The organism is Streptomyces griseus subsp. griseus, from assembly GCF_000720255.1.
GTDB classification, from domain to species: domain Bacteria; phylum Actinomycetota; class Actinomycetes; order Streptomycetales; family Streptomycetaceae; genus Streptomyces; species Streptomyces griseus_I.
The window spans coordinates 57,672-115,342 of record NZ_JOJE01000022.1 but is presented as its reverse complement, the minus strand read 5'-3'; the positions used below and the strand labels follow the sequence as shown (position 1 = coordinate 115,342).

Below are 57,671 nucleotides of genomic sequence, written 5' to 3'. Positions count from 1 at the left end.
CCTCCAGGTCTCCTACGACGACGGCCGCACCTGGAGGACCGTCCCCGTCACCCGGCACGGGGCCACGGCCGACGCCCTGCTCCACCACCCGGGCCGCGCCGGCTACGCCTCCCTGCGGATCAGCGCCGCGGACAAGACAGGCAATACCGTCACCCAGACCGTCGTACGGGCCTACCGCATCGCCACCGCCCACTGACCGTCACGGCCATGCAACCGATCCGTCCACGCGGATGTGCTTCCCGCCGAGGTTCGGCGGGAAGCACATCCGCGTCCGGGGCCGGCCGGGCTGTGAGCCGCGGCGACCGGATCGATGGAGACGGGCGGACATTCGAGCTCTCAGCCGTTCTGGCCCGATGCGTGAGAACGCCGCTCGTCGTCTCCAAGGATCTGATCCGGCGGGACCGTGTCGAGCCGGTCGAGTTCCTCCCGGCGCCCGACGACCGCGGGGCCGCAGCCTGGAGCTGCCGGAGAAGCGGCTCAGCGCTGCGCGCTACACCGGCTGCGGAGAGAAGGCCCGTAGATCGTCCGCTCCGTGCTGGACGACGCCGTAGCTGCTCTCGGGGACCTCGTTCCAGGCGCCGGGGAGGTCGCCGAGGGGCTCGGAGACGATGAGGCGGGTCTCGTTGGACACCCCGCGCAGGAAGGCCAGGTCGGGGTGGAGTGCGCGAAGGGTGTCCACCTCGGTGCTGTAGTACAGCGAGCGCGAGGCTCCCTGGGAGGAGTAGCGGAAGGCCCACATCCGCTCCCCGTCGGTCACCGCGACCGTCATCTGCAGCGGATACTCCACACCGTGCCTGTGCCCGACCTCCTCCACAAAACCGGCCATCCGCTCCACGGCACCCGGCGGATCCTGTTCGAGACCGAAGGTGAGCGCCAGGTAGAACATCGTCTCGGAGTCCGTGGACCCCTCGACGCCGGGGAAGAGTCCCGGGTCGATCGCCATGGTGAGGTCGCGCCGGATCCGGGTGAACTCGGCGATCGCCCCGTTGTGCATCCACATCCAGCGGCCGTGACGGAACGGGTGGCAGTTGGTCTGCTGCACCGCGGTACCGGTAGTGGCCCGGATGTGCGCGAAGAAGTGCGGGGAGCGGACGTGGTCGGCGATCTCCCGCAGGTTGCGGTTGCTCCACGCCGGGCCGGTGTCCCGGTAGACCGCGGGGGTGTCGACGTCGGTCGCGTACCAGCCGACGCCGAACCCGTCACCGTTGGTCGTCTCGACGCCGAGCCGGGAGTGCAGGCTCTGGTCGATGAGCGAGTGCTCCGGTTTGTACAGGATGGTGTCGAGCAGGACGGGCGTTCCCGAGTAGGCCAGCCATCGGCACATGGCTACCGCCTTTCCGGTTCGTGACGGGTACGGCGGGCGGTGTTCACGGCCCGCCCGCCGGCGGCCGGTCGAACGGGTCGGAGGACTCGTCCTGCCGAGCCACGCACAGCGCCCAGATGATGAACCCCGACAGGGCGATCATGACGACCGACCAGACCGGGTAGTACGGCAGGGACAGGAAGTTGGCGATGATGACGAGCGCGGCGATCGCCACGCCGGCCACGCGCGCCCACAGCGTCGCCTGGAACAGTCCGAACGCGACGACCACGGCGAGGGCGCCGAGCACCAGGTGGACCCAGCCCCAGCCGGTGAGGTCGAACTCGAAGGCGTAGTTGCGCGTAGCGACGAAGACGTCGTCCTCGGCGATGGCCATGATGCCCCGGCAGACGGCCAGTAGGCCGGCGACCATGAGCATGACGGCCGCGAATACCGTCAGGCCCTGTGCCCAGTCCTGTTGGGCGGAGTGCGGGGGCGCGGTGGGTGTGGCGGTCATCCTGCTGCCTCGTTTCAGTGTCGGGCGAGGACCTGTTCCTTCGCTCGGCGGAACTCGTCGTCCGAGATGTCGCCCCGGGCGCGGATCTCCGAGAGCCTGGCGAGCTCGTCGACGCTGCTGGACGGTGCCTGGGCCGTCTCCCGGATGTAGGAGTCGAGGGCGTCCTGCTGGGCGCGCGCCTGCGCGGCCTCCCGGCGCCCCATGTTCTTGCCCCGGGCGATGATGTAGACGAAGACACCCAGGAAGGGCAGCACGATGGCGAACACCAGCCACCCGGTCTTGGCCCAGCCGCTCAGTTGGTCGTCGCGGATGATGTCGACGACGACCCGGAAGAGCAGGATGAACCACATGATCCACAGGAAGAACCACAGCATGGACCAGAAGACGCTCAGCAGCGGATAGTCGTAGGCGAGGTACATCCCACTCAACTCATCTCTCCTCCGTGCCGGGCCTGGGCCCGGCAGCCGTTCCGTGCCACTCTCAGCGTGCGCACGGCAAGAGCGGGCCGTCCTCACCCGATGCGGGTGAGTCAGGGCACCGCGCGCCCCGGTGCGTGGGCGCCCTCGCCCTCGGTGGGGTTCGCGGCCGCGAGCACCGCCATCACCGCCAGCGCGACCAGGACCAGGCCCACGACGAGCGCCACCCCACCGACCGTCGGGTGGTTCCAGAGCACGAGTACCAGGGCGCCCGCGCCGATGGCGATGCCGGTGGTCCAGGACCGGTGGGCGGCGAGCCAGCGGCCGGCCGCTCCGGTGCGCAGTCCGGCGCCGCTCATGGCCTCCCCCGCCGCCGTGGCCCCCCGCTGGGACAGCGACCGTACGGCACGGGCCGCCCTCCCGGGACCGTACAGGTAGGCGGCCAGAGCCGTGATCAGGGAGACGACGAGCAGGGTGCGCGTGCTGTCGCGCAGGAAGCGGACGAAGGTGTCGTAGATCGTCGCGGCCGCGTTCTCCGGCAGCGTCGACGCCGGGACCGCGTCCAGGTAGATCCGTCTCACGACGGCCAGCCCGACCAGCAGCACCACCATCATCACGCCGATGCCCAGCGCCGTGATCAGCAGCATCACCCGGTGTCCCGGAGCGGTCCAGACGGCGAGGGCGGCGAGGGCGACGGTCAGCACGGGCAGCCAGGTGCCCATGATGTCCAGCAGCCGCATGGCGTCCTGCGCCTCGCTGAGCTTGTCCGTGCGGAACAGGGTGATCTTCTTGTCGGGATCGGGGATGGCCGAGGCCTTGTCGAAGCCCGCGTCGACGAGGCGCTGCTTGACGTCGTCGATCACGGTGCCGAGGTCGAGCTGGATGGTGTCGCCCTTGGCCTGGACGGCACCCTCCGTCGACCCGGTGAGCATGTTCACCACGGCCGCGTGCGCCTGTCGGTTGGCGATCACCCAGGTCTCCTGGAAGGCGTCGCTGGTGACCACGCGGGTGATGGTGCGTTGCGCGACGGCCTGGACCGCGGAGCGCAGCGGACCGGTCAGGGCGTCGACGCCGTCCACGACGCGAGGCGGCGCCCCGGCGTCCGAGAGCACCTTCTTGAGCGAGTCCGTCACGGCCTGGACGTCCACGTTCGCCACCACCTGGGCCGTGAGCTTGTCGATCACGACGTCCTGCACGTCGGGGTCGGACGCCAGCGGCTCGACCGTCTGCACGTACCGGTCGGTGTCGGCGACCTCCTCGTCGACCCAGGCCGCGACGACGGCCAAGGGCGCGAGCAACAGGGTCACCAGCAGCAGCACCGCCGCCCCCGCCTTGCGCAGCCGCCGGTGACGTACACCCGCGGCGCGGCGCAGCCGCTCGTACTCGGCGCGTTCCTGCGGGGTCAGGACATGACCGCTCTCCGGGGTTCCGCCGGGCTGGGACGGGCCTGAGGTGTTGCCCGGTTCCATGGCTTCTCCTTGGTCGTGCGTGCCGTCCCCGGAAACGGCACGGACACCGCCGTCGGGGGTCGGTGGAACCGGGGCACGGCGTCACGGAGGCTTCGGACGGTCTCGGCAGGGCGTCCGGCGTCGGGAGGCGCGTGACCTGCCCGGTGCGGCTCGTCCACGCCAGCGTCCCGCGGGCCGTCCGCCACCGGGTCACCCGGGACGGGTGATCCCCGGCGGTCGCGGCGGGCGCTGAACTGGTGCTCGGAGCCGCGCGGCGGCGCGCGGCGAACGGACGAAGAGACACCGGATGAACGAGCCAGCCGCCGGCCCGGCCGAACCCGACCGGCCGGGCCGGGCGAAGCCTCCTCGGCGACCGGCGGTGCGGGCGTCGGCCTGGTCGGTCGTCAGGGCCGTGGGGATCGTGGCCGCCCTCATCACCGCGTACTACCTGCTGCCGCTGGACAAGGCCGAGCAGGCCAGTGACGCGGCGCTGCTCGCCTGCGGCCTGCTGGGCGTGCTCCTGGTCTTCCTGTGGGAACTGCGGGCCATCGCGCGCTCGCCCCACCCCCGGCTGAAGGCCGTCGAGGCCCTCGCCGCCACGCTCGTGCTGTTTCTGGTGCTCTTCGCCGGTGTGTACTACCTCCTGGAGGACGCCTCTCCCGGCTCCTTCAGCGAACCGCTGACCAGGACGGATGCCCTGTACTTCACGCTCACGACCTTCACCACCGTCGGATTCGGCGACATCACAGCGCGGTCCCAGACGGGACGCGTGCTGACGATGCTGCAGATGACCGGCGGGCTGCTGATCGTGGGTGTCGCCGCCCGCATCCTCTCGGGCGCGATCCGCGTGGGCCTGCAACGACAGGGCCGCCGGCCACCACCCGACTCCTGAGTGCGTTTGCGGTGTGCTCACCCGGGTCTGCTACTCCGGCTGCTGACGCATCTCCAGCACGCGCAGGCCCAACGACTGACAACGGGCCAGCAGTCCGTACAGGTGCGCCTCGTCGACGACGGAGCCGAACAGGACCGTCTGACCGGACATCACCACGTGGTCCAGCTCGGGAAAGGCCTTGGTCAGCGTCTCCGACAGATGTCCTTCGACGCGGATCTCGTAGCGCATGAGCTGCTTTCCGCCGCGCGGCCCGGACCGGCCGGACCGCTCCCTTTCCCTGCGATGCTCCGCCCCGCCACCCCACCCGGCCTCACCCGAGGGAGGTGATACCACCTCGGGCCCTCACGCGCCTCAGTGCTTCAGGAAGAGCTTGGCCTCAGTGCTTCAGGAAGAGCTTGAAGGAGATGATCAGCAGCCCGAGCAGCAGATTCACCGCGGCGGTGGCGGCCACCAGGTGCCAGGACGCGTCGGCACGTCGTGCCGCGGCCGCCGACCAGCCCACCTGTCCGGCCACGGCCACCCCGAGCGCGAGCCACAACGCTCCTTGCACATCGAGGCCCAGCAGGGGACTGACCGCCACGGCGGCGGCCGGCGGAACGGCCGCCTTGACGATCGGCCACTCGTCACGGCACACGTGCAGCACGATCCGGCGGTCCAGGCTGCGCTGCGCGAGGCGCGCGCCGAACAGCTGGGCGTGGACGTGCGCGACCCAGAACGCCACGCCCGTGAGCAACAGCAACAGGACCAGTTCGAGGCGCGGAAACGAGCCCAGGGTACCGGCGCCGATGATCACCGAGGTGGCGAGCATGGATCCGTAGACACCGCCGGTGTAGTCGGCACGGGCCCGGCGCTCCGCGACGCGTTCCGCGCGGGCCCCGGGCTGCCGGGTCGTGGGCATCGCCGCCTCCCTCGGTCAGGGCCTCGGGCCGAGCGCGTCGGCCGCCTCGCCGGTGTCGGACGGGTCCGTACGGCTCGTCCGCGCGGTCGGCAGGTGGGGTGTGACGAGGAAGGCCGCCAGGGTGATCCCCCCGGTGGCGAGGATCGCCGCTTTCAGGCCGTTCAGTTGGGCCGTGGCGTAGGAGTCCGTGAGGGCGTCGACCTCGGTGGGTGGCAGCCCGGCGTCCTCCGCAGCCGAGCGCACCTGGTCGGTGGGGACGAAGCTGATCCCGGCCTCGAGGGCGACACTCGTCTTCTGGCGTGCCTCGTCCGACAGCCGGGGGTTGTCCTCCACCTGCGCGGTGAAGGCGTGGGCCAGTGCGCCGATGAGCAGCGATCCGATGAGCGCGGTGCCCAGTGCGGAGCCCAGGTTCTGGGCCGTGAACTGCAGCCCGCCGACCTCGCTGCGTTCCTCCTCGCCGACGCTGGACTGGACGACGTTGCCCAGTTGCGAGGCGAGCAGTCCCATGCCGACGCCGAGCAGGGCCATGGCCCCGGCGAACTGCGCGTCGTCGATGTCGGGCTCGACGGTGGCCAGCAGCCACACGATGGACACGGCCAGGGTCAGCAGGGCCAGCCGCACCATCCGGCGCGCGCCCACCGCCCGTCCCACCCGGGCGGCGACCATGGAGGCGACCAGCATGGCGATGGACACGGGGAGCAGCCGCAGCCCCGTCTGGAAGGCGTCGAACCCTTGGACCACCTGCAGGTACAGCGGAATGGTGAAGAACAGCCCCAGCAGGACGAGGTTCTGGAACAGCAAGGACATCAGGCCCGAGCGCAGGGCGGGCTTGTGCAGCAGGTTCAGGTGCACCAGGGGGTCGGCGCCGTGGGCGTCCCGGCGTCGCTCCCAACGGGCGAAGACGGCGAGTACGACCGCTCCGGCGCCGACGACGAACAGCGTGGGCGCGAAGCCCATGATCGTGAAGGGCGGGTTGCGTGGCTGTACCCAGCCCCAGGTGCCGCTCTGCAGCACCCCGAGCACACCGAGCCCCAGTCCGGCCGCCGACAGGACCGCTCCTACGCCGTCCAGGTGGGGGCGCGGACCGGTGTGGGGCGACTCCTTGACCGCTCGGCGGAAGAACAGCACGGTCAGTACGACCACCACCTCACCGGCGAAGACCAGCCGCCAGGTGAGGTACGTCGTCACCCACCCGCCCAACAGGGGGCCGACCGCGATGCCCGCACCGGCCAGCCCGCCGATCACGCCGTAGGCGACGGCCCGGTCCCGGCCGCGGTAGGCCTCGGCGACGAGGGCCGCCATCGACGGCAGCACCATGGCGGCGCCGAGCCCCTCGATCACCGACCAGCCCAGCGCCAGGACCCACAGCGTCGGGGCCACGGCCGTCAGGCCCGATCCGACGCCGTACACCACGAGACCGAGGAGGAAGAGGCGGCGGCGCCCCAGGATGTCCCCCAGCCGGCCGCCGATGATCATGAAGGCCGCCATGACCAGCGCGTAGAGGGTGATGACGGCCTGGATGGCGGTGACCTCGGTGTCGAAGTCCTCGACCAGCTGGCTGATGGAGACGTTCATGACGGACGTGTCCAGGACCATCAGGAACTGGGCCGTGCCCAGGACGATCAGAGCTCGCCAGTGCCTCACCGTCTCCACCTCGCCGAGTCGGCCCGGGACGCCCGTGGACATCGGCCGGGCGGCGACCGCCGCCCGACCGGCCACCACCTCCATCCCAGCCCAGGAGCCCGTCGGGCGCCTCACCCGCCACGGGCGAGCCTGCCACCGTGCGGCCGGTGACCACGGGCCGGCGGGGCCGCGAACAGGTCACGGCAGCCTTCGGTCGACACCCGGCGCACCGCGTCGGAAGTCGACCACGATCAGCCCTGGGGAGAATCTGGGGAGGTTCGGCCGGAAGGCCCCTCTGCCCGCCTGCCGAGCAGTCCGTCGATGACGGCGCGCCCCTTGCCGCGAACTTCGGCCGCTTCTTCCGTAACTACACCGGTCTCACCCCGGCCGCCTGCACGGCCCGCGAAGCCAGGACCGGCAGGTGAGGCGGGCGCGGCACAAGTCCGCATGGCCGCGTCCGCCACGGCCCTCGGGCCACAGCAGGCTGTCACGGCCGGCCTGAGAGTGCGTTGCGAATCTGTTCTGGTGACATCGGGTGGCGCCGGGAGAAGCTCTCGCTTGGCCCGCCTGGATGTGCGCCACGCCGAGCCAGCCTTCCGTCTCGGCTTCGGCGATTAGAGCGTTCAGGTTTTCGCGGATCTCGGCAAGCCGTGCCCGTTGGGCGGGTTCAGGTCGGAGGAGCGCGCATCGAAAGTGCATCAGGCCGTGGGTGTCGGCGGCATCCCGGCTCCCGCCCTTGTCGCGTCGGTGCCCCAGCTGGCCAGCAGTCGTAGTGCCTCTGCGGACGGGGAGCCCGGTTCGGCGTGGGACGTCAGCAGCATCTGTTCATGGTCGTCGGCCAGATGGAACGACTCGACGCGGAGATCGAGTTCGCCGACGAGGGGGTGGTGCAGGCGCTGGACGCCGTTGCACTTCACCGTGACGTCGCGGGTGGCCCACAGCCGCCTGAAATCCTCGCTCTTCACGGAGAGCTCGCCCACCAGCGCGGACAGCCGAGGGTCGTGCGGACGGGAGCCGGCGTCCAAGCGCAGCTGACAGACGACGTCGTTCGCTTTGTGCTCCCAGTCCGCGAACAGGTCGCGGTACTCGGGCCGCAGGAACACCAGCCGCGCCCAGTTCTGCTCCTGTGCGGGCAGCTCGGCCCAGTCGCCGAAGACCGCCGCGGCCATCCGGTTCCAGGCGAGGATGTCCGAGCGCCGCCCCACGATGCTCGCCGGGACGCCGTCCATGGTGTCCAGCAGCGTCCGCAGGTGGCCCCGCACCTGCTGGGTGCGGCCGACCGGCTTCTTCTTCTGCTGCGTCGGCTTCGCCAGGTGCGTGAGGTGGGCGTGCTCGGCGTCGCTCAGCCTGAGCGCGCCGGCGATGGCGTCGAGGACCTCTGCCGACACGTGCCGCCCGTTGCCCTGTTACAGCCGCGTGTAGTACGCCACCGACACCCCGGCCAGCTGCGCCAGCTCCTCGCGGCGCAGCCCCGGCACCCGCCGGTACCGTCCGAAGCTCCGCGGGCCCACGTCCTCCGGCTTCAGCCGGGCCCGCCGTGTGCGCAGGAACTCGCTGAGCTCGGCACGCGGGTCCAGAGCGCCAACGGCGGGCTCGAGCACCGGTTCGGGGTGTTCGTCCATGCCTTGAGTATCCCTGGGTCGGACGCACACCAGCCTGACCCAGCCAGTGGTAGGCATCGCGGGCATACGCAAAGCCGTGCCCTGGGTGGATGCCGGCCCGTTCGGGACGCTGGCCACGGTGCCCGGCCGGAAGGCAGCCGGGCGCGGACCTCAGCTTGCAAAACCGTCGGCATGACCACTTGACCGGTCGAAATGAGGACTGCTGAGGTCCCGGTTCCCCCACCAGGCCCATGCTGCCGCCTGTCTCTTCCCGCCCCGTTCCTTGGAGCAAGCTGCTATGACTACTGCGTTCGACCCGATCGACCTGAGCGGCAAGGCACTGGCGAACCGCATCGCGATGGCGCCCATGACCCGCAGCCGCGCCGACGCGCCCGCGGCCACGGCGACGGAGCTGATGGCCACCTACTACGCCCAGCGCGCGAGCGCCGGCCTGATCATCACCGAGGGCATCCAGCCGTCGGTCGTCGGCCAGGGCTACACCAACACCCCCGGCCTGCGCTCCGCGGCGCAGGTCGGCGCCTGGCGGAAGGTGACCGACGCCGTCCACGCCCAGGGCGGCACGATCTTCGCGCAGCTGATGCACACCGGCCGGTCGGCCACCCCAGCCTGCTGCCCGACGGGCTCATCCCGGTCGCCCCCTCCGCCGTCGCGGCGGCGGGCCAGGTGTTCACCTACCAGGGCCCCCAGGACTACGTCACGCCCAAGGAACTGGACCGGGACGGCACCGCCCAGAGGATCGCCGACTACGCCAACGCCGCGCGCAACGCGATCGCCGCCGGTTTCGACGGCGTGGAGATCCACGGGGCGAACGGCTACCTGATCCACCAGTTCCTCGCCCCCAACACCAATCTGCGCACCGACAGGTGGGGAGGCGGCGCCGCGGACCGGGTCCGCTTCGGCATCGAGGTCGCCACGGCCGTCGCGGAGGCAATCGGCGGCCGCCGAACCGGCTTCCGCATCTCCCCCGGCAACCCCTACAACGACATAGCCGAGACCAACCCGGCGAACGTGCTGGAGACCTACACCACGCTGATCACAGGTCTCGCCCGGCTGGACCTCGCCTACCTGCACCTGCTCGAGAGTCCCGACCGCGACCTGACTGCCCGGCTGCGCAAGGACTGGCCGACGGCGTTCATCCTCAACCCCTTCACCCACCCCGAAACCACCGGCCCCGGCGCTCTCGCCCTCATCGAGGACGGCACCGCGGACATCATCGCCTTCGGCGCGCTGTTCCTGGCCAACCCGGACCTGCCCGCCCGCCTCGCAGCCGGCGGCCCCTACAACACTCCCGACGCGGCCACCTTCTACGGCGGCGACCACCGCGGCTACACCGACTACCCGGCACTGCACGCCGACAACGCATGACCTGAGCAACGGACGTATCATGAACCCGAGCCTGGCCGAGTATCACGTTCCCGTGCACGCGGATGTCCCGCCGATCGACGTGTCCTTCCTTGACGACCCGGATCCGAACGCGCCCCTCGGCATCCTCGGGGCGGGCGAGGTGGGGATCGTGGGTGTCGGTGCGGCCGTGGCGAACGCCGTGTACCACGCGACCGGCAAACGGGTGCGGGACCTTCCGATCACGCTGGACAAACTGCTCTGCGTCCTCACCCACGACGCCAAGTTCGACGTACCCCTCCTGGAAGCGGCCCTGCGCCTGCCGGCCTCCTACATCGGCGCGATGGGCTCCCGCCGCACCCACGAGGACCGCGACCGCAGACTCCGCGACATCGGCCTCACCGACGCCGAACTGACCCGCCTGCACTCACCCATCGGCCTCGATCTCGGCGCCCGCACGCCCGAGGAGACCGCCCTGTCCGTCGCCGCCGAGATCGTCGCCGCCCGCCACGGCGGAACAGGTCTTCCGCTGAGCGACTCGCACACACCGATCCACCATGGCCGAACCGACCGCCAAGTCAACGGGAACACCTCACCCGCCCTGACGGCAGGGGTCGCAGTATCCTCCACCTGCGACCACGCCACGGACAGGCCGACCTCGCCGACGTCGACACCGGGGTCGGACAGCGACCAGGTCTGCACCGGCTTCTTCTTCGCCGCCATCTGCCCTTGAAGGACGGGTATCGGGCCTCACCGGACCGGTCGGTCACCGACAGCACGATCGGCAGCGTCGCGCCGATGACCTCGGTGGAGCCCTCGTTGCCACGCGTGATCCGGACCTGGTCGCCCTGAGACTCCACCGCCGAAGCCAGCGTCACCTGCGGCACGCCGAGGCGCTCGGCCAGCATCGCCGGCACCACCGAGCCCGATGCGGCGGTCGAGGCCATCCCGCACAGGACGAGGTCCACACCGGACTCGGCCTTGATCTGCCCGATCGCCTTGGCCAGGACCAGCGATGTCGCGATGCAGTCGGACCCGGCGATGGCGTCGTCGAGAACGTGAACACCGGAGTCGGCACCCATCTGCAGAGACTTGCGGACTGCGTCGACGGCCTCCCGACGTACAACGGCCGACCTGGAGGCGATCCGCGAGACCGTCCCCCGGGCGATGGGGCCTGGGATACACGGAGTCACTGGACGCCGAACCGCTCCCCTTCTGAACCCTCACGATGTGGGCCTGTTGAAACGTCGCCGGCAAATGAGGCTGCGGCGCGGTCCGCTCCACGAGTTGCCGCTGGACGCACTTGGCCGGCACGTCGCCGACGGCCATCAGGGCGCGGGCGGTGTCGGTCGCCGCGCGGGTCCGGCGCTCTGGTGCGGGCAGCACGGCCGGCACCAGGCCGACGGCGTACGCCAGGGCGCGGTCGACGTCGCCGAACTCCCGGCGGATCGCCCCGGATGCCTGGAGTGCATCTCTTTTCAGCCATGCCTTGCCTCTATAACGTCCCTGCGCGCAAAGGTACTTCCGTACTAGAGCATGCACCTGACATCTTGCATCCACCACTCGTTTCGTACGGCCCGGCCGCTGCCCTCAGCACGGCCGGGTCGTCTCCGGAGGACGCATTGATACCCCACATATCCAGCCGACCCAGACGCACGCTGGTGCTGGCGACCACGCTCGGTGCCGCCCTCGCGTTCGGCGCCCCGGGCGCCCTCGCGGGCACGCTCCCCGTCGTCCCCTCCACCGCGCCGGCCGCAAAGGCCCACGCTCCGGCCGCCGTGCCGGCTTCCCAGAGTGCGACCTGGGTGGCGGGCACGCGTGCCTACCTCGTGATCACCGCCCCCGGTGACAGTTCGGCGGTCCGCTCCGCGATCGCGGCCAACGGCGGCACCGTCTTCTCCAACTTCGACGCCATCGGCGTGATCGTCGCCCACTCGGCGTCCAGCGGATTCGCCGCCACCATGCGCGGCGTCGCCGGCGTGCAGCAGGTCGGGGCCACGCGCACCTCGGACGTCCCGGCCGACGCCTACAACCCGGCGCTCCCGGCAAATCCGTCCCAGGCCTCGACCCCGGCCGGAGAACCGGTCCGGGCCGACATGAGCCAGATCAAGGCCGACCAGGCCTGGGCCGTGAACCCAGGCTCCGCGTCCGTCACGGTCGGCATCCTGGACACCGGTGTGGACGACCAGCACCAGGACCTGGCGCCCAACTTCAACGCGGCCGACTCGGTCTCCTGCGCCTACGGCAAGCCCGACACCCGTGCCGGCGCCTGGCGGGACGTCGACACGCACGGCACCCACGTAGCGGGCACCATCGCCGCGTCCAAGAACGGCAAGGGCGTCGTCGGCGTGGCCCCCGGGGTGAAGATCTCCGCGGTCCGGGTCGCCGAGCCGGGCAACTCCTTCTTCTTCGCCGAGAACACCATCTGCGGCTTCGTCTGGGCCGGTGATCACGGCTTCAAGGTCACCAACAACAGCTATTACACGGACCCGTGGCAGTTCAACTGCCCGGACAACATCGACCAGGCCGCCATCATCGAGGGCGTCAAGCGCGCCCAGGAGTACGCCGAGGGCAAGGGCTCCCTCCAGATCGCCGCCGCGGGCAACGAGAACTACGACCTCGCCCACAAGACGACCGACTCCGCGAGCCCGAACGACTCGACGCCGGTCACCCGCGCCATCACCAACGCCTGCCTCGACATCCCGACCGAGCTGCCGGGCGTGGTCACGGTCGCGGCCAACGGCACGGGCGTCACCAAGGCCTCGTTCTCCAACTACGGGCAGGGCGTCATTGACGTCGCGGCACCGGGCAGCAACGTGTACTCCACCGTCCCCGGCGGCGGCTACGGCAGCAAGAGCGGCACCTCGATGGCCACCCCCCACGTGGCCGGCGTGGCGGCACTCATCGCCAGCGCCAACCCGGGCATCACCCCGGCGCAGCTCCGCGCCAAGCTGGCCGCCCAGGCCAACGACATCGCCTGCCCCTCGGACAGCCGCTGCACGGGCACGACGGCCAACAACTCGTTCTTCGGCGAAGGACAGGTCGACGCCCTCAAGGCCGTCGGGACCACCCCGCCGCCCGGCAAGTACTTCGAGAACCTCGCGGACTTCGCCATCAACGACAACGCGACCGCGGAGAGCCCGATCGCCGTAACCGGTGTGACCGGCAACGCCCCGGCCACCCTCAAGGTGGGTGTGGACATCAAGCACACCTACATCGGTGACCTGAAGGTCGACCTGGTGGCGCCGGACGGCACCGTCTACACGCTGCACAACCACGCCGGCGCCGGCGCCGACAACATCGCCCAGACCTACACCGTGAACGCCTCCTCGGAGGTCGCGAACGGCACCTGGAAGCTGCGCGTCAACGACAACGCCGCCTCCGACACAGGCAAGATCGACGCCTGGAACCTGACCTTCTAGCGCAGGGCCCGGCAACGCCCGCGTACAGCACGCACAGCGCCGGCGACAGCTCGCCGCCCGCGGCCGCGGACAAGGCGGGCTGCGGTCTGTTCGGCCAGGGCTGCGAACTGCTGGTCTGCAGAGGGCAGATGGGCCTCGTCGGCGGTGTACACCGCGGTCGGGGCCACCATGCCGGAGGCGTCCAGGAAGGCCGCGGACAGCCTGGAGCCGGTGTCCAATCCTGACGCATCATCGGAAGAGCCTCCGCCGAGAGACCTGCGGCATGGCCTCACCGCAACCGCGATCAACATCGTCCGTGCTGACGCCGGCCGATCGGCATCCGTCACTCGGGCACTCGGGCACTCGGGCACTCGTACCTCCCGCATCACCCCACTCCTGACCGCCGCAATCTGAGCCGAAGCCGCCAACAGGGTCATGGGCGAACAACCCGCACGAACGGTTGAACAAGGAGATCCGCCGCCGCACCGGTGGTCGGCATCTTTCCCGACCGCACCAGCCTGATCCCGGCTTCGGGCTCCGGTGCGGCCGTGGGGCGGACGCGGCGGCGGTCGGGTACGCGGCCGATCTCGCGGGCGACGGCATCGATCTCACGGCCGGTGCAGGCGGTGCGTACGCCGGAGATCGACATGCCGCTGGCCTCGGCTAGGGTGTCGAGCCCGTACGGGCGGCGGCCGTGGAACTCGCGGCCGTCGGCGAGGAGGTGGCCGATTTCGCGGTCGGCGCCCGCATGGCTCTACGGGATCGAAGCGCACCGTCCGTGGCACCCTCCGCGGCGACAGGTGCCACCCGGCCGAACTGCATCCGCACGTTCCCCCAGCGCATCCAAGGAGTCATTCCATGACGACGCGACGGCATACCTTCCTGATCCTCAGCGCGGTCGGAGCAGCGGGCCTGGGCATGTCCCTGCTCGGTACCGGCCAGGTCGGTGCCACCTCCAGGACGCAGGGCGCACCGACCACGCGGTTCGCCGTCGGCGTACGCCAGTACGCCTGGAGCCGCGGCAGCCGCCGGTGGACCACCTACGTCTCAACGGGATGGTCTACAAGATCCGGACCGGGATTTCCTGGCGCGACCTGCCGGAACGCTACGGACCGTGGAAGACGGTCTGCACCTGCTTCCTCCGCTACGCCCTGGACGGCGTTCACCCGAGCTTTCCAGCAGATCCACGCCCGCGCGGACGCGGCCGGCGATGTCGACCGGCTCGTCCAGATCGACTCCACCATCGTCCGCGCCCACCAGCACGCCGCCGCGACGGGACGAAGAGGGGGATCAACCGGCCGAACTAACCGGACGATCACGCCCTCGGCCGATCCCGAGACGGACCGACCACCCAAGTCCACCTCGCCTGCGACGGCCGCGGCCGTCCCCTCGCCATCCTGTTGACCCCAGGCCAACGCCACGACAGCATCTGTGCACGCCCCCTACTGGAACGCATCCGCGTCCCGCGAACCGGCAAGGGCCGGCCCCGCCGCAGACCCGACCAGATCGTCGCCGACAATGCCTACAGCTCCCGCGGCTCCCGCGGCCGCCACGGAGGCAGGCCACCGGCATTCGACCGGCAGATCTACCGCCGGCGCAACGTCGTCGAGCGCAGCTTCGACCAGCTCAAGGGCTGCCCTGGCATCGCCACCAGATACGACAAGACGGCCACCTCCCACAAGGCAGCGTCAGTCTCGCGTCAGTCCCGAGGCGTTCGAAGTCCGCTACGGGGTGGAGTCGCGTATCAGATGGACGAGAATCGACGCGTGGTCGTCCGCGTCGAGCTCCAAGGGCAGGCCGTGTGTGAGCAGGACGGCGCCATGATGCAGTACTCCGGTGGCGGCATCCCGATACCGTGCCGAGGGCTCGAGGGCGCGCAGTGGCAGGGCCGGGTCGTCGCGGCCGAAGCGCCGCGCCGTTCTGAGAGCTATCACGGCGGTTTCCCTGCCGTCGGGTGCCAGGTACTGCACCGCGCTCAGCTCTCCCCCGTCGCGGGGCCGCAGCCGGTGCTGCTCGCCGAGCTGTACGAGGTGTCGTACGCGCTTGTAGGCGGCCACGTGTTCTGCTGCCCGGTCCATTTCGGCTGGGCTCCACCGGCTCAGGTCGCCCCCGATCCCCAGTACGCCGTTCATGGCGACGTGGAAGCGGAAGTCGAGGGGCACGCTGCGCCCGGTGTAGGGGTTGGGGCTGTCGGTGACCCAGGCGCCCATGATCCGGGCGGGGTAGAGCTGAGAGAAGCCGTGCTGTATCTCGACGCGGTCCACAGCGTCGGTGTTGTCGGAGGTCCACACCTGGTCGGTGTGGGCAAGAATGCCGAGGTCCAGTCGGCCTCCGCCGCTGCTGCACGACTCGATGCGCAGGTGTGGATGGTCGGCTCGCAACCGGTCGAGCAGGGTGTAGAGGTTGCGCACGTGCTTGATCCACAGCCGGTCGGGATCCCCGTCCGCGTCGGGCCAGCCGGCCTCGGAGAAGGGGCGGTTCATGTCCCACTTGAGGAAGTCGATGGCGTTCTTGGACAGCAGTTCGTCGAGTCGGCCGTGCAGCCATGCGGCGACGTCGGGGCGGGCGAGGTTGAGCACCAGTTGGTTGCGGTGCTCGGTGCGGCGGCGGTGCGGGTGGTGGAGCACCCAGTCGGGGTGGGCGCGGTACAGGTCGCTGTCGGGGTTGACCATCTCGGGCTCGACCCACAGGCCGAAGCGCATACCGAGGTCGTGGACCCGGTCGATCAGGGGGGTGAGGCCGTCGGGGAAGCGGTCGGGGCTGGGGGTCCAGTCGCCGAGTCCGGCGGCGTCGTGGGTGCGGGCGCCGAACCAGCCGTCGTCCATGACGAAGAGCTCGGCACCGAGCGCAGCCGCCTTCTCGGCCAACGCGATCTGACCGGTGAGCTCGATGTCGAACTCGGTCGCCTCCCAGGAGTTGTAGAGCACCGGCCGTATCTCTTCCGGGTGCGGCAGCACGTGGTTCAGGACGTGCCGGTGCCACAGACGGGATGCCGCGCCGAAGCCGCCCTCCGTGTACGCGCCCGCGCAGACCGGGGTGGCCAGTTCCTCGCCCGGCAGGAGCTTCCAGGTGACCGGGTCGTGGCCGAAGCCCGCGGACAGGGTGACCCGTTCGGTGGGCATGCGCTCGGCGGTCAGCCGCCAGCTGCCGCTCCAGGCGAGGGCGCACGACCAGACGGCACCGTGGACCTCGTCGGCTCCGCCGTCGTCGATCATGGCCCACGGGTTGGACTGGTGGCCGGTGGTGCCGCGGCGGCTGGTGAGGACGGTCTCGCCGTAGGGCAGCGGGGTCCGGTTCAGCTGGGTCTCGGCGCACCACTGCCCCCGTACCTGGCTCAGGCGGTACTCGCCCAGCCGGGGCAGGACCCAGGTGGCGGAGTCGGCGCGGACGATCGTGATCGCGCCGTCGGCCTCGGTGCCGGTGTGGCGCAGGACGAGGTGGCGCTCGATGACATCGGTGTCGGCGCGCAGGCGGTAGTGGGCCTCCAGGGTGAGCGGGTAGTGCCGGTCGGCGAAGCGCAGCACCAGTTCCGTGCCGTCCTCGTGGTGCAGCGACTCTTCGCCGGTCGGCTGTGGTTCGAGGTCGCGCACGCCGTCCGGGAAGCGGACCTGGACGCCCGCGTGGGCGTAGCGCATGGCTCCGGCGGTGTCGAGGTCGAGGGTGCCGTCGGCGCCGTCCTCGAAGGAGCGGCGGCCGGGCTCCGGGTAGCGGAGCAGGGAGACGGCCTGTTCGAGGGTGAGGCGGGGTCCCCAGTGCAGGCCGCGCAGTCGGTCGGCGTCGTCGAGGTGCAGCACGTAGCTGGAGCCGGGTCCGGACAGGACCCACAGCCGGTGCTCGGGGTCGTGGGCGATGCTCGGCATGGCGGCCTTTCGGGCTGGTGGCGGTCGGGCGGCGGGAACGTGCCGCGGCACGCGGCGAAGGACAGGGGCCGCCGCCGGGCGGCGGCCCCTGGGGTGAACGGTCAGCCGTTCACGGGGGCGACCTCGACGTAGTCGATGTCGGGTGCGTAGGCAGTGGAGTTGGAGATCTTCAGGGTGTTGGTCCCGGAGCTGAGGTTGACGGTGGTGCCGAGCGCCCAGAAGTCGCTCCAGCTGTAGGTGTTGCGGAAGGTCAACGTGGTCGGGGTGCCTCCGTTCACGGTCAGCTGCGCTTTGCGGGACTCGATGTTGGTGTTGTAGTTGCCGGTGCCGGCCCGGTCGTTGTTCGCGTAGTGGATCACGACGGCGTACCGGCCGGCGGCGGGGGCGCTGACGTTGCCGAAGGTGAGGGTGTTGGCGCTGCCGTTGCCGACGTAGCCGACGTCCTTTCCGCCGGAGGTCCACACGTTCGACTGGATCCTGGCCGCGCCGGCGAGGGTGCCGGCCTCGGCCTCGTACTTGCTGACGCCGGTGGTGTCACCGGAGCCGCCCACCTTCAGGTCCCGCAGGGTGACCGAGGCGCCCGTGTTCGGGCTGACCGCGATCCGGTTGATGCCGGCGATCAGGTACAGGCGGTTGCTCGCGGTGGACGAGGCGCCGCTGGTGTTGGCCAAGGTGGCCACGGTGGTGCCGTTCAGGGACAGGGCGGCGCTGCCGCCGGACGAGGCGTAGTCGGTCTTGACCGTGTAGTAGCCGTCGGTGGGCGCGTAGGCGTCGAAGGTGGTGCTGCCCCCGGCGCCCAGGACGACGGCGCCGGTGCCCGTCTCGCCGATGTCGCTGTACGAGTACGACGGGCTGCCGCCGTTGTCGGCGAACGTGGCCTCGTAGACGTTCTCCGGACTGCTCGGGGCGGCCGTCAGGTCGATCTTGTCCAGGGTGACGTCACCGGTGCCGGTGCCCAGGGTGGCGTCGGACTTGGCCAGTGAGATCGTGTGGCTGCCCGCGCTCAGCGTCACCGGCATGGTGACAGTCGAGCGGTACTCGTTGTTGAGGGTGGACGCGTAGGTCACCCACTTGGGGTTGGCGCCGTCGATCCGCAGCGCCTGCTGCGCCGGGGTGCCGGACTGGTTGCCGTAGAAGACGCGCAGGTTGTACGTGGCGGACGACGGGGCGTTCACCGTGAAGACCACCTGGCTGGTCGACTGGTTCAGGCCGGTGACGTCCTTGGTGCCGGAAGCCGCGTAATTCTGGGCCGCGCTGCTGCTGCCCTCGTTGCTGATCGTTCCGCTGGTGATGGCGGCGTTCTCGGCCTCGTACGAGGCGCTCCACGGCACGGTGGGCGTGGCGGCGGTGCCGCCGCCGTTCGGGGTGACCGTGATGCGGTAGGCGGACATGGCGTTCAGGCCGGTCAGCGGGACGGTGATGGAACCGCTGGAGGGGGTGAAGGCGGTGCGGGAGATGGTCTGCGGCGGCGCGGACGCGCCGTCGTAGCCGCTCCAGTCCAGGGCCTGGACGGTGACCTCGACCTTGCTGCCGAAGGTGGCGGACGGGATGTTGTTGATCATCACGTTGGTGTCGGTGGCCGACCCGCCGAGGACCACCTGGGCCTGCTTGCGGGAGGTGTCGAGCGAGGCCATGCCCTGGAGCGTGTCCCGCACGTCGACCTGTGGCGGCGTCGCCTTGACCGTCTGCCCGGTCATCCCGGCGTACCAGTGCCAGAACCACCACCCGCCGTTGGGGCTGTTGGTGCGGACCGTGTTGCCGTCCATGTTGCCGGCCACGTCCCAGTAGGGCTGCTGACCGTAGACCTTGGTGTCCTCGAACATCGCGGCCCACTGCACCATCTGCCCGGGCACCGACAGGTCGCGCCGGTTGGCGTACTCGTCGATGTTGATGGCGATGGGGCTGATACCGCGGGCGCTCTCCAGGGAGCGGTAGGTGGAGTAGTTGGTGCGGTAGGAGGAGAGGGAGCTGGGGCTCAGTTCGTGCCAGGTGACCACGTCCGGCAGCTGGTTGTGCGCCTTCGCGTAGGTCAGGAAGTCGCCGAAGAACTTGCTGCTGAAGCTGATCGTGTTCGGCCCGCCTATCTTCGCGCCGGGCAGGTCGGTCTGGATCCGGTTGTAGACGGTGCTCCAGTCGGACTCGAACTTGGTGAGGGCGTTCTGGTAGGTCGTGGCGTCGGAGCTCTTGATGCCGGTGTACCAGTTGCCGTCGGGCTCGTTGAAGGGGACGAAGACCACCTTGTCCGCGTACGACGTCGCCTTGATCGCGTTGACCGCGGCGTCGACCTTGGTGAGGTAGTCGGTCATGCCGAGGTTCTGGTAAGGCCAGCCGGAGTACTCGTCCTGGATGTTGGTGTACATCGTGCCGCCGCCGTTGCGGAAGAACGACGGGGCCACTGCCAGGATGTCGCCGTTGGGGTGCTGGGCGCCGCCCGGGGGCTTCTGTGATCCGGTGGTCAGCTTCAGGGGCGCCAGCAGGTTGTCGCTGGGGACGCCGTCGTCGCTCTGTCCGTAGAGGGCGCCGTTCGAGCCGCGCAGGACGGTGCCGGTGGTCGTGCCGAGGTCGACGGTGAAGGTCTGCGTGGCGGCCTGTGCCGTCTGGGGTACGGCGAGGGCGGTGCCGACGACGACGGCGCAGGCCAGCATTGCTCTGGCGAGGTGGGCTCTGCGGCCGGGTGGCGCGGCGCCCGGGGTGCGGGTGGGGAGGGACATCGAAACCTGGCTTTCTCCCCCGCGGCGCTGCGGGAGGGCGGATCGGTGGACGGGATGTTATCGCTCACATCCCCCGCGGACGGAAGCGGTACGGAATATTTTTTTGGCCGCCGGAGCCACGAAGGCTCCGGCGGGGCGGTCAGGCGGTCCGGTGTGGCGCCGGACCGGTGCTCTCGCGGACGATCAGTTCCGGTTCGGCCCACAGCGGGAGCACAGGGGCGTTCTCCGGGTCGAGCAGCCGGTGCAGCATCCCGAAGGCGCCGCGGCCCAGCCCTTCGAAGTCCAGTCGTACGGTGGTCAGAGTGGGGTGGGTGTACGCCGCGTACGGTGCGTCGTCGAAGCCCATGATGCTGAGGTCGCCCGGCACGTCCCGGCCCGCCTCCCGGGCCGCCCGCAGCACACCGAGTGCGAGATCGTCGTTGCCGCACAGCACGGCGGTGACCTGCGGATCGGCGACCACCCTGCGGGCGGCCAGATACCCGGATCGCGGGCTCCAGCCGCCGTCCAGCGGCTCGGGGGCGGGGTGACCGGCGGCGGTGAGCGCGTCCCGCCAGCCCTCGGCGCGCTGCCCGACCCGGGTCGTCGAGGACGGGATGGTCATGTAGTGGACGGTGTGGTGGCCGAGGCCGAGCAGGTACCGGGTGGCCTGGGCGGCCGCAGCCCGGTCGTCGAGCCAGGCTTCCGGCCGGCCGCCGGCGTGCTCCTCCTGCGGCCGCTCCACCACCGCGGCTGCGGGGAAGTCGGCGGGCAGCGCACGCCAGGCCCGTTCGCCGGCCGCGTTGAAGGCGATCACCAGGACGGGTTCCCCGGGCCGGGCCAGCCGGCCGGCGACGTCGTCGGGCGTCAGCGGGGAGCTGTCGTCCAGGACGCTGACCGACACCGCGAAGTCCGCCGCCCGGGCCGCCTCCTCTATGCCCCGCAGGGCGAGGGAGGCCCCGTACAGGGTGGTGTCCGAGGTGAGCACCGTCACCGAGCGCACCACTCCCCCGGCCAGCGCCCGGGCCAGACGGTTGGGCTTGTAGCCCAGCTCGTCGATGACCTCCAGCACTCGGTCCCGGGTTGCCTTCTTCACTCTCGGGCTGCCGTTGACCACACGGGAGACGGTCTGGTGGGAGACCCCCGCCACCTTGGCGACGTCCCAGATGCTGACCGAGCGGTGCCGGTCGCCACCCTGCTCGGAGGGTGCCTCGCCGGGACGGTCCGGGGTGGGCTTCTGCATGGTCATGGACTCCTGGCGGACGGTGGGGGCGGGAGGTTTGTCGGCGGTTCCGGGCCGGCTACTTGATCGCCCGGTTGGACGCCTCATTGACGGAGTCGGCGGCCGTGTTCGGGGTCTGCTGACGCAGCCACACCTGGTTGACCGCGTCCTGCACCTTGACGTTGTACGTCGCCGAGGACGTGGTCAGCGGGTAGCCGATCGTCGTGCCCTCGGCCTCCTTGGAGAAGGCGCTGACGTCGACGCCCCGCTGCCTCCACACGGCCACGTAGTCCTTGTTGAGCGTGGGAATGCCCGGCCACACCGACCCCTCGGAGACGATGATCTTCTGGGACTCCTGCGACCCGAGCCACTTCACCAGTTCCCACGCCTCCTTGGGGTGCTTGCTGCCGGTGTACAGGGCGTTGCTGAGCCCGTTGTACACCGTGCCCTTCCCCACCGGGCCACTGGGCAGCTCGGCGACGCCGAAGCTGGCCTTCATCGAGCTCTGGTAAGCGTTGAGGTCCCAGCTGCCGTCCCACACCACGGCCACCTGCTTGCGGGCCGGCACCTGCGGCAGCGACGCCCCGTTGGGCACCCGGCAGGGAAGGCACCGTGACCATAGGGAATGTTATCGATCACATCTACGCTCCGTCGGGCGGCTCGTCAGGGGCGGCGAGGCATTGAAGTGGGAATCTCTAGGCAGTCAGCATCTCGGCGAGCGTGGGCCTCGCCGACGGCTGTGGCGGAGCGTCATCACGTACAACGGCGGATGCTCCAGCGACGCGAGAGAGAGTGTTATCGTTAACATAGTGTTCAGTCAATGGACCGTGACCGGATTTTTCCAGTCGGCACCCCGAGAACTCGCTCACGGGGCGCCGCGTACTGGTCCACCTCCTCCACGTCCTCCTCGAACCCGGCGGTGGCCATCGGCCGGACGTTCACCGACACCTCCGCCGGTGTCGCCCCTGACCTCGTCGCCTCGTTCATGGCCGCCCAGACTCACTCACCTCGCGGGCGACCGCGTCGAGGTCCACTCCGCTGCGGCACACACGGGGAGGGGGCACCGGCGGGTGCCTGTCCCTCCCCCGTTCCGGGGTCGCGGTCTTCGCCCCAGGCGCCCCGTCCTGGTCTCGGGAACGCAACGGACGGCGGCACCGCTTTCCCTTCTTCCTGTGAACGTGCACGGAATTCGCAGCACTCGAGAAGAACGAACGGTCACGGCGAACGCCGACATCTACTGCACGGGATTCCAGCCGTCGTTTCCGGCCAGGTACTTCTGCGAGGTGTAGTTCGCGGCAGTCCCGGCACTGATCAAGGGGCGGTCGGTGGTTCCCGCGCTGACTCCGGGGCCCCTGTTGTTGTATTCACTGAACCGGCAAGTCTTCCAGGAGAAGCCGCCCATGTCCTGCCAGGCTCCGGCTTGAAGCATCTGCGCCCCCAGCGTCGAGTCGCGAACCAGCACCTGACCGATCGCGTCGGCCGCCCCGCCGGCGTGCCAGCAGCGTCCCAGGGCGACGGTCCGCGCCGCGCCCGAACTCACCAGTGTCGACCGGGTGATCAGGATGCCGTACCGGTTACCGGCATTGGTGGCCGCTGCGGTGATGTAGCCGATCTTGCCGCTGCCGCGGTCCAGTGAGCGGATGGTCGTGGAGTCGACGACCAGGGCCCCGTTGCCGTAGATGAAGTCGACGGCGCCCTCGATGTAGCTCTTGTAGACGTACTGGCGGACCTGGGAAGCGCCGGTACCGCCCCACGACAGGAACGTGTCCTGGTAACCCAGCAGGCGCACGTTGCGGTAGACCTGCCGGTCACCGCCGGCGTACAGGGCCAGTGCCTGACTGTCGTGCCGGTCGTACGTGTTGGCGATCGTCACACCGTTGACCGTGGTGTTCTTGGCCATGTTGAGTACGGTCGCGCTGCCCGCGGTTCCGGCGGTGGACGCGGGAGCGTTGCCGGTGATCACGACGTCCGTCGCAGTCCCGGTCGTGCCCTGCAGGGTGATGCCCGATTTACTCGACGGAATGGACACCTGGCCGCGGTACGTGCCCGGTTTGATCTTGATGATCGCGCCGGACGGAGCTGCCGCGATCGCGGCCTGGACGGTGGTGTAGTTCCCGGAGCCGTCACTGGCCACCGTGATGGTGGTGGCGGCGTCCGCCGGGGCGGTCAGCCCGAGCGCAGTCAGCGGTAAGGCGGCGAGGGCGCCGGCGACTACAGAGGTGCGGCGCTTACCCAGCGGGTGCATGAGTGGCCCTTTCGTCGTTCTTCGGGGAGGTCGCGCGTCAGCGAGAGGCCGGTAGTCCTCGGGCCGGTGCGGCCGACGGCCACACGATCGCGCTGGTGGGAACGGGGTCGGTGAGCCGCCGGAAATCGGCGGCCGGCAGGACGCCCTGGTTGCGCATGGCGGTAGCGACGAGTCGGGCGACCTCGATCGCGCCGAGGGCCTGGAAATGCGTGTTGTCCTGGCTGCCGTTGGGGTAGTTCGGGTACTGCCCTGCTTTGAGGATCATGAAGTGCTTCTTCGTTCCCTCCACGCCTGCCCGGTTCCACAGAGCGGTGCTGGAGGCGGTCAGGTCGAGCAGTGGTACGCCTTTGGCCGCGGCCAGTTCGCGCATGGCCGCCGGGTAGGCGCCATGTGACGGGGAAATGACCCCCGCGCTGTTGAAGTGACGCCGCTCCACGGGCGTGACCAGCACCGGGACCGCTCCCTTGGCCCGGCTCTTGTCGATGTACTGGGAGAGGTACCACTTGTACGTGGTCGACGGGTCGGTGTACCGGGAGGGGTCGTCGGACTTTTCGTCGTTGTGTCCGAACGAGACGAGTAGAAGGTCACCACGCTTGATCACGGCCAGGATGCGGTCGAGGCGGCCCGTATCGGCAAAGCTCTTTGAACTGGCCCCGGACTGGGCCGCGTTCACTGTCTCCACACCGGAGGTGAGGAACACCGGCAGCGCCTGGCCCCAGCCGGCCCGGGGGGCTTTCGAAGAGTCGTAGGTGGAGGCGGTGGAGTCTCCCGCGACATAGATATGAACGGCAGTCGCCGCTGAAGCGGGCGCGGCCCCACCGGACGCTACGGTGATCGACGAGGCTGCCGCGATGCTGGTGAGCGCGACACGCATGACCGCCCGTCGACTGGTGAACCGGTGCAACATCGGCCGTCGTAAGAGCATGCTTCCTCCGTTCCTGAGGCGGACTGCCGGAGACGTTCTTTCATACCGAACAGGACGAACAGGGCGTAGGCCGCGGCGGGCCAGGACACGGAACTCCGGAGCTGGACCCGCTCGGTCGGCAGACCGGCTCCCCCTGCGGGCCACTACGCGCCCCCTCTCCGAATTGGAGGTTCATGGAGCGGCCGGAGCGGGGGCCTGTCGAACAACGCTGGTACCGCTTGAGGCTCCGCCGGTCGGGACAGGCCCCAGCGCGAGGCACTGCAGCCGCCCGGGTGGGCCGCTCCGGGACTCCATCGGGACGAGTCGCCCATGCGCTCCCGTCGGCTGGGAACGGAGGCTGTCCAACCCGCTGCGGTGTTCAGCGGGCGTCTCTCACATCCGACCGGCAGCGGGGTCCGGCGCCGGCGGGTGACGCGTGCACCGTCGGCACGCCACAGGGCAGGGGAACTCAGATGCGTCGGTCACCATGACCTCCATGTGGGGGAAGGGAAGGCGGTGCCGGGGGGAGGGCGTGAGCAGAGCGATTCGCGCTGGGTGTGGGAACGCTCCCACATCAGCGAGCGTAGGTAGTTGTCGATGAACCGTCAAGGACAACGTTTCAGCAGTTGTTCGTCGGCCAGTCACGCTTGGGGATCATCACGCTTCCTCGCACCCAAGCAACCGAGTCATCCAGTTCGAGTCACGGCCCATCCACATTCGTTCAGGACCTCTCGCGAACCGCCCACGGCCATCTTCGCCGAGCAGGACGAACTGGCCGCATCCGTCATTTCGACCCTGCGCAAGGCCCGGATCGAGGTGCCCCAGCGGATCTCCGTCCTCGGTTTCGACGACCAACTGATGGCCAGGACGTCCGCTCCGGCGGCCCGGAAAGGACGGGTGAGAAGACCTGACCCGGCCAAAATGTCAAGCCGGGGTGCGCATATGGGCGACGGCGCGTCCGGGGCGGCGGCCATCAGCGCCGGCCTCCAGGAGTGACTTCACTGCGCCGCGGGCCGCGTCGATGTCATCCGGGCTCTGCCCGCGCTGCACCCCGCGGGGCGGCCCGTGTCGACGCATCACTCGCTGCCAGCCCTCGGCCTGGTCGTAACCGGCCTCGAAAGGCGCCGCGCTCCCAGGTCCGCCATGCCCGACCGAGGCAAGGGGCGGCACAAGACAAAGGCAAGGAGAGCTCTCTCCTTGCCACTCTCAACGTATAGCGCGATGGAGGGCTTGCCGCAAGACCCGGGTCACGGCACAGAATCGTCGGCCGAGGCCACAACCTACGCGCATGGGGGCACGACTGCGTGTGTGGTTGTCGACGTACGGGGGACGTTGGGACGTCGAACCAGGGGTGGGACCAGCCGTGCGGTGTCATGGGGAAAGGCAAACCAAGGATGAGGACATGCTCGACAAGAGGTTCGACAGAGTGGGAGGCGTCGGTGATTCGGTCGTCCACCGCAGTGCAACGGAGCACGACTGCCTCGGGGGCATCGCGATGAGCGAGCCGTACGTGCTGGATCTCCAAGAGGTTGACGAGACGCAGGTCGCGGTCGTTGGCGGCAAGGGCGCGCACCTGGGCGGGCTGTCGCGGATCGAAGGCATCCGCGTGCCGGGTGGCTTTTGCGTGACGACGAACGCCTTCCGGCGGATCATGGCGGAAGCGCCGTCACTCGACGATCAGCTCGATCAGCTGTCGCGCTTGAACCCGGACGACCGGGAGTCGATCCGCACGCTCAGCGCGCAGATCCGTCGGACCATCGAAGGGATTGCCATCCCGGGCGATCTCGCGGCCGCGATCACCCGCGCACTCGCCCAGCTCGGCGAGCAAGCCGCCTACGCCGTCCGATCCAGCGCGACGGCAGAGGACTCGCCGACGGCCTCCTTCGCCGGCCAGCAGGACACGTACCTGAACGTCGTGGGGCCGACGGCGATCCTCCACCACGTCAAACGGTGCTGGGCTTCGCTGTTCACCGAGCGGGCCGTGACCTACCGCGAGCGGAACGGCATCGACCACCGTACGGTCCACATGGCCGTGGTCGTGCAGCAGATGGTCTTCCCGCATGCGGCCGGCATCCTGTTCACGGCCGACCCGGTCACGGGCAACCGGACGGTTGCCACCGTGGACGCCGGCTTCGGCCTCGGTGAGGCCCTGGTCTCCGGCCTGGTGAACCCGGACGTCTTCAAGGTGCGGGACGACGTAGTCGTCGCCAAGGCGATTGCCGCCAAACAGCGTGCCGTTCACGCCGTGCCTGCCGGCGGTACGCAGGAAGTGGCGATCGACGCGCAGCGGCAGGAGCAGCCGGCGCTGACGGATGCGCAGGTTCTGCGGCTCGTGCAGCTCGGGCGGCGGATCGAAGCGCATTTCGGCCGCCCGCAGGACATCGAATGGTGCCTGGTCGATGACGGCTTCCAGATCGTTCAGAGCCGGCCGATCACGACGCTGTACCCCATCCCCGAGACCGGCGACCGGGACAATCACGTCTACGTCTCCGTTGGTCACGGGCAGATGATGACCGACCCCATGAAGCCCTTGGGGCTGTCGATGTGGCAGCTGACGGCCATGGTGCCGATGCACGAGGCCGGCGGGAGGCTGTTCGTCGACGTCACCCGGCGCCTGGCCTCGCCGGCGAGCCGCGCCGGCCTCCTGGACGTCATGGGGAGAGGCGATCCGCTGATCAGGGACGCTCTGGAGACCGTCCTCGACCGCGACGATTTCGTCCCGTCGCTCCCGGATGCGGGTACCGGCGGGCCACCGGACAGCGGCGCGTCCGCCCCGACCGAGACCCATCCCGCCATCGTCACCGAGCTGATCGAGCGCAACCAGGCGTCCATCGCCGCCCTGGAGCGCGACATCCGGACGAAGAACGGACCGGCGCTGTTCGACTTCCTGCTGGAGGCCTTCGAGGAGCACAAGCGAGTGCTCGGTGATCCGCTGAACCTGCAGGCGATCATGGCGGGGATGGAGGCCACGTGGTGGCTCAACGACAAGCTGCGGGAGTGGCTGGGCGAGAAGAACGCGGCTGACACGCTGACACTCTCTGCCCCCGACAACATCACGTCGGAGATGGGACTGGCGCTGCTCGACGTCGCGGACGTGATCCGCCCGCATCCGGAGGTGGTGGCATTCCTGCAGGACGTCGAGGACGAGGGCTTCCTGGACGAGCTGGCCAAGCTCGCGGGAGGGACCGAAGCGCGCGACGCCATAGAGGCCTACCTCGACCGGTACGGCATGCGCTGCGTCGGCGAGATCGACATCACGAGGCCCCGTTGGCGCGAGCGCCCCACCACGCTCGTGCCCGTGATCCTCGACAACGTCAGGATCTTCGAACCGGGCGCCGCCGAGCGGCGCTTCGAGCAAGGGCGGCAGAAGGCGCAGCAGAAGGAACATGACGTGCTGTCACGCTTGCGGGCCCTGCCGAACGGGGACCGGAAAGCCGCCGAAACCAAGCGGATGATCGACCAAGTCCGAGCCTTCATCGGGTACCGGGAGTACCCGAAGTACGGCATCGTCAGCCGCTACTTCGTCTACAAGCAGGCCCTGCTGGAGGAGGCCGAGCGCCTCGTGCGGGCCGACGTGCTTCCTGCGAAGGAGGACATCTTCTACCTCACGTTCCAGGAACTCCACGACGCAGTGCGCTCGGGTCAGGTGGATGACCAGCTCATCCAGCAGCGCAAAGACGCGTTCCGGTCCTACCACGCGCTCACACCGCCCCGGGTGCTCACATCGGATGGTGAGGCCGTCACCGGTGCGTACCGGCGCGACGACGTGCCGGACGGCGCCTTGATCGGCCTACCGGTTTCCGCCGGGACCGTCGAGGGAAGGGCCCGCGTCATCCTTGACATGGGGGAGGCCGATCTCGAAGCGGGTGACATCCTGATCACGACCTTCACGGACCCCAGCTGGTCGCCACTGTTCGTCGGCATCGCGGGCCTGGTGACGGAGGTGGGAGGCCTGATGACCCATGGCGCAGTGATCGCCCGGGAGTACGGCTTGCCGGCCGTCGTGGGCGTGGACCGGGCCACCCGGTTGATCCGGGACGGGCAGCGCATCCGCGTGCACGGAACCGACGGGTACGTCGAGATCCTGCCTTGACCGACCATACCAAGAGGCCCCACCCATAGCTGGAATCTGGGCGACTGGATACGGGACACGGCCCGTGCCTGGTCCAAGGTCCCCTGGGAAGACCTTGACCCGGACGAGGACGAGGACCCTCGCTTGCTCTTCGGACTCACAGGGGTGAGCTTCGCTACCCGCAACGGACTGTGGCCGATCGCCAGCACCGACCGAGGCGAAACGCTGTTTCTCATGGCTGCGGACGGCACGCTCTCCAGGATCCTGGTCGAAGACGGCGAAGACGGCTGGGCGCGGTACGAGATGAGCTCGGGATCACCGCACGGCGACCCCTAGGCCGCGGCGACTCCGGCGGGCCCGAGCGCGGCATGTGACCCTGCCTGCCACAACAGTCACAGACACCCACCGCGTCACCTGGAAAGCCAAACGGGACGATGACTAAACCCACCTGAATGAGTAGCTCCTCGTCGAGGAAACGTTGACTGCTCTACTCGGTTGGGTGGTGACGACCGAAGCACCCGTGACGACTCTTGAAACCACATCTGAGGTGGGCCCGCACCGTGGAAGGGGCCACCGTGGTGCGGGAGGTGCTGCCAGTGTCGTCGACTGCCACCGTGCAGGGTGGCCCTGCGTATTCGGTGGTCCTCTCCGCCGGAACGGTCCGGGCGCTCGACGCCGTCACCTCCGGCGTCGCCGACCGACTGCGCGGGCTCGGGGAGGACCGACTCGCCGATGCCGTCTGCCTGTTGAGCCTGAGACTCGGGAGCCGCCGGTACTGGCTCGCCGTCGTGTGCCACCACCCGGGGCAGGTGCCCCGGGCACCGACGGAATGGTTCGTGGGCGGCGCCGGGTGCGACGGCGCCGCCCACCCGGGGACCCGCCTCGCGTTCGCGCTCCCCGCCGGCCTGCCCGACAACGAGCGGTCGGCGGATCTCCGGTTTCCCCTGCACGTGGCGATGAACCTCCGGACGCTCGGCCGGGGGCGCCGACGTCGCTCCGTACCTGATCCTGCTGTCGGCCTTCACCGTGCTGCTCGGCAGCCGCACCGACGAGCGCGAGCCGGTCATCGGCTCCCCGGTGGCGGGTCGGCCCCGGTCGGCCGAACTGCGAGGCGGCGTCTGCTTCTGCCGGAGTCCGACCCGGGCGGCTCCCGCTGCTCCGGACAGCGTTCAACCTGCTGTCAGCCGGGGTCACGGCGGCCCCGGCGATCGGTGCTCGCCGGGTGCGCACCCTGTGCGCACCGGCGCCGGCACCGCACGGTGCCCCTTCGGCCTCGTCAAGCGGGAGACCGGAAACGGCTTCTGCGGCCGGCAGGAGTACCGCACCGGCCTGTTCGCCCGGGGCAGCGCCGAGCGGACGGCCCGCCCCTACGAACGGCAGCGCGCGGAGAGCGCCGGGCAGCCCCACGCGGCCCTCACCGCACTGCGCGACCACGCCCGGGCGCCAGCTCCCGGGCTCGCCGCGACGACGACCCGTCCTCCGGAAGAACGGCTGGTGAGCCGCCGCAGGCCAAGGCTGTGCACCTCCGCCCGCCGGGCTGACCCCCGACCACCGTCACCGCCGCAGCACGTACGGGCCGAGTGTCCGTGCCGTACCAGAGTCACCGCCCGCCCGTCCGCACCGGGACGGGCGACACGGAAGAGGGAGATCGGGCCAGTGAGCAGCCACGAGGTCCAGGCAGCCGAGACGGATGTCGCGATCATCGGCATGGCCGGGCGTTTCCCCGGCGCCGACGACCTGGACTCCTTCTGGCGTCTGCTGAGAGAGGGCCGTGAGGGCATCACCCGCTTCGGCCGGGAGGAACTGGCGGAGGCAGGGGTGCCCCCTCGGCTGCTGGACGACCCGGCGTACGTGCCGGCCCACGGGACCATCCCGGACGTGGACCTGTTCGACACCGGGTACTTCGAGTTCACTCCGGCCGAGGCCGCGGTCACCGACCCGCAGCACCGGATCCTGCTGACGGCCGGTCACGCCGCGCTGGAGCACGCCGGCTACGACCCGGGCCGTTACGACGGGCTGATCAGCGTCTACGCCGGAGCGGCGGTCAACACCTACCTCCAGCAGCATGTCCTGCCCAACGTCGACCAGACCACCACCTCCCGCCACTTCGCGGTGATGGTCGGCAACGACAAGGACTACCTGGCCACCCGGCTCTCGTACAAGCTCGATCTCAAGGGCCCCAGCTACGCCGTCCAGACGGCCTGCTCCACGTCCCTCGTCGCCATCCACCTGGCCTGTCAGGGATTGATCAACGGCGAGTGCGACATGGCGCTGGCGGGCGGCGTCACCGTCAAGGTGCCGCAGGCGAAGGGGTACTTGTACGAGGAGGGCGCGATCCTGTCCGAGGACGGGTACGTGCGCACCTTCGACGCCGACGCCAGCGGCACCGTGTCCGGCAACGGCGTGGGGGTGGTGGTCCTGAAGCTCCTGCGGGACGCGATCGACGACCGGGACACCATCCACGCGGTCATCAAGGGCACGGCGACCAACAACGACGGCTCCGAAAAGGTCAGCTTCGCCGCACCCGGCGCTGCCGGGCAGAGTGCCGTCATCCGTGAGGCGCACACCGTCTCCGGAGTCGACCCGCGCTCCATCGGATATGTCGAGGCGCACGGCACCGCCACCCGGCTCGGTGACCCGGTCGAGGTCTCGGCGCTCACCAGGGCGTTCCAGGAGGCAACCGACGACACCGGGTTCTGCGCCATCGGCTCGGTGAAGTCCAACATCGGCCATCTTGACGCGGCGGCCGGTGTCGCGGGCGTGATCAAGACGGTGCTGATGTTGAAGCACCGGACGCTCGTGCCGACCGTCAACTACCGCACCCCCAACCCGGCCATCGACTTCGCGGCCGGCCCCTTCAAGGTCAGCACGGACACCGTGCCCTGGACGGCTCAGGGTCCGCTGCACGCGGGCGTCAGCTCCTTCGGCATCGGCGGCACCAACGCGCACGCCGTCCTTCAGGAGGCTCCGCCCGCCCGGGTCGACGGGGACTCGCGCCCGTCGCAGGTACTGGTGGTGTCCGCCCGTACCGCGACCGCGCTGGCGACGGCCGCCGCGAACCTGGCCGACCACCTCGACGGCGACGACCCGGTCGCCCTCGCCGATGTCGCCTACACACTGGCCGTGGGCCGCCGCGCCCACGAGTACCGCCTCGCCGTCACCGGGCCCGACGGCGCGGCCCTCGCCCGGGCCCTGCGAGAGGCCCCGGTCCCCGAGCGACCCGGCACCGGTGAGGTGTCGTTCGTCTTCGCCGAGGACGTACCGGACGCGGTGCGGCTGGCCGAGGAGTGGGGCGCCGCCGAGCCCGCCTTCACCGGGCACTACGAGGCCGCGCTCGCCGCCGGTGCCGGGCGACTGGACGAGCGGGGGCAGGCGTTCGCCGCGCAGTACGCGCTCGGCAAGCTCTGGATGGACTGGGGCATCACGCCGGTCGCGGTGCACGGTGACGGGCTCGCGGCCCGGCTCGCCGCCTGCGTCACCGGCGCGCTGCCGCTCACTGACGCGTTGACCGGCGAGGGCGAGACGCGGCCGACCCGTCGTTCGCGCATCCCGGTACGCGGCGCCCACGACGAAGTGCGCGGGGTCGCCCTCGGCGTGACCGACGGCCCCTGGGACGGGGTGGCACGCGCCTGGCAGGCGGGCGCGGGCATCGACTGGGCGGCCTGGTTCGAGCACGAGGAGCGTGGGCGCGTCCCCCTGCCGACGTATCCCTTCGAGGGCCGCCGCTGCTGGCTGACCGGCCCGGAAGCGGGTGGGGTCGCCGCCGCCCCCTCAGGACAGGTCACCGGACCGGACATCGCCGCCCTCTCCGGACAGGTCGCCGGCTCCGGCCCGCACCCCCTGCTGGACGAGAACGTCTCCACCCTGGACACCCTCGCCTACCGCAGCTCCCGCACCGGCGGCGAGTTCTACCTCGCCGACCACCGGGTCGGCACCGAGCCGGTCCTGCCCGCGGCCGGACAGCTCGAGTTGGTCCGAGCGGCGGGCGAACTCTCGCTCGGCGGACCGGTCCGGCTGAGCGGCGTCTCCTTCGAGCAGTTGTTGTCCTACGCTTCCGGGCCGCGCACCGCGCTGGTCCAGCTGTGGCGTGAGCGGGACACCGTCGGCTTCGAACTCACCGCCGGCGAGGAGGTGGTCACCGCCGGCGAGGTCCACTCCTCAGTTGCCGGGCGGCCCGCCCCGGTGGACCTGACGGCCGTCGCCGCCCGCTGCACCGAGCCGGTCGCCCACGCCGACTGCTACGACGCACTGCGCGCCCACGGTCTGGACTACGGCCCCCGGATGCGCGCCCTCGCCGAGGTCCGGCTGGGCGACGGGGAGGCCCTGGGCACTCTGGCCCTGCCGGACGGTGCCTCGCTCGACGGCGCGGTGCTCAACCCCGCTCTCCTGGACGGCGCCCTGCACGCCCTGGTCGTCCTGCTCGCCCGCGCCTACGGCGACACGGCCGACGGCTTTCTGCCCCTGGCTCTGGACGACCTCACGGTGCACGCCCCCGTCACCGGGCCGTGCCGGGTCCATGTGACGGCCGGCCGGCTGGGTGAGCGGACCGCCCACGCCGACCTGACCGTCGTGGACGCCCACGGGCAGGTGCTGGCCCGACTGGACGGCCTCGCCGTGCGCGTCCTCGGCGAGGGCACCGCGGGCGGTGCGGTCGGGGAGTCGGCCCTGCTGGTCCGCCGCTGGACCGACGCGCCCGCCGAGCACACCGGTGCCCCGGTCGGCACCACGGCGACCGTCGTCGCCGCCGACCCGGCCCGTGGCGAACAACTCGCCGGTCACCTCACCGCCCTGGGCATCGGCACGGTCGCCCGCGACCTCGACCGGAGCACCACTCCGGACGTCGTACTCGTCGACGAGCCGAGCCCCGAACAGGCGCTGCAGGTCGTCCGGACGCTTCTCGCCGCCCGTCCCACCGCGCCTGTCCGCGTCCTGCTGCTCCACCGTCACGACACCGACGGTCCCCGTCCCGAACGCACTGCCCTCGCCGCCTTCGCCCGCACCGTCCGGGCGGAGAACCCCCTCCTCGAGGTCCAGGCCGTCGGCCTCGCCGGGGAGGTGGCCGAGTCCGACGCGCTCGCCGTCGAACTGGCCTGCCATGGAGGGGACGTTGAGGTCGCCCATACCGACCAGGGCCGCCGGATGCGCGAGGTCCAGCCGGCCCCGGCTGCCGAACCGGTGCGGGTCCGCGACGGCGGTGTGTACGTCGTGACGGGCGGCGCGGGAGGGCTCGGCCGAGCCGTCGCCGAGTGGCTGCTCTCCCGCGCCGACACCCGCGTGGTGCTGCTGGGCCGCAGTCAACGACCCCCATCCGACCTGGACGAGCGCCTGGTCTACCGCAGTGTCGACGTGTCCGACCCGGAGGCCGTGACCACGGAACTCGCCTCTGTACGCGCGGAGTTCGGCTCCGTTCGCGGTGTCGTCCACGCGGCGGGAGTGCTGCGCGACGGCTTCGCCCTGACCAAGTCCGCCGAGGACTTCGCCGCCGTTCTGGCCCCGAAGGTGGCCGGTCTGCGCGCCCTGGACGCGGCCACCGCCGACGACCCGCTGGACTTCTTCGTCGCCTTCTCGTCCATCGCCGCCCACATCGGCAGCGCCGGACAGACCGACTACGCGTACGCCAACGCCTATCTGGAGGCCTACGCCGAGCGTCATGGCCGTATCACCGCGATCGCGTGGCCGATGTGGGCCGACGGCGGTATGCGTCAGAGTGCCGAGTCCGCCGCGGACATCGCCGCCCGTACCGGTTTCGGCGTCCTGCCCACCACGACCGGGCTCGCCCTGTTCGAGCGTGCCCTCGGCGGGTCCGGCGCGTTCGTCGCCGCCTACGGAGACGTCGCCAAGATCACCGCCGCGCTCGCCGCATCCGCCCCCCGAAGGGCCCGGCCGGCCGACCCCGCCGCCGTCGATGCCGTCGATGCCACCGGGGGCGACGCCCCCCGCACACGGGCCCTGCGGCTGCTGCGCGAACTGATCGCCGAGGAGACGGGACTGGACGCGGCCGAGCTGGCCGAGGACGACCCGTTCGACCGGTACGGCATCGACTCACTGATGATCGCCAAGCTCAACCGTGAACTGGACCGGCACTTCGAAGGGCTGTCCAAGACGTTGTTCTTCGAGTACGCCAGTCTGGGCGAACTCGCCGACTACTTCGCCGAGCACCACGCGGGTGAGCCGATCGGCGGTGACACGAGCGAAGCACCCGTGGCGAGCGTGGCCGTGGCCGGCAGGTCCCGTCCGGAGCGCACCGCCCGCCGCACCAGGCACACCACTCCCGTCGAGTCCGCCGTGGACGACGGCGCGATCGCCGTCATCGGCCTGGCCGGCCGTTACCCGGAAGCCGACGACCTCGAGGAGTTCTGGGCCAACCTGGCCGCCGGCAGCGACTGCGTCACCGAGATACCCGCCGACCGCTGGGACAGCACCCGCTGGTACGACCCCGATCCCGCGGCGCCCGGCCTCGCCCACACCCGGTGGGGCGGATTCCTGCGCGACGTCGACTGCTTCGACCCGCTCTTCTTCGGTATCTCCCCGCGCCAGGCGGAACTGATGGACCCCCAGGAGCGGCTGTTCCTGCAGAACGCCTGGCACGTCCTGGAGGACGCCGGCTACCGTCGCGGCGACCTGACCGGACGGCCCGTCGGTGTGTACGCCGGCGTGATGTACGGCGAGTACCAGTTCCACGGCGCCCTGGACGCCCTGCGCGGCGGCCGGCCGCTCACCGGCTCGTCCTTCGCCACCATCGCCAACCGGGTCAGCCACGCCCTGAACCTCTCCGGCCCGAGCATGGCGCTGGACACCATGTGCTCCTCCTCGCTCACCGCGATCCACCTGGCGTGCGAGAGCCTGCGCCGGGGCGAGAGCGAGCTGGCGATCGCCGGTGGCGTCAACGTGTCCGTCCACCCGTACAAGTTCGCCTTCCTCAGCCAGGGCCGCTTCCTGTCTTCCGACGGCCGCTGCCGGGCCTTCGGCGCGGGCGGTGACGGCTATGTGCCCGGCGAGGGCGTCGGCGCCGTCCTGCTCAAGCCCTACCGGCAGGCACTGGCGGACGGCGACCGCATCCACGGCGTGATCCTGGGCAGCGCGGTCAACCACGGCGCGAGGACCAACGGCTACAGCGTGCCCAACCCGCGCGCCCAGCAGGCGGCGATCACCGCCGCGATGGAACAGGCGGGCGTCACCTCGCGGGACATCGGCTACGTCGAGGCGCACGGCACGGGCACCGCTCTGGGCGACCCGATCGAGCTGACCGGCCTGACCCATGCCTACGGCCCGGACGGGGCCGCCACCCCCGGAACCTGGCCCATCGGCTCGGTCAAGTCCAACATCGGGCACCTGGAGTCCGCGGCCGGCATCGCCGGACTGACGAAGGCTCTGCTCCAGTTCCGGCACCGCACGCTGGTGCCCTCGCTCCACTCGGCCGAACTGAACCCCAACATCGACTTCGACCGCTCCCCCTTCCGCGTCCAGCGAGAACTGTCCGCCTGGCCCGAGGCGGACCGGCCGCGCCGCGCCGGACTCAGCTCCTTCGGCGCGGGCGGTGCCAACGCGCACCTGGTTCTTCAGGAGTCGCCGCGTCCCGAACCGGTCACCGACGTGCCGGCGGGTGAGCAGCGCGCGGAAGAGCCCGTGCTGTTCGTGTTGTCCGCCCGCGACGAGGAGCGTCTGCGGGCCTACGCCGACCGGGCCGCGCACTTCCTGACGACCGAACGGGTGCCGCTCACCGACCTGTGCTTCACCAGTCAGGTGGGCCGTGAGGCCCTCGACGCCCGGCTCGCGGTGGTGGTCACCGACGGCGCCGAACTCCGCACCGCCCTGCGCCGGTTCGCCGGGGGCGGGCCCGCCCCCGAGCTCGTCGGCGGCGGCCCGCTCAGCGAGATGGCCCGCCGCTGGCTCGGGGGCGCCGACGTGGACTGGGCCGCCTGGCACGCCGGCAGGCCCGGGCCCGCCCCGCGCCGGGTGCGCGCCCCGCAGTACCCCTTCGCCGCCGAGCGCTACTGGATCCCGCTCGACGCCGACCTGGGTACGGGCGCACCGCATCCGCTGGTCGACGCCAACGAGTCGACCGTCACCGAGCTCCGCTTCCGCAAGACGCTGCGCGCTCACGACCCGCTGCTGCGCGACCACGTGATCGAGGACCGGCCACTGCTCGCGGGCGCGGCGACCCTGGAGTTCGTCCGCGCCGCCGCCGCGCTCGCCGAGCCGGGCGTCGGGCACGCGCTGCGCGAGGTCGTGTGGGGCCGGGCCGTGGAACTCAGCCACGGCAAGCTGGAGTTGTACGTCTCCTTCCGCTCGGAGGGCATCGGCCTGGCCTTCGAGGTGTACAGCGGGGCAGGCGCCGCGCGCACCACCCACGCCCGGGGCACCGCTGTCCCGGCCCCCGCTGCCCCGCCGACGGCCGAGGACCTCGCCGTTCTGCGTGCCCGGCTGTCCGTCGTACGCGACGGGTCCACCGCCTACCGCGACTACGAGAGCGCCGGATTCGCCTACGGCCCCTCGTTCCAGGTCATCGACGAGATCCGGGTCGGCACCACCGAGGCGCTGGTCCGGCTGAGCGCCGAGTCGGCAACGGTCACAACCGGCACAATCGGTGTCGAGCTGCCGCCGGCGCTCCTCGACGGCGCCCTGCGGGCCTGCCACTGGACCGGCCGGTCCGCCGCACCGCGCCCCGGTGAGCTCGCTGTCCCCTTCAGCCTCGGTGCCCTGGACGTCTTCGCCCCGCTGCCCGGCGTCTGCCACGCACACGCCCGACTGACCGGCGAATCGGCGGGCGTGCGCCGCTTCGAGCTGACCGTGTACGACGACGAGGGCCGCGTACTGGCCACGGTGCGGGACTTCGCCGGGCGTACGCCGTCGGCGTCGAGCGCGTTGACGGCGTCGAGCGCGTTGACGGCGTCGAGCGCGTCGCCGCTTCGGACGACTGCGGCAACCGCACCGTCCGAACCGACGCCCGCCCGCGGCGAAGCACGCCTCTACGAGCCGTACTGGCGGCCCGTCGCCGACCCGGAGCCGGGCAGCGCCGCCAGGACTCTCGCCCTGCTCGGTCGTCACCCGGAACTGGAGGCCGAGCTGGTCGCGACCGGTGTGTGGTCACGCGTCGTCACCGTCGGCGAGGACACCGGAGCCCTCGCCTCCCTTGCCGGGGACGACGGACTCGACCTCGCCGCTGTCGCCGGACTCACCGACACCACGGCGGGCGGCACCTCACCGGCCGGCCTCCTCGACCGCGCCGGCCTCCCCGTGCTGGACGTGCTGGAAGCGGTCCGTTCCGGAACTGTGTCGGGCCGCGTCCGGTGCCTGGTGGTCCATCCGCAGGACGACGGCACGGACCGGCCCCAGTGGGCGGCCCTGGCCGGGTTCGCCCGCTCCACTGCGCCGACCGCGCCCCGCCTCGAACTGTTCACCCTGGGTGTCGACGTCGCGGCCCCGGTCGCGGAGGTCGCGCGGGCCGTGGCGGCCGAGCTGCGCGCCGCGCCCCGCGCCGCCGGTCTTGAGGTCCGCCGCACCGCCTCCGGGAAGCGGGAGGTGCGGTCGCTGCGCCCGCTCACCGAGGCGGCGATGGCGGCCCCGGCCGAACCGCCCCTGCGCCGGGGCGGCGCCTATGTCGTCACCGGCGGCACCGGCGCCCTCGGTCGTGTGCTCACCGAGCACCTGGCCCGCACCCACTCCGCCAAGCTGGTGCTGATCAGCCGCTCCGAGCCCGACGAGGGCGCCCGCGCGTGGCACCGCCGGCTCACCGGCCTGGGCGCCGAAGTGCTCGCCCTGCGCGCCGACGTGGCCCGCGCCGACGAGCTCGACGCGGCCCTGTCCGCCGCCCGGGTCCGGTTCGGCGCGCTGCACGGCGTGTTCCACCTGGCGGGTGTCGCCGACGGGGGCCGGGCGGTAGGGGACCATGAGCGGTTCGCCCGGCTGCTCGCCGCCAAGACGCACGGCCTGGTCAACCTGGACCGGCTGACCGGCGAGGACACCCTCGACCTCTTCGTGGTGTTCTCCTCCGTCGCCTCCTTCATCGGCGACTTCGGCGCGGCCGGCTACGCCACCGCCAACCGCTTCGCCGATCTCTTCACGGTGCTCAGGGACACCCGGGTGCAGCGGGGCGAGCGGCGCGGCCGCAGTCTCTCGCTGGCTTGGCCGCTCTGGGCGGTCGGCGGGGTCGACGGGCTGGTCCGGGAGGAGGAACTGGCCGCGTACACCCGCCGCAGCGGGATGCGGGCGCTGACCGCCGACCAGGGGCTGGACCTCTTCACGCGTTCCTTCGCCCCCGGCGCCTCCTGGCTCGTCCCCGCCTGGGGTGACCCTGCGGTCGTCGACGCGGCCCTTACGGACGCGCCCGCCACTCCCCTGGCCCCCGCGCCTACCCCTACCCCTACCCCTACCCCTGCCCCTACTGAGGCACCCGCCGTCTCCGCCCGCCGGGACCGGCTGGTGGAGCATCTGCGGGGCATCCTCGCGGGCGTGCTCAAGCTGCCCGTGGGACGCCTTGACAGCCGTGTCCCGCTGGACGGCTACGGCCTGGACTCCGTCCTGGTCATGGAGTCCAACTCGCTGCTCGGCAAGGACTTTCCGGGCCTGCGCGGCACGGTGTTCTTCGAGTACCGGACCGTGGACGACCTGGCCGACCACGTCCTCGCCGAACACGCCGACGCGGTGGCCCGCCTCTTCCCGGAGGAGCCCCGGCCGGAAGCGCGGTCCGAGCCCCCGTCCGAACCGCAGCCCGAGCCGGGGCCTGTTCCGCAGCAGAGGCCGGAGCCGGGCCCCGCGCCCACCCCGGCCCCGCACACGCCGCCCGCCCGTCCCGCCGCCGACGAGCCCATCGCCGTCATCGGGATCAGCGGTCGCTACCCCCAGGCCGACACCCTGGAGGAGTTCTGGCGCAACCTCGCCGAGGGCCGCGACTGCGTGACCGAGGTGCCCGCCGACCGCTGGGACGCCGACGCCCTGTTCGACGCGGACCCGGCGGCACCGGGCCGCAGCTACAGCCGCTGGGGCGGCTTCCTGTCGGACGTGGACTCCTTCGACTCGCTGTTCTTCCAGACAGCGCCCAAGCAGGCCCGCGCGATGGACCCGCAGGAGCGGCTCTTCCTCCAGACGGCCTGGTCGGCTCTGGAGAACGCCGGCTACCCGCCGTCAAGCATCCCCGCGCCCCGGTTCGGTGGCCAGGGCCACGACGCCGGTGTCTTCGTCGGCGTCATGTGGGACGACTACGCGATCCTCGGAGCCACGGAATCCGCGCGGGGCAACCACCAGGTGGTACTGGCCAACCGCTCCTCCATCGCCAACCAGGTCTCGTACTTCGGTGACTTCCGCGGCCCGAGCGTGGTGGTGGACACCGCCTGTTCCGCTTCCCTGGTGGCCCTGCACCAGGCATGCGAGAGCATCCGCCGCGGTGAGTGCGCGTACGCCGTGGCGGGCGGTGTGAACGTCGCCGTCCACCCCGACAAGTACGTGCACCTCAGCCGCAAGTCGATGCTGTCCGCCGACGGCCGCTGCCGGGCCTTCGGGGCGGGCGGCAGCGGCTATGTGCCCGGCGAGGGCGTCGGCGCGGTGGTGCTCAAGCGGCTGTCGGACGCCGTCCGCGACGGCGACACCGTGCACGCCGTGATCCGCGCGAGTGCGGTCAACCACGGCGGTCGTACGAGCGGTTACACGGTGCCCAATCCGCAGGCCCAACAGGCGCTGGTGGAACAGGCGCTGGACGCCGCGGGCATCGACGCCCGCACCATCGGCTGCGTCGAGGCGCACGGCACCGGGACCGCCCTGGGCGACCCGATCGAGCACACCGCGCTGGCGCAGGCCTTCGCGAAGGACACCGATGACACCGGGTTCTGCGCACTCGGCTCGGTGAAGTCCGCCATCGGCCACCTGGAGGGCGCCGCCGGTATCGCCGGGCTCACCAAGGCCGTCCTCCAACTGCGGCACGGCACCCTGGTACCCACGCTGCACGCCGAGGAACTCAACCCGGTCATCGACTTCGACCGTTCACCGTTCACCGTGCAGCGGGAGACGGCGCCCTGGCCCCGCACGTACGACGCCCACGGCCGCCCACTGCCGCGCCGTGCCGCCGTCAGTTCCTTCGGCGCGGGCGGCACCAACGCGCACGTCATCGTGGAGGAATACCTGGAGGCCGAGCCCCCGTCCGCCGGGTCACAGGCCCCGGAGCTGATCGTCCTCTCCGGCCGGGACGAGGACCGGCTGCGCGTGTACGCGGCCGACCTCGGACGTGCCCTGGCCGCCGCCCCGGCCGGCCTGCGCCTCACGGATGTCGCCCACACCCTGCGCGTGGGTCGCGAACCCCTCGCCGAGCGGCTGGCGTTCGTCGCCGCCGACCTCGCGGACGCGGCCGGCAAGCTCGCCGCCGTCGGACGCGGTGAGGGCGGCCAGTGGCTGCACCGGGGCCACGTCGAGCAACACCCGCCGCTGGCCGGCCTGCTGACCGAGGGGCCTGGCGCCGAGGACTTCCTGGCCGCCCAGATCGCCGCAGGCGCCGACGACCTCCTCGGTCGGCTGTGGGTCTCCGGCGTCACCGTCGACTGGGACCTGCTCGACCGCCTGCGCCCCGCCGGACGCCGCCGGGTGCCGCTGCCGACGTACCCGTTCGAGCGGGTCCGGCACTGGCTGGACACCACGCCGGCACCCGTGCAGGGAGCGACCCCCCGTTTGTGGCGGCGGGGGCTCACCGCGCACGAGCCGATGCTGCGCGACCACGTCGTGGACGGGCGGCCGATCCTCCCGGGCGTCGGGCACCTGGACCTCGTCGCCGAGGCGTGCGGCGGGCTGACCGGACGAGCCTGCACGGACGTCCGCTGGGTCGTCCCGCTGTCCGTGAGCGGGGACGAGGAACCTGTCGCCGTGGCCTTCGAGGGTGACCGGTACGAAGTCCGCGGCGCCGATGAGGCCGTACGCTCCTGCGGAAACCTCGCGAACGCCCCCGCCGCGCCCGCTCCCCTCGACGTGGCCGCGCTGCGCGCCCGCCTGGACGAGGGTCCCGACGAGGACGCCTTCTACCGGGCGCTGGCCGGTCAGGGGCTGCCGTACGGGCCGTACTTCCGACGGGTACGGCAGGTGTGGACCGGCGAGGACGAGGTGCTCGGCCGGATCGGCGAGGTTTCGCGCAGGGACCGGGCGCACGCCCTGCACCCGGGTGTCCTGGACGCCGCCCTGCACACCGTCGCCGCCCTGCTCTTCCGCCGCCGTCATGAACACGCCCGGCCGATGCTGCCGTTCGCGGCCGACCGGGTCGACGTCTTCGGGCCGGTCCCGGCGACCGGCTGGTCGTACGTCCGCCGGACCGGGACCGACCGCTACGAGGTGCTGCTCTGCGACGACGCCGGCGCGGCACGGGTGCGGTTCGAGGGACTTGCCTACCGGGAGGCCAAGCCCTCCGCCGTGGTCGTACACCGTCCGGTGTGGGCCGCCCGGCCCGCCGAGGGCCGGGCCGGAGCCGCCCGCCGGGTGCTCCTGGTCGGGGAACGGCTGGACGCCGAGCCCGCCACCGGTATCGCCCGCGCCCACCACGACGCGGACGTACGGCTGCTGCGGATCGCTCCGCCAGACGTCTTTGACGCCGAACTCGACCGCGCCCTTGCCGGATCCGACACGCCCGACCTCGTCTACTTCCTGGGTACGGCGCCGAGGCCCGAGCCACTGGACCGCGGCGATCTGCGTGCTCTGACCGACCGGGGCCCCGTCGCCCTGTACCGCCTGGTGCGGGCCCTGGACCGGCACGGCGCGCTCAAGCGCGACCTGCGCCTGAAAGTCGTCACCACGGATGTCCACCCGCTGGAGGCCGGCGACGACTCCTCCCCGTGGGCGGCCGGGCTCGCGGGCCTCGCGGCCGTCGCGGCCAAGGAGTACTCCACTCTGCGCGTGGCGCTGGTCGACGTGCGTTCGACGGAGGCCGACCGGGCCGCCGCCGCGATCGTGGCGGAGCCGTTCCCGGCCCGGCCGGTGCCGGTGTCGCTGCGGTCCGGCGTCCGTCGTGTGCGCACCCTGGAGCAGGTAGAACTGCCCGCCGCCGCGCCCCCGTTCCGCAGGGGTGGCGTCTACCTGGTCGTCGGCGGCCTCGGCGCGGTCGGCCGGGACACCTGCCGGCACCTGGCACGCGCCTACGGGGCGAAACTGGTCGTGGTCGGCCGCTCCCCGCTCGACGAGGCCCGGCGGCAGACGATCTCGGAACTCGAGAAGGCGGGCGCCGAGGTACGCCACCTCGTCCTGGACGCCACCGATCCGGCCGCGCTCACCGAGGCCGTCCGGCTCGCCGAGCGCGAGTTCGGCGCCCTGCACGGAGTGATCAACGCCGCGATGGTGCTGGTCAGCAAGGTGCTGCGGGAGCTGCCTGAGGCGGATCTGCGGGCCGCGCTGGAGTCCAAGACCGACTCCGCCTGGAGCCTGCTGCACGCCGTGCGCGACGTGCCGCTGGACTTCGCGCTCTTCTACTCCTCCGGCGTGGTCTTCGAGGGCAACCACGGCCAGGCGGGCTACGCGGCCGGCTGCGCCTTCGCCGACACCTACGCCCTGCACGCCGCCCGCGCCCTGCCCTTCCCGGTACGGGTGCTCAACCTCGGCTACTGGCACGCGGGCGGTGACCCGGAGCGCGAGCGGGTGCTGCGGCGTTTCGAGACCGCGGGCATCCGCGCGCTGACCGCCGAGCAGGGCATGACCGTCGTCGAGCGGACCCTCGCCGCCGGGCTGCCCCAGGTGTTCACCCTGGACGCCGACCGACCCGTCCTGGACAACCTCGGCATCGACCCGGGTCGCGCCCTGAGGGTGCTCCCCGGTGACGTGTCCGGCCCGGTGCCCGAGGTCTGCTTCCCGGACCCGCCCGCCCCCGACCACGAGTTGGTCGCGCACCAGCGCGCGGCCGCCGAGGTGGAGCGACTGGCGGAGGCCCTGTTGGCGTCGGTGCTGCACCGGGCAGGCCTGTTCGGCGCGGGCGAGGCCTCCCGGGAGGAACTCGCCGCCCGGCTGTGCGTGGTGCCCGAGCACGCCTCGCTGTTCCAGGCCCAGCTCGACATTCTCATGGAGGCGGGCCGGCTGACGGCCACGGACGGCGGCCGCGTCCGCCCGACGGGCCGTACGGTCGAGTCCGAGGCCGAACTCCTCTCCCACTTGGATGAGTTGGCGCAACGTCATCCCGGCCTCGCGCCGGTCGTCACGCTCCTGGGTGACTGCTTGACCGCGCTTCCCGACGTGCTCACCGGCCGCCGCCCCGCCATGGAGGTCCTCTTCCCCGACGGCTCCGCCGAGCGCGTGGCAGCCGTCTACCGGGGCGACCCGGTCACCGACCGCTGCAACGCCGAGGTGGCGCGACTCGTGGTCGAGCAGGTCCGGGCCCGCCGGGCCGCCGACCCCGCGACCGTGGTGCGGATCCTGGAGGTCGGCGCCGGAACGGGCGGTACGACGGCGGCCGTGCTGGACGCGCTCGCCCCTTACGGAGACTCGGTCGAATACGTCTTCACCGACATCTCGCAGGCCTTCGTCCGCAAGGCCAGGAGCCGGTTCGGCGCGCAGTACCCCTTCGCCCGCTTCGAGGTGCTGGACATCGAGGCCGACCCGGCCGGACAGGGCCTCACGCCCGGCGCCCACGACGTGGTGCTCGGCACCAACGTCCTGCACGCCACCCGGCGGTTGTCCGACGCGCTGGCCCGGGTCAAGTGGCTGCTGCGGCGGGGCGGGGCACTGCTGCTCGTGGAGGGCACCCGGGTCCAACACCGGCTGGCGCTGATCTTCGGCCTGACGGCCGGCTGGTGGCTGTTCGCCGACCCCGAGCAGCGCTTGCCCCGTTCCCCGCTGGCGAGTGAGCGGCAGTGGCGGGACGTCCTGGCGACGTGCGGCTTCACGGACATCAGCGCCGCCGCGCCGACGACTCGGGCCGGAGCGGCCTTCCAGAGCGTCATCGCCGCCGTCAGCGACGGCGTGGTGCCCCTCGCCGGGTCTGCACGGCCCAAGGGTCCGGCGGCCGGGCGGGTCCCGGTTCCGGCCCCGGACCGGGTTCCGAACTCGGGCCGGGCCCCGGTTCCCGCGTCGGCTCATGACGTGGCCCCCGACTCCGCGGTGTCCGCGGACGACGTGCTTCACCAGGTGACGGCAGTCTTCGCCCGGGTCCTGGAGATGACCCCCGACCAACTCGATCCCGACCTCACCTTCGAGAACTACGGCGTGGACTCGCTGGTCGTCCTGGAGCTGACCCGGGCCCTGGAGTCGGTGTACGGACCGCAGCCGGCGACGCTCCTGTTCGAGCGGATCACCATCCGGCAACTGGCCGGGCACTTCCGTACCCGGCCTGCCACGCCCACCAGCGAACCCGTCCCCGCCCCTGCCTCTGCCTCTGCCTCTGCCTCTGCCCCTGCCCCTGCCCCTGCCCCTGCCCCTGCCCCTGCCAGCGAACCCGCCCCCGATCCCGCAGAGCAGCAACCCGCCCCGGCCGACGACGCGGAGCGCCTGGTCGCGGCCCTGTCCGACGCAGCCGTCGATGAACTGCTGGCCGAACTGCTCTCCCGACACGGGGAGTCCGAAGGAGGCGGACGATGACCACCGAGCCGTTCAGCGGCCGGTACCGGCCCCGGGACACGAACGAAGGGAGCCGCCGGTCATGACGGGGTATCAGGCGGCACAGCCGCAGGAGTTTCCGCTCACCGCGCTCCAGCACGGGATGCTGCTGCACAGCCTCAGCGCCCCGGACGACGGCGTGTACGTGCAACAGAAGATCGTCACCCTGCGCCATGCCGTCGACGCGGCCGTGCTGCGGCAGGCGCTCGACGACCTGGTGGCCCGGCATCCGGTGCTGCGTACCACCTTCGTCCTGGACGACCCGTCCGCTCCCCGCCAGGTGATCCACCCGCACGGCCGGGCCCGTCTGACCCTCGACGACTGGCGCGGCGACGCGGACTCCGGCGGCCGCCTGCGCCGTTTACTGCGGGAGGACGCCCGGCGCCCCTTCGCCTTCACCGAGGAACCGCCGACACGCTTCGCCCTGCTGCGCACCGACCAGGCCGAGTACCGGCTGCTGTGGACGTCGCACCACGCGCTGATGGACGGCCGCTCCTACGCGCTGCTGCTGACCGAGCTGTTCGAGCTGTACGACGCCGCGGTCGAGGGCCGCGATGCCGTGCCGGCGCCGCGGCCCGGGTTCGAGGCGTACGTGCGCCGGCTCGCCGAGCAGGACCCCGCGCAGGGCGAGGCGTTCTGGCGGGAGTACCTGGACGGGGTCCGCAGCCGCACGCCGCTGACGGTGACCGCCGAACGCACGCCGGCACCCGGCGAGGACGCGTTCGACACCGTCCGGACGGAACTGGACGCGGACACGGTGAGAGCGGCCGCCGCGCTCGCCGAGCGGTGTGGCGGCACCCTCAACAACCTCGTCCAGGCGGCGTGGGCCCTGCTGCTCGGCAGCTACAGCGGCCGGAGCGAAGTGGTCTTCGGCGTCACCAAGTCCCGCAGGTCGTTCGCGCCCGAGGGCCGCGACATGGTCGGGCTGCTGATCAACACCCTGCCGCTGCGCGTGGCTCTGGACGCTTCGGCCACCGGAGCGGACCTGGTGCGTGCCCTGCGCGAGGGGTATCTCGCCCTGCGCCGGGGCGAGCACATCGAGCTGCCCCGCGTCCACCGGCTCAGCGCTGTACCGGACAGCTCCGCGCTGTTCGACAGCGTCGTCGTCTTCGAAAGCCGGACCGTGCAGGACGAGTTGCGGCAGCAGGGCGGAGCCTGGCGGGACCGCGACTTCCACCTGGAGGAACGCAGCAACTATCCGCTCACCCTCAGCGCTTACCAGGGCGAGCGCCTGCTGCTCAAACTCGGTTACGACCGCCGGCAGCTGCCGGACGCGGTCGCCCGGCAGGTACTGCAGGACACGGCGGCGCTGCTCAGGGCTCTGATCGACGCACCCGACCTGCCGACCGAGGATCTGTTCACCGAGTCCGGCCCGGTCTCCGGCGCGCTGGCCCGGCGCCGGGCGGCAGGCCGTCCCGACGCGGAGCGGCACTGGTCCGAGCGGACGGCCCGCTTGAGCCGCCCGCGAGTGGACCGCACAGGGCCGGCCCACGAAGTCCGGCTCGACACCAGGCACACGGCCGATCCGGAACTGCTGCTCGCCGCCGTCCTGGCCTTCGTCTCCCGCGGCACCGAGGAGGAGGACACGGGCGTCGCCCTGCGCTGGCGGCACCTGGCGGCCTGCCCGCCCCACCCGGCGGTGGCGACCCACGTTCCGTTCCCCCTGCCGCACATTGCCGACGGCCGGCCCTTCGCACAGGTTCACGACGAGGTGCGGGCCCTCCTCCGGAGCGACGAGACGATGGGCGTCCCCGGTCGGGATCCGCGGACGGCGCGATGGCCGGTCCGCATCGAACTGCACACCGGCCCCGCTCCGGACGGGACCGCGTCCCCCGACCCGGAGACCGGCGTCGCAGCGACCCGGCTCGTGCGGATCGCCGAGGACGGATCGTGGGTCGACTGGGCGGACCCCGACCCGGCGGCAGCCGACCGGTTCGCCGCCTTCCTCGACGTCGTGACGGCCGACCCCCACCGACCGGTGACCGAGGTGGCGGCGCTGACACCGGACGAACGCGAACGCGTGCTGGTGGAGTGGAACGACACCACCACCGACTACCCCTCCCACCTCTGCGTGCACGAGCTCTTCACCCGCCAGGCCCGGCGCAGCCCCGACGCCGTCGCCGTGGCCTGCGGGGAACGGACGCTCACCTATCGGGAACTGGACGAGCGGTCCGACCGCCTCGCGGCCGAACTCGCCGCACGCGGCGCCCGCCCCGGTGAGCTGGTCGGCGTGGCCCTGCGACGCTCCCCGGAGCTGCTGGTCGGCCTGCTGGCCGTGCTGAAGTCGGGGGCCGCCTACGTCCCGCTGGACCCCGTCTACCCGCCGGAGCGCATCGCCGCCATGGCCGACGACGCGCGGCTGCGGCTGGTGGTCACCGAGTCCGCGCTGCGGCCCACGCTGAGCGGCGTGCACGCCGGCCTGCTGCTCCTCGACGAGGACCGCGAACGCCCGGCGGGCCGGTGCGCCCCGGTCAGTGCCGACGACCCGGCGTACGTCATCTACACCTCCGGCTCCACCGGGCGCCCCAAGGGCGTGCGGATCGGGCACCGCGCGCTGACGAACTTCCTGTGCGCCATGGCCCGGCAGTTCGGATGCGCCGAGCACGACCGGCTGCTGGCCGTGACCACCGTGTGCTTCGACATCGCGGGACTGGAGCTGTACCTGCCGCTGATCACCGGTGCGCGGGTCGAGATCGCGCCGGCCGAGACCGCGGCGGACGGCTTCGCGCTGCGGGCCCTGCTGGAGCGGACGCGGCCCACCATGATGCAGGCCACGCCCGCAACCTGGCGCATGCTGCTCACCGCGGGCTGGACGGGGGGTACGGGCCTGAAGGCGCTGTGCGGCGGTGAGGCGCTGCCGTCGGACCTGGCCGAGGAACTCCTGGCCAGGTCCGGGGAACTGTGGAATCTGTACGGTCCCACCGAGACCACCATCTGGTCGACCGTCTGCCGTGTCGAACGCGGTGACCGGGTGACGATCGGGCGTCCCCTGGCGAACACCCGCTGCTATGTGCTGGACCGGTTCGGCGAACCCGTCCCCCCGGGGACACCGGGTGAGCTGTACATCGGCGGGGACGGCGTGGCCGACGGATACCTCGGGCGGCCCGAGCTCACCGCCGAGCGGTTCGTCGAGGATCCCTGGCGAACCACCACGCCCGGCGGCGCGCTGATGTACCGGACCGGCGACCTCGTCCGCCATCTGCCCGACGGCCGGCTGGAGTACCTCAACCGCGTCGACAGCCAGGTCAAGCTGCACGGCTACCGCATAGAGCTGGGCGAGATCGAGCACCACCTGCGGGCCCGGCGGGGCGTCCGGGAGGCGGTCGCCGTGGTCCGCGAGGACAGCCCCGGCGATCGCCGGCTCGTCGCCTATGTGGTGGCCGAGCCCGGCACCGAACTGGACACCGCGGCACTGCGCGAAGCGTTGCGCGGCGTGTTGCCGGGCTACATGGTGCCCGCCGTCGTGATCGTTCTGGACGAGGTGCCGCTCACCCCCAACGGCAAGGTCGACCGCAAGGCCCTGCCCGCCCCGGCTCAGCCCGGGCCGGACCGCCCGGCCGGGCTCACCACCGACACCGAGCGGGCTGTCGCCGACGTCTGGCGCCGGGCGCTCGGTGTGCCCCTGGTCGGCCCGCGCGACAACTTCTTCGACCTCGGCGGCAATTCGCTGTTGCTGATGCACGTGGTCAAGGAACTGCGGGACACGCTGGATCCGTCGGTCACCCGCGTCGACGTGTTCCGCTATCCCACCGTCGGCGAGATGGCCCGCCACCTCACCGCGCTGCGGCGCGGCGAACGGCCGGCCGGCGCGGCCCGGCCCACGCGGCCCCGGCGCGAGTCGTTGGAACGGCTGCGCGGCAGACGCACCCCGAGGGGCACGGGCCCCACCGCCACCTGACGACAGACGCCATCTGGCGTACCAGCAACTCTCAAGGACAGGATTCATGGCCCACTGCGCCGTGTGCTCTCTGAAAGAGGGCCACCCCGGCATCACCCTGGACGAGAACCAGACCTGCAACCTGTGCAACCTCGAAGTGGCCGACGAACTGTTGGAGAACTTCACCTACACCAACCGGGTCTTCGAGGAGTTCACCGCCGCGGGCCCCAACCTCCACGGCGAGTTCGACTGCCTGTTCATGTACAGCGGCGGCAAGGACAGCACGTACATGCTGGACAAGTTCGTCAACGAATACGGCAAGCGCGTCCTCGCCTATACCTTCGACATCCCCTTCGAGAGCGAGCACGCCGCCGACAACATCGAACTGGCGAAGGAGAAGATCCCGGCGCACTTCGTGCTGGACTCGGACGAGGCCGGCATCACGACGATGATGCGTGACGTCTTCAACCGGCCCGCGCCGCAGAAGCCCGGAAAGTATCTCGACGAGAAACTGCCGTGCGTGTCCTGCCGCACGTTCTTCGTCATCCGGGCCATCCTCCACGCGGTCCGCCACAAGATCCCGTACATCGCCCTGTGCGCGGACCCGCAACAGATCCTCACCATGGAGTCCAACGTCCGGGAGATCGTCCGCGGCTTCTACCAAACCTTCGGCACCGAGCTGACCGGCCGGCTCTTCGGGGACGAACTGGAGAACGTGCTGTTCGCCACCGACGAGGAACTGCCCAAGGTCGTCTTCCCGTTCATCGCGATGCGCTACGACTACGACCCCGATGCAATGGTGCGGGAGTTGAAGGAGAAGGGCCTCTACCAGTCCTCGCCGCTGGAGACCCACTGCACCCTGTATCCCCTGCTGAACTACTACTCGTTCACCAACTGGGGCTGCATGTTCTACAAGCTGAACGCCTCCAGTCACCTGCGCGCGGTGAAGAAGAACAAGAACTACGACCGCTCCACCTACAGCATCAAGTTCCCGCGCGCGGCGAACCTGCCGGATATCGAGCAGCGGCTGAAGGACATCATCCTCGACCTCGCCCGGGGCGATACCGACCCGCAGCGACACGAGCCGGAGCTGGTCGAGATCTTCAAGGAACTCCACGGGGACGACAATGCGGCCCGCTTCGTGGCCCGCAGCTTTCTCGACATGCGCGCGACGGCCACCCGTATGGGCATCAAGCTCGCCTGAAGGAGGCAGAGATGGATCAGCACGACGAGATCAGTGAATCCGACATCGCCATCGTCGGCATGGCATGCCGCCTGCCGGGTGCGCCCTCCGTGGAGGCCTACTGGCGCAATTTGAGGGAGGGCGTGGAGTCGACGACCTTCCTGTCCGACGAGGAACTGCTCGCCGCGGGCGTGGACGCGCGGTCCCTCGACGACCCGAGTTATGTCAAGGCGGCCCAACTGCTGCCAGACGTCGACCAGTTCGATGCCGACCTCTTCCGGGTCACCGGCGACGAGGCGGAGATACTCGACCCACAGCACCGGCAGTTCCTCGAATGCGCCCTGGAAGCGCTGGAGGACGCCGGATACGACCCCGGCGCCTACGACGGCGCCATCGGCGTGTACGCGGGCGCGGGCATGAACACGTACCTGCTGCACAACCTGCACGACCGCTACCGCGACGCCTCCGCCCTCGACGACTACCGGCTGATGCTCGCCAACGACAAGGACTTCCTGGCCACCCGGGTGTCCTACAAGCTGGACCTGCGGGGGCCCAGCCTCAGCATCAACACCGCGTGCTCCACGTCACTGGTCGCCGTGCACACCGCCTGCCTCAGCCTGATCAGCGGCGACTGCGACATGGCACTGGCCGGCGCGGTGCACATCAAGGTGCCGCAGCGGCAGGGTTACCGCTACCAGGAAGGCATGATCCTCTCCCCGGACGGGCACTGCCGCGCCTTCGACGCCAAGGCGCAGGGCACCATCGTCGGGGACGGCGTCGGCGCGGTGGTCCTCAAGCGGCTGAGCAACGCCGTCACCGACGGCGACTTCATCCACGCGATCATCAAGGGCACCGCCGTCAACAACGACGGTGCGGCGAAGGCCGGTTACACCGCTCCGACCGTGGAGGGCCAGGCGGCCGTCATCCGTGACGCCCAGCAGATCGCCGACTGCCCGCCGCACACCATCGGATACGTCGAGGCACACGGCACGGGCACACCCCTCGGCGACCCCATCGAGGTGGCCGCGCTCAACGCCGCGTTCACCGAGGGCACCGAAGGCACAGAGGCGGTCGGTCGCTGCGCGATCGGCTCGGTGAAGACCAACATCGGCCATCTCGACGCCGCCGCGGGTATGGCGGGCCTGATCAAGACGTCGCTGATGCTGCGCCATGCCGAGCTGGTCCCCAGCCTGAACTTCGAGTCGCCCAACCCGGAGATCGACTTCGGCGCCGGCCCGTTCCACGTCGCCACCGAACTCACCGACTGGCCGACCGCCCGCGGCGTGCCGCGCCGCGCCGGTGTCAGTTCCTTCGGGATCGGCGGCACCAACGCGCACGTCGTCCTGGAGGAGCCGCCGGCCCGCCCGGCGCCGTCCCGGCCCCGCCCGGCCGAGTTGCTGGTGCTCTCGGCCCGCTCGCCGCAGGCCCTGGAGCGGGCCATGGCCGGCCTTGCCCGGCACCTGCGCAAGCATCCGGACCTCTCCCCCGCCGACGTGGCCAAGACCCTCGGTGTCGGCCGCCGTGCCCATCGTCACCGGTGCGCCGTGGTCTGCTCCGACCTGCGCGAAGCAGCCCTCGCCCTCGCCCTCGCCGACCGCGAGCAGCTGATCACCGCAGAGGCCGCGGACGACCGCCCCGACGTGGTCCACGCCGTGGCCGACCGGCTCGGTGACGGCGGCGCCCACGCCGTGGCACTGCTGCGCGCGCTGCCCGCCTACCGCGCGGAACTCCGGGCGGTGACCGACACGGACCCCGAAGCGCTGCTGGGCTCCGACGACGCGACGGCGGCCCTGGTCGCCCAGCTGGCCGCCGCCCGCCTGTTCAGCGCGTGGGGTCTGCGGCCCGCCGCGGTGACCGGCGGCCCGGTCGCCCGGCTCGTCGGCGCCTGCCTGGCCGGTGCGCTCACCGTCGCGGAGGCACTGCGCCTGCTCGACACGGACCCGGCCACCTGGACCGGCGTCGCGCAGACACCCGCCGACGCCCCCGCGAACGCCCTGCTGCTGCGCCTGCAGCCCGACGGCACCGCTCCGCCCGGCCTGCACCGCACCGCACGCGACCTGGCGACGGTCTGGACCGCGGGAGCCGACGTCGACTGGGACGCGTTCTACGGCGGCGAGCAGCGCTGCCGCGTCCCGCTGCCGCACTACCCGTTCGAGCACAAGCGACACTGGGTCGAGCCGGAACACCGCACTCAGCAGCGCACACAGCGGCCCGACACCCTGACCGAGCGGCTCGGCGGGGCAGTCGGGTACGAACGCGTCGACGTCCTCACCGAGTTCGTGCAGCACGAGATCGCCAGGGTCCTGGGTGCGGAGGGCGACCGGCTCCCGGAGGACGACCGCAATCTGTTCGACATGGGCCTCGACTCACTCATCCTGATCGACATCACCGCCCGCCTCGGCGACGCCCTGGGCGAGCAGGTGGAGGCGTCCGCGTTCATCGAGCACCCCACGATCCGCTCCTTCGTCGAGAACCTGGCCGTCGTCCTCGGCCTGGTCGAGAAGTCCCCGCCGCGGCAGGACGACGGCCGCACCTCGCGCCGCGCCGCCATGCGCCGCGCCCGGGCCTGAGACGGCCGCACATGCGACTCCTCCGACGGGCCACCGGCACCGCCCGCTCCGACGACGCGGCTGTCATCGGGCGGGCGGGGCCGGTGGCCTGACCGACGCCCGACGGAGACACCACGGCCCCGGCGACACCACGGCCCCGGCGCGACCGCGCCGGGGCCGTGACACTTTCGGAGGGTTTCTATCCGGCCGCCACGAACGAGGCACAGCGGTCCTCGATCAGCCGGGCGGTCGCGGACAGCAACCGGTCGGCCAGTACGTCCACGTTCCGCGCCTGCCATGGTTCCAGGCTGGTCCCCTTGACCCACTGATTGAAGGCGCCCATGGCCGGGCCGCAGTGCACCAGGTAGTCCACGCGCCGATCCGGAACGCCCACGCGGGCCAGCTCGAATCCGTCGTCGAGGTAGGACCGGAAGGCGAGGGCGAGTTTGCGCTTGGCGTTCACCTCGCCTCCGTCGGCCCCGGCCGGGTGGTCCTTGGCCAGGGCTGCACGCCACGCGTCCTCGAAGGGGCGCCGCAGATAGGCCTCCTCGATCTGCCGCCGCGTTGCGGCGTCGATGTCGCCGAACGAGTCGTGCAGACGCCACAGCTGGTACAGCCGGTCGGCGCGCGCGGGGAGGAAAACGCCGCGCTTGACCGCCCTGGCCCGTACGCCGAGTTCGAACATCTCGCTCCACGGCGTCGGCTCCGTGTCCGGTACGTCGAGACGCTGGAGCATGTCCTTGACCTCGGCGCTGGTCGACGCCTCCACGGTGCACTGGTTCACCGAGCCGGTCACCAGGAACTCCGCCCCGAGGACCAGCGCGGCCGCCGCGGCGTGCGGCGTGCCGATGCCGCCCGCCGCGCCCACGTGTACCCGCGGCGACCTTTCGGCCAGGGTGTCGCGGAGCCGCAACACGGCCGGCAGCAGCGTGGCCAGGTCGGCCGCGGCGGTGTGCCATCCGCCGTCGGCCTCGACGCACAGATCGTCCGCCATCGGCAGTCCGGCCGCCCGCGCCGCCTCCTGCGCGGTCACCTCGCCCCGCTCGACCAGGCCGCGCACCACGTCCTCGGGGGCGGGGCGCAAGAACGCCTCGGCCGTGTCCGTCCGGGAGACCTTTGCGATGATCCGGCCGCCCTTCAGACGGTACTTGACCAGGGCCGGGGTGATCCGCAGGAAGCCGGAGGCCTCGACGGTACCGACTCCCAGCCGCAGCAGCAGATCGACCAGCGCCTGATCCTGCTCGGGGGAGGCGTGCCGGGGCAGCAGATTCACCCCGAACGGCCCGTCGGGGCCGAGCGCGGCCTGAATGCCGCGGACCCCGGCCTCGACCTCCGCGAGCGGCAGGCCGCCGGTGCCGAAGAAGCCCATCGCGCCGGCCTTGGCGAGTCGTACCACGAGCGCCTCGGACGATATGCCGCCGTACATCCCACCCGCCAGGTAGGCCAGTCGCAGACCGTAGCGGGACCGGAAACCCGCCGCGCCCAGCTCCTCCGCTGCGGGCGCGCGCCGCGCCACGAGAGCCGGTGCGGCCGGGGCAACGGATGCGGGGCCCGGAACCGCCGGCCCGGCCGGAGCCGGGGCCGGAGCCGGGGCAACGGCAGCCGGTGGCTCGGCGGGCAGCGGTGGCTCGGCGGGCAGCGGTGGCTCGACGGACACCGGCCGCTCGACGGACACCGGCCGCTCGGCGAGCACCGGCCGCTCGACGGACACCGGCCGCTCGGCGGACACCGGTGGCTCGGCGGGCAGTGGTGGCTCGGCACGGTCCGGCACTGACCGCACCGAGGCCGGTGCGGCGGCGGACCGGGGCACGGACACGGACCGGGGCCGTACGTCGGTCTCGGCCGGCGGAAGGGGGGCCGAGGTCTCGCGGATCTTCCGGACCGTCCTGGTCAGTACCTGGCCGGGCCCCAGCTCCTCGAACTCGAAGTCGCCCTCGGCCATGAGGCGACGGACCGTGTCCACCCAGCGCACTTGGCCGACGATCTGACCCGCCAAAGTCTCGCGCACCCGGTCCGCCCGGTACGGGCGGGCGTCGACGTTCGCGATCACCGGGATCCGCGGCGGCCGGAACTCCGTGGCGTCCAGCAGCTCCCGGAACTCCTCGGCCGCGCCGCGCATGTAGCGGGAGTGGAACGGGGCGCTCACGTTGAGCACCACCACCTGGGCTTCCCGGTCCTGGAACACCGCACGGGCGCGGTCGATGTCCGGTGCCGGACCGGCCAGCACGACCTGCTCCGGCGCGTTGTGGTTGGCGATGTCCAGGGCGGTCAGACCGGCGTCCGACAGCGTCGACTCCACCGTGGCGAGGTCCAGGCCCAGCACCGCGGCCATGCCCCCGTCGCCGGCCCGGCCCATGAGTTCGCCGCGCCGCCGGACCAGCCGCAGTCCGGTGGCGAAGTCGAACACGTCGGCGGCGAAGAGCGCCGCGTACTCGCCGAGACTGTGCCCGACGAGCCAGTCCGCCGGGCGGGGATCCTCGCGGGTGCGCCGCTCGTACGTCAGCGCCTCCACCACGTACAGCGCGGGCTGGGTGAACTCGGTGCGCCGCAGACGACCGTCGGGGTTGTCCAGGCACAGGTCGCGGACGGAGTAGCCGAGGATCTCGTCCGCCTGGGCGACCAACTCGGGGAACTCGTCGAAAAGGTCCGCTCCCATGCCCTTGGCCTGGGAGCCCTGCCCGGGAAAACCGAACACCTTCATCTTGCCACCGCCTTTCGCGTGGGGTGCGGCAGGGGCCGGCGCGGGGCGGCCGCCGCCGGTACCCGCGCGGTCCCGTACCCGGGCCAGCTGCTGGGCGTCCCGGGTGAACGGAGTGAGCAGTGCCAGCGACTCCGAGCACGAGTCGGGGTCGCCGGCGAGGTTGGCGCGTACGAAGTTGTGCAGGGTGCCCGACGGCCCGGCGTCGACGTAGAGGTACGAGCCGTGCGCCTGAAGCGCGCTGACCGTCGCGGCGAACTCGATCGGCTCCCGGGCCGCCCGCCACAAGTGCTCGACCGTGACCTCCGCCAGCGGCCCGGCCGTGGCGCTGGAGACCAGCGGGATGCGGGGCGGACGCAGCCGCACGCCCGCCCACAGCGCGTCGAAGGCCGGCCGGGACGGATCCAGCAGCCGGGAGTGGAAAGCGTGGGACACCGGCACCCGCTGGTACGCGATCTCCCGTGCCGTGAGCCAGGTCTCCGCGCGCTCCAGGGCATCCAGCGGCCCGGACACCACGAAGTGGGCGTCGTAGTTGCGGGCCGCCAGCTCCAGGTCCCGGTGCAGATCCGATTCACGGTGGTACAGGGCCGGCTCGGCGAGTACGGCGAGCATGCCGCCGGGAGCGCCGTCGCCCGCCGAGCGGGCCATCCCGACGAGCCGGCGCAGGCACTCGCCCGGTTCCATGGCGCCGGCCAGTACCGCCGCCGTGAATTCGCCGAGGCTGACACCCAGCAGCAGGTCGGGGCTGACACCGTGCGAGATCAGCGTTTCGGCGAGTGCCAGTTCCACCATCACGATCGCCGGATGAGTGACGACGGTGTCGGTGAACGGCTCCGCGGCCGAGCGGTCCCGGTCGTACAGGCGGGCGATGACGGAGCCACCGAGCTCGGGCTCGACGAGGGCGTCCAGGCGGCGCAGCGCATCACGGAACACCGGCTCACTGTCGTAGAGTTCGCGGCCCATCTGGTACTGCTGCGATCCCTGACCGGAGAACATGAAGACGGTCCGTCGACGGGCCCGGGTGGTCATCGGTCCTGGCTCCCGATCAGTTGGACGGCCGCCAGTGGTACGGAGGGCACCCCGTCCCGGTCGGCGAGGTGGCCGGCCAGACGGTCGAGCGTCGTGTGGTCGTACAGGACGGTGGCGTCCAGGGAGACGCCCAGCACGTCACCGACCTCGGAGACGAAGGACATCCCGGTGATGGCGTCCACCCCCAGGTCGGCGAAGGCCGCGTCCACCGGGATCTGCGCGGGCGTCACACGCAGTGTCCTGGCGAGCCGCTCGACCAGCAGTTCCCTCAGTCCGTTCACCGAGGTGAGCGAGCGGCCGGCGCCGGGCGGATCCTGCGGGCTGGGCGGTGTGGCATCCCCCGTGCCCACGGCGTCCGCGACCGGTGTGGCCTGGTCCGACGAGGTCCGCGCACCGGGGTGCCAGTGGCGCTCGCGTACGAACGGGTAGGTGGGCAGCGGCACTCGGCGTGGCCGGGCGGCCGTCCAGAGGCGTTGCCAGTCGAGCGCGCCGCCCGCCGACCAGTGGTCGGCCAGCTCCGGCAGCCGCCGCTGGGTGAGCCACCGCTCGACGGTCTCCGGCGCGGCCGGTGAGGCACCGAAGTCCCAGGGCCCCGCCGCCGTGGCAGGTGTCGCCGCCGCTGCGACGAACTTCTCGAGCGCGCGCCGCAGTTCGGCGGTGTCCGCCACCACGAAGGCCACCCGGCTCGCCATGGCGACCCGTCCGGTCTGGAGGGTGTGGGCCAGGTCCGGCAGCGACACCGGGGGCGTCGCACCTCCGGCGACGCCGCCCTCGTCGCTGACGAAGGCGAGCAGCCGTCCGGCCAGGGCCCGCAGCCGCTCGTCGTCGCGCGCGGAAAGCGGGACGATCTGCGGTCCGTGGGGCGGTTGTCGGTGGCGCGCGACGGCCGCGGGTGCGTACTCCTCCAGCACGATGTGGGCGTTGGATCCGGTGGCGCCGAAGGAGCTGACACCGGCCCGACGCGGTGCCCCGGCCGCGGGCTCGGGCCACTGCTCCGCGCGGTGCTGCAGGTGGAACGGCGTGTTCTCCAGGTCAAGGAGCGGGTTGACGGTTTCGGAGTGCAGGGAGGGCACGAGGGTGCGGTGGTGGAGCTGCAGCACGGCCTTCGTCAGTCCGGCCACGCCGCCCGCCGACTCCGCGTGGCCGATGTTGGACTTCACCGATCCCAGGGCGCAGAAGCCGTTGTCGCCGGTGTGCCGGCGGAAGGCCCGCACCAGGCCCTGGACCTCGATGGGATCGCCGAGCTTCGTGCCCGTTCCGTGTGCCTCGACGCAGCCGATGGTGCGTGCGTCGACGCCGGCCCTCTCCAAAGCCTCGGAGATGACCGCGGCCTGGGCGACCG

General features: G+C 71.5%; 27 protein-coding genes and 4 pseudogenes (2 of these 31 cut by a window edge). 12 read left to right on the top strand and 19 right to left on the bottom strand.

Annotated features, from left to right (window positions below; all coding sequences use genetic code 11):
- On the top strand, nucleotides 1-196 hold the final stretch of the coding sequence (locus IG99_RS27380) for a S8 family serine peptidase (RefSeq protein WP_051865933.1). It extends 3,068 nt beyond the left edge of the window; 196 of the gene's 3,264 nt are visible here — the last part of the coding sequence; its start codon lies beyond the left edge, outside the window; the stop codon is at nucleotides 194-196.
- 294 nt (nucleotides 197-490) lie between these two features.
- Here the strand turns inward: IG99_RS27380 and IG99_RS27375 are convergent, their stop codons facing one another.
- The 4 genes from IG99_RS27375 to IG99_RS27360 all read right to left on the bottom strand — a co-directional run bounded on the left by IG99_RS27375 (nucleotide 491) and on the right by IG99_RS27360 (nucleotide 3,702).
- A complete protein-coding gene (locus IG99_RS27375) occupies nucleotides 491-1,324 on the bottom strand; it encodes a class II glutamine amidotransferase (RefSeq protein ID WP_037678107.1) in 834 nt (277 codons plus the stop codon).
- A 43-nt stretch (nucleotides 1,325-1,367) separates the two neighbouring features.
- Nucleotides 1,368-1,817 (bottom strand): DUF7144 family membrane protein, encoded by a 450-nt coding sequence (locus IG99_RS27370; RefSeq protein WP_037678105.1) that lies wholly within the window; start codon nucleotides 1,815-1,817, stop codon nucleotides 1,368-1,370.
- Between the two features lie 14 nt (nucleotides 1,818-1,831).
- Nucleotides 1,832-2,236 (bottom strand): SHOCT domain-containing protein, encoded by a 405-nt coding sequence (locus IG99_RS27365; RefSeq protein WP_199815606.1) that lies wholly within the window; start codon nucleotides 2,234-2,236, stop codon nucleotides 1,832-1,834.
- Between the two features lie 110 nt (nucleotides 2,237-2,346).
- Nucleotides 2,347-3,702 (bottom strand): hypothetical protein, encoded by a 1,356-nt coding sequence (locus IG99_RS27360; protein ID WP_037678101.1) that lies wholly within the window; start codon nucleotides 3,700-3,702, stop codon nucleotides 2,347-2,349.
- A 286-nt stretch (nucleotides 3,703-3,988) separates the two neighbouring features.
- On the opposite strand from IG99_RS27360, the gene IG99_RS27355 reads away from it, so the two are divergent.
- Entirely contained in the window at nucleotides 3,989-4,573 is a 585-nt protein-coding gene (locus IG99_RS27355) for a potassium channel family protein (RefSeq protein WP_078947931.1), read from the top strand.
- Between the two features lie 30 nt (nucleotides 4,574-4,603).
- On the opposite strand, the gene IG99_RS27350 is transcribed toward IG99_RS27355, so the two are convergent.
- The 4 genes and pseudogenes from IG99_RS27350 to IG99_RS27335 form a co-directional block, all read right to left on the bottom strand.
- Entirely contained in the window at nucleotides 4,604-4,801 is a 198-nt protein-coding gene (locus tag IG99_RS27350; RefSeq protein ID WP_037678098.1) for a hypothetical protein, read from the bottom strand.
- A gap of 148 nt (nucleotides 4,802-4,949) precedes the next feature.
- On the bottom strand, nucleotides 4,950-5,471 hold the full coding sequence (locus tag IG99_RS27345) for a hypothetical protein (protein ID WP_037678096.1): 522 nt from the start codon (nucleotides 5,469-5,471) through the stop codon (nucleotides 4,950-4,952).
- Between the two features lie 15 nt (nucleotides 5,472-5,486).
- A complete protein-coding gene (locus IG99_RS27340; protein WP_037678143.1) occupies nucleotides 5,487-7,115 on the bottom strand; it encodes an MFS transporter in 1,629 nt (542 codons plus the stop codon).
- Between the two features lie 677 nt (nucleotides 7,116-7,792).
- A pseudogene (locus tag IG99_RS27335) lies at nucleotides 7,793-8,716 on the bottom strand (helix-turn-helix domain-containing protein).
- Nucleotides 8,717-8,993: 277 nt separating this feature from the next.
- On the opposite strand from IG99_RS27335, the pseudogene IG99_RS27330 reads away from it, so the two are divergent.
- Nucleotides 8,994-10,081 (top strand): annotated as a pseudogene (locus IG99_RS27330) (alkene reductase).
- A 19-nt stretch (nucleotides 10,082-10,100) separates the two neighbouring features.
- Nucleotides 10,101-10,616 (top strand): annotated as a pseudogene (locus IG99_RS51425) (XdhC family protein); the annotation flags it as partial.
- Nucleotides 10,617-10,635: 19 nt separating this feature from the next.
- On the opposite strand, the gene IG99_RS46000 reads toward IG99_RS51425, so the two are convergent.
- Nucleotides 10,636-11,139, bottom strand: coding sequence for an electron transfer flavoprotein subunit beta/FixA family protein (locus IG99_RS46000; RefSeq protein ID WP_234311969.1), 504 nt, complete (start codon nucleotides 11,137-11,139; stop codon nucleotides 10,636-10,638).
- Nucleotides 11,140-11,718: 579 nt separating this feature from the next.
- Between IG99_RS46000 and IG99_RS27320 the strand changes: the two genes are divergently transcribed.
- Nucleotides 11,719-13,479 (top strand): S8 family peptidase, encoded by a 1,761-nt coding sequence (locus IG99_RS27320; RefSeq protein ID WP_037678090.1) that lies wholly within the window; start codon nucleotides 11,719-11,721, stop codon nucleotides 13,477-13,479.
- On the opposite strand, the gene IG99_RS27315 is transcribed toward IG99_RS27320, so the two are convergent.
- Nucleotides 13,476-13,697 carry a hypothetical protein gene (locus IG99_RS27315; protein ID WP_037678086.1) on the bottom strand — a complete coding sequence of 74 codons (222 nt, stop codon included), beginning with the start codon at nucleotides 13,695-13,697 and terminating at the stop codon, nucleotides 13,476-13,478. The two genes, IG99_RS27320 and IG99_RS27315, sit on opposite strands and share 4 nt — an antisense overlap.
- A gap of 771 nt (nucleotides 13,698-14,468) precedes the next feature.
- On the opposite strand from IG99_RS27315, the pseudogene IG99_RS52045 reads away from it, so the two are divergent.
- Nucleotides 14,469-15,128, top strand: a pseudogene (locus IG99_RS52045) (IS5 family transposase); the annotation flags it as partial.
- 54 nt (nucleotides 15,129-15,182) lie between these two features.
- On the opposite strand, the gene IG99_RS27305 reads toward IG99_RS52045, so the two are convergent.
- The 7 genes from IG99_RS27305 to IG99_RS27280 all read right to left on the bottom strand — a co-directional run bounded on the left by IG99_RS27305 (nucleotide 15,183) and on the right by IG99_RS27280 (nucleotide 24,397).
- On the bottom strand, nucleotides 15,183-17,318 hold the full coding sequence (locus tag IG99_RS27305; RefSeq protein ID WP_037678083.1) for an alpha-galactosidase: 2,136 nt from the start codon (nucleotides 17,316-17,318) through the stop codon (nucleotides 15,183-15,185).
- 101 nt (nucleotides 17,319-17,419) lie between these two features.
- Entirely contained in the window at nucleotides 17,420-20,029 is a 2,610-nt protein-coding gene (locus IG99_RS27300; RefSeq protein ID WP_234311968.1) for a carbohydrate-binding protein, read from the bottom strand.
- A 139-nt stretch (nucleotides 20,030-20,168) separates the two neighbouring features.
- Complete coding sequence (locus IG99_RS27295) at nucleotides 20,169-21,248, bottom strand: LacI family DNA-binding transcriptional regulator (protein WP_037678140.1); 1,080 nt, start codon at nucleotides 21,246-21,248, stop codon at nucleotides 20,169-20,171.
- A 58-nt stretch (nucleotides 21,249-21,306) separates the two neighbouring features.
- Entirely contained in the window at nucleotides 21,307-21,822 is a 516-nt protein-coding gene (locus IG99_RS27290; protein WP_037678080.1) for an extracellular solute-binding protein, read from the bottom strand.
- A 218-nt stretch (nucleotides 21,823-22,040) separates the two neighbouring features.
- Nucleotides 22,041-22,214 carry a hypothetical protein gene (locus tag IG99_RS52040; protein ID WP_158973246.1) on the bottom strand — a complete coding sequence of 58 codons (174 nt, stop codon included), beginning with the start codon at nucleotides 22,212-22,214 and terminating at the stop codon, nucleotides 22,041-22,043.
- Nucleotides 22,215-22,461: 247 nt separating this feature from the next.
- A complete protein-coding gene (locus tag IG99_RS27285) occupies nucleotides 22,462-23,472 on the bottom strand; it encodes a pectinesterase family protein (RefSeq protein WP_051865930.1) in 1,011 nt (336 codons plus the stop codon).
- A gap of 37 nt (nucleotides 23,473-23,509) precedes the next feature.
- On the bottom strand, nucleotides 23,510-24,397 hold the full coding sequence (locus tag IG99_RS27280) for a rhamnogalacturonan acetylesterase (protein WP_051865929.1): 888 nt from the start codon (nucleotides 24,395-24,397) through the stop codon (nucleotides 23,510-23,512).
- Between the two features lie 576 nt (nucleotides 24,398-24,973).
- On the opposite strand from IG99_RS27280, the gene IG99_RS45985 reads away from it, so the two are divergent.
- The 6 genes from IG99_RS45985 to IG99_RS27250 all read left to right on the top strand — a co-directional run bounded on the left by IG99_RS45985 (nucleotide 24,974) and on the right by IG99_RS27250 (nucleotide 52,623).
- Entirely contained in the window at nucleotides 24,974-25,372 is a 399-nt protein-coding gene (locus tag IG99_RS45985) for a substrate-binding domain-containing protein (RefSeq protein WP_078947929.1), read from the top strand.
- A gap of 499 nt (nucleotides 25,373-25,871) precedes the next feature.
- A complete protein-coding gene (rph, locus tag IG99_RS27275) occupies nucleotides 25,872-28,469 on the top strand; it encodes a rifamycin-inactivating phosphotransferase (RefSeq protein ID WP_037678131.1) in 2,598 nt (865 codons plus the stop codon).
- Nucleotides 28,470-30,104: 1,635 nt separating this feature from the next.
- The gene (locus tag IG99_RS27265; RefSeq protein WP_037678078.1) at nucleotides 30,105-44,975 is read left to right on the top strand and encodes an SDR family NAD(P)-dependent oxidoreductase; all 14,871 of its coding nucleotides are present in this window, start codon (nucleotides 30,105-30,107) and stop codon (nucleotides 44,973-44,975) included.
- Between the two features lie 61 nt (nucleotides 44,976-45,036).
- Nucleotides 45,037-48,891, top strand: coding sequence for a non-ribosomal peptide synthetase (locus IG99_RS44300; RefSeq protein ID WP_051865925.1), 3,855 nt, complete (start codon nucleotides 45,037-45,039; stop codon nucleotides 48,889-48,891).
- A gap of 46 nt (nucleotides 48,892-48,937) precedes the next feature.
- The gene (locus IG99_RS27255; protein WP_037678077.1) at nucleotides 48,938-50,074 is read left to right on the top strand and encodes an adenine nucleotide alpha hydrolase family protein; all 1,137 of its coding nucleotides are present in this window, start codon (nucleotides 48,938-48,940) and stop codon (nucleotides 50,072-50,074) included.
- Between the two features lie 11 nt (nucleotides 50,075-50,085).
- Nucleotides 50,086-52,623, top strand: coding sequence for a type I polyketide synthase (locus IG99_RS27250; RefSeq protein ID WP_037678076.1), 2,538 nt, complete (start codon nucleotides 50,086-50,088; stop codon nucleotides 52,621-52,623).
- Nucleotides 52,624-52,801: 178 nt separating this feature from the next.
- Here the strand turns inward: IG99_RS27250 and fabD are convergent, their stop codons facing one another.
- Together fabD and IG99_RS49660 are read right to left on the bottom strand one after the other, a co-directional pair.
- A complete protein-coding gene (gene fabD, locus IG99_RS27245) occupies nucleotides 52,802-56,329 on the bottom strand; it encodes an ACP S-malonyltransferase (RefSeq protein WP_037678075.1) in 3,528 nt (1,175 codons plus the stop codon).
- Nucleotides 56,326-57,671: the final stretch of a non-ribosomal peptide synthetase gene (locus IG99_RS49660; protein ID WP_051865923.1), read on the bottom strand. The gene runs 21,277 nt beyond the window's last position; 1,346 of the gene's 22,623 nt are visible here — the last part of the coding sequence; the start codon falls outside the window, past its right edge — the gene reads right to left on this strand; its stop codon occupies nucleotides 56,326-56,328. The genes fabD and IG99_RS49660 overlap by 4 nt, the downstream gene beginning before the upstream one ends.

What these genes read in the sequence shown, in the direction of transcription:
- IG99_RS27355 (WP_078947931.1), top strand. Translation starts at nt 3,989, where the DNA reads ATGAACGAGCCAGCCGCCGGCCCGGCCGAACCCGACCGGCCGGGCCGG.
- IG99_RS27350 (WP_037678098.1), bottom strand. Translation starts at nt 4,801, where the DNA reads ATGCGCTACGAGATCCGCGTCGAAGGACATCTGTCGGAGACGCTGACC.
- IG99_RS44300 (WP_051865925.1), top strand. Translation starts at nt 45,037, where the DNA reads ATGACGGGGTATCAGGCGGCACAGCCGCAGGAGTTTCCGCTCACCGCG.
- IG99_RS27250 (WP_037678076.1), top strand. Translation starts at nt 50,086, where the DNA reads ATGGATCAGCACGACGAGATCAGTGAATCCGACATCGCCATCGTCGGC.
- IG99_RS27360 (WP_037678101.1), bottom strand. Translation starts at nt 3,702, where the DNA reads ATGGAACCGGGCAACACCTCAGGCCCGTCCCAGCCCGGCGGAACCCCG.
- IG99_RS27285 (WP_051865930.1), bottom strand. Translation starts at nt 23,472, where the DNA reads ATGCACCCGCTGGGTAAGCGCCGCACCTCTGTAGTCGCCGGCGCCCTC.
- IG99_RS27345 (WP_037678096.1), bottom strand. Translation starts at nt 5,471, where the DNA reads ATGCCCACGACCCGGCAGCCCGGGGCCCGCGCGGAACGCGTCGCGGAG.
- IG99_RS27295 (WP_037678140.1), bottom strand. Translation starts at nt 21,248, where the DNA reads ATGCAGAAGCCCACCCCGGACCGTCCCGGCGAGGCACCCTCCGAGCAG.
- rph (WP_037678131.1), top strand. Translation starts at nt 25,872, where the DNA reads ATGAGCGAGCCGTACGTGCTGGATCTCCAAGAGGTTGACGAGACGCAG.
- IG99_RS27305 (WP_037678083.1), bottom strand. Translation starts at nt 17,318, where the DNA reads ATGCCGAGCATCGCCCACGACCCCGAGCACCGGCTGTGGGTCCTGTCC.
- IG99_RS27375 (WP_037678107.1), bottom strand. Translation starts at nt 1,324, where the DNA reads ATGTGCCGATGGCTGGCCTACTCGGGAACGCCCGTCCTGCTCGACACC.
- IG99_RS45985 (WP_078947929.1), top strand. Translation starts at nt 24,974, where the DNA reads ATGAACCGTCAAGGACAACGTTTCAGCAGTTGTTCGTCGGCCAGTCAC.
- IG99_RS27280 (WP_051865929.1), bottom strand. Translation starts at nt 24,397, where the DNA reads ATGCTCTTACGACGGCCGATGTTGCACCGGTTCACCAGTCGACGGGCG.
- IG99_RS27365 (WP_199815606.1), bottom strand. Translation starts at nt 2,236, where the DNA reads ATGTACCTCGCCTACGACTATCCGCTGCTGAGCGTCTTCTGGTCCATG.
- IG99_RS46000 (WP_234311969.1), bottom strand. Translation starts at nt 11,139, where the DNA reads ATGGGTGCCGACTCCGGTGTTCACGTTCTCGACGACGCCATCGCCGGG.
- IG99_RS27300 (WP_234311968.1), bottom strand. Translation starts at nt 20,029, where the DNA reads ATGTCCCTCCCCACCCGCACCCCGGGCGCCGCGCCACCCGGCCGCAGA.
- fabD (WP_037678075.1), bottom strand. Translation starts at nt 56,329, where the DNA reads ATGACCACCCGGGCCCGTCGACGGACCGTCTTCATGTTCTCCGGTCAG.
- IG99_RS52040 (WP_158973246.1), bottom strand. Translation starts at nt 22,214, where the DNA reads ATGAACGAGGCGACGAGGTCAGGGGCGACACCGGCGGAGGTGTCGGTG.
- IG99_RS27255 (WP_037678077.1), top strand. Translation starts at nt 48,938, where the DNA reads ATGGCCCACTGCGCCGTGTGCTCTCTGAAAGAGGGCCACCCCGGCATC.
- IG99_RS27370 (WP_037678105.1), bottom strand. Translation starts at nt 1,817, where the DNA reads ATGACCGCCACACCCACCGCGCCCCCGCACTCCGCCCAACAGGACTGG.